Annotated in this window: 59 protein-coding genes (2 of these 59 only partly in view); 20 read left to right on the top strand and 39 right to left on the bottom strand. The window is 71.0% G+C overall.

Annotation, left to right across the window (positions count from 1 at the left end):
- The 8 genes from proC to O9K63_RS08815 all read right to left on the bottom strand — a co-directional run.
- Positions 1-645: the 5' portion of a pyrroline-5-carboxylate reductase gene (gene proC, locus O9K63_RS08780; protein ID WP_277237110.1), read on the bottom strand. The gene continues 150 nt to the left of window position 1, outside the view; the window shows 645 of its 795 coding nt (coding positions 1-645); the start codon lies at positions 643-645; the stop codon falls past the left edge of the window.
- A 43-nt stretch (positions 646-688) separates the two neighbouring features.
- Positions 689-1,624 (bottom strand): hypothetical protein, encoded by a 936-nt coding sequence (locus O9K63_RS08785; RefSeq protein WP_277237112.1) that lies wholly within the window; start codon positions 1,622-1,624, stop codon positions 689-691.
- Between the two features lie 5 nt (positions 1,625-1,629).
- Positions 1,630-2,544, bottom strand: a complete 915-nt coding sequence (locus O9K63_RS08790) for a diacylglycerol/lipid kinase family protein (RefSeq protein ID WP_277237115.1) — start codon at positions 2,542-2,544, stop codon at positions 1,630-1,632.
- A 21-nt stretch (positions 2,545-2,565) separates the two neighbouring features.
- Positions 2,566-3,300, bottom strand: coding sequence for an ABC transporter permease (locus O9K63_RS08795; protein WP_277237117.1), 735 nt, complete (start codon positions 3,298-3,300; stop codon positions 2,566-2,568).
- Complete coding sequence (locus O9K63_RS08800) at positions 3,297-4,019, bottom strand: ABC transporter ATP-binding protein (RefSeq protein WP_277237119.1); 723 nt, start codon at positions 4,017-4,019, stop codon at positions 3,297-3,299. Before O9K63_RS08800 ends, O9K63_RS08795 begins: the two co-directional genes overlap by 4 nt.
- A 71-nt stretch (positions 4,020-4,090) precedes the next feature.
- Positions 4,091-4,675 carry a TetR family transcriptional regulator gene (locus O9K63_RS08805; RefSeq protein WP_277237121.1) on the bottom strand — a complete coding sequence of 195 codons (585 nt, stop codon included), beginning with the start codon at positions 4,673-4,675 and terminating at the stop codon, positions 4,091-4,093.
- Positions 4,672-5,490: a sugar phosphate isomerase/epimerase family protein gene (locus O9K63_RS08810; protein ID WP_277237123.1), complete on the bottom strand. Its 819-nt coding sequence runs from the start codon at positions 5,488-5,490 to the stop codon at positions 4,672-4,674. Before O9K63_RS08810 ends, O9K63_RS08805 begins: the two co-directional genes overlap by 4 nt.
- Positions 5,491-5,682: 192 nt before the next feature.
- Complete coding sequence (locus O9K63_RS08815) at positions 5,683-6,609, bottom strand: Ppx/GppA phosphatase family protein (protein ID WP_277237125.1); 927 nt, start codon at positions 6,607-6,609, stop codon at positions 5,683-5,685.
- Between the two features lie 65 nt (positions 6,610-6,674).
- Here O9K63_RS08815 and O9K63_RS08820 point away from each other — a divergent pair, with 65 nt between their 5' ends.
- The 5 genes from O9K63_RS08820 to O9K63_RS08840 all read left to right on the top strand — a co-directional run bounded on the left by O9K63_RS08820 (position 6,675) and on the right by O9K63_RS08840 (position 12,445).
- A complete protein-coding gene (locus O9K63_RS08820) occupies positions 6,675-7,514 on the top strand; it encodes a hypothetical protein (protein WP_277237127.1) in 840 nt (279 codons plus the stop codon).
- Complete coding sequence (locus tag O9K63_RS08825) at positions 7,514-8,932, top strand: FAD-binding oxidoreductase (protein WP_277237129.1); 1,419 nt, start codon at positions 7,514-7,516, stop codon at positions 8,930-8,932. The genes O9K63_RS08820 and O9K63_RS08825 overlap by 1 nt, the downstream gene beginning before the upstream one ends.
- 56 nt (positions 8,933-8,988) lie before the next feature.
- Positions 8,989-10,374, top strand: a complete 1,386-nt coding sequence (radA, locus tag O9K63_RS08830; protein WP_277237130.1) for a DNA repair protein RadA — start codon at positions 8,989-8,991, stop codon at positions 10,372-10,374.
- Between the two features lie 17 nt (positions 10,375-10,391).
- The gene (gene disA / locus O9K63_RS08835; protein ID WP_277237132.1) at positions 10,392-11,468 is read left to right on the top strand and encodes a DNA integrity scanning diadenylate cyclase DisA; all 1,077 of its coding nucleotides are present in this window, start codon (positions 10,392-10,394) and stop codon (positions 11,466-11,468) included.
- 89 nt (positions 11,469-11,557) lie between these two features.
- Positions 11,558-12,445: an A/G-specific adenine glycosylase gene (locus tag O9K63_RS08840; RefSeq protein ID WP_277237134.1), complete on the top strand. Its 888-nt coding sequence runs from the start codon at positions 11,558-11,560 to the stop codon at positions 12,443-12,445.
- 72 nt (positions 12,446-12,517) lie between these two features.
- Here the strand turns inward: O9K63_RS08840 and O9K63_RS08845 are convergent, their stop codons facing one another.
- Positions 12,518-13,015 (bottom strand): amino-acid N-acetyltransferase, encoded by a 498-nt coding sequence (locus O9K63_RS08845; protein ID WP_277237135.1) that lies wholly within the window; start codon positions 13,013-13,015, stop codon positions 12,518-12,520.
- A gap of 150 nt (positions 13,016-13,165) precedes the next feature.
- Here O9K63_RS08845 and O9K63_RS08850 point away from each other — a divergent pair, with 150 nt between their 5' ends.
- From O9K63_RS08850 to O9K63_RS08860, 3 genes are read left to right on the top strand one after another with little or no spacing between them, the layout of a single operon-like run.
- The gene (locus tag O9K63_RS08850; protein ID WP_277237137.1) at positions 13,166-13,531 is read left to right on the top strand and encodes an ArsR/SmtB family transcription factor; all 366 of its coding nucleotides are present in this window, start codon (positions 13,166-13,168) and stop codon (positions 13,529-13,531) included.
- Positions 13,528-14,037, top strand: coding sequence for an SRPBCC family protein (locus O9K63_RS08855; protein ID WP_277237139.1), 510 nt, complete (start codon positions 13,528-13,530; stop codon positions 14,035-14,037). The genes O9K63_RS08850 and O9K63_RS08855 overlap by 4 nt, the downstream gene beginning before the upstream one ends.
- A complete protein-coding gene (locus O9K63_RS08860; RefSeq protein WP_277237140.1) occupies positions 14,034-14,615 on the top strand; it encodes a TIGR03086 family metal-binding protein in 582 nt (193 codons plus the stop codon). The genes O9K63_RS08855 and O9K63_RS08860 overlap by 4 nt, the downstream gene beginning before the upstream one ends.
- Positions 14,616-14,781: 166 nt before the next feature.
- Here the strand turns inward: O9K63_RS08860 and O9K63_RS08865 are convergent, their stop codons facing one another.
- Both O9K63_RS08865 and O9K63_RS08870 read right to left on the bottom strand, forming a co-directional pair.
- Entirely contained in the window at positions 14,782-17,307 is a 2,526-nt protein-coding gene (locus O9K63_RS08865; protein WP_277237142.1) for an ATP-dependent Clp protease ATP-binding subunit, read from the bottom strand.
- A 165-nt stretch (positions 17,308-17,472) separates the two neighbouring features.
- Entirely contained in the window at positions 17,473-17,778 is a 306-nt protein-coding gene (locus O9K63_RS08870) for an antibiotic biosynthesis monooxygenase family protein (RefSeq protein ID WP_277237143.1), read from the bottom strand.
- Between the two features lie 57 nt (positions 17,779-17,835).
- On the opposite strand from O9K63_RS08870, the gene O9K63_RS08875 reads away from it, so the two are divergent.
- Positions 17,836-18,423 (top strand): flavin reductase family protein, encoded by a 588-nt coding sequence (locus tag O9K63_RS08875; protein WP_277237145.1) that lies wholly within the window; start codon positions 17,836-17,838, stop codon positions 18,421-18,423.
- On the opposite strand, the gene O9K63_RS08880 is transcribed toward O9K63_RS08875, so the two are convergent.
- Together O9K63_RS08880 and O9K63_RS08885 are read right to left on the bottom strand one after the other, a co-directional pair.
- Positions 18,424-19,248 carry an Fpg/Nei family DNA glycosylase gene (locus tag O9K63_RS08880; protein WP_277237147.1) on the bottom strand — a complete coding sequence of 275 codons (825 nt, stop codon included), beginning with the start codon at positions 19,246-19,248 and terminating at the stop codon, positions 18,424-18,426. It lies immediately after the preceding gene.
- Positions 19,249-19,260: 12 nt separating this feature from the next.
- Complete coding sequence (locus tag O9K63_RS08885; protein ID WP_277237149.1) at positions 19,261-20,268, bottom strand: Ku protein; 1,008 nt, start codon at positions 20,266-20,268, stop codon at positions 19,261-19,263.
- 63 nt (positions 20,269-20,331) lie between these two features.
- Between O9K63_RS08885 and ligD (O9K63_RS08890) the strand changes: the two genes are divergently transcribed.
- Both ligD (O9K63_RS08890) and ligD (O9K63_RS08895) read left to right on the top strand, forming a co-directional pair.
- On the top strand, positions 20,332-21,264 hold the full coding sequence (ligD, locus tag O9K63_RS08890; protein WP_277237151.1) for a non-homologous end-joining DNA ligase: 933 nt from the start codon (positions 20,332-20,334) through the stop codon (positions 21,262-21,264).
- Positions 21,257-22,141, top strand: a complete 885-nt coding sequence (gene ligD, locus O9K63_RS08895; protein WP_277237154.1) for a non-homologous end-joining DNA ligase — start codon at positions 21,257-21,259, stop codon at positions 22,139-22,141. Before ligD (O9K63_RS08890) ends, ligD (O9K63_RS08895) begins: the two co-directional genes overlap by 8 nt.
- Positions 22,142-22,152: 11 nt before the next feature.
- Here the strand turns inward: ligD (O9K63_RS08895) and O9K63_RS08900 are convergent, their stop codons facing one another.
- From O9K63_RS08900 to O9K63_RS08940, 9 genes are all read right to left on the bottom strand, one after another.
- On the bottom strand, positions 22,153-22,863 hold the full coding sequence (locus tag O9K63_RS08900) for a (2Fe-2S)-binding protein (protein WP_277237156.1): 711 nt from the start codon (positions 22,861-22,863) through the stop codon (positions 22,153-22,155).
- Positions 22,776-23,105 (bottom strand): histone-like nucleoid-structuring protein Lsr2, encoded by a 330-nt coding sequence (locus tag O9K63_RS08905; protein WP_277237158.1) that lies wholly within the window; start codon positions 23,103-23,105, stop codon positions 22,776-22,778. Before O9K63_RS08905 ends, O9K63_RS08900 begins: the two co-directional genes overlap by 88 nt.
- Positions 23,106-23,179: 74 nt before the next feature.
- On the bottom strand, positions 23,180-23,392 hold the full coding sequence (locus O9K63_RS08910; RefSeq protein ID WP_277237160.1) for a hypothetical protein: 213 nt from the start codon (positions 23,390-23,392) through the stop codon (positions 23,180-23,182).
- Positions 23,393-23,394: 2 nt separating this feature from the next.
- Positions 23,395-24,846: a lysine--tRNA ligase gene (lysS, locus tag O9K63_RS08915; RefSeq protein ID WP_277242299.1), complete on the bottom strand. Its 1,452-nt coding sequence runs from the start codon at positions 24,844-24,846 to the stop codon at positions 23,395-23,397.
- Positions 24,847-24,957: 111 nt separating this feature from the next.
- Positions 24,958-25,842, bottom strand: coding sequence for a carboxylating nicotinate-nucleotide diphosphorylase (nadC, locus tag O9K63_RS08920; protein WP_277237161.1), 885 nt, complete (start codon positions 25,840-25,842; stop codon positions 24,958-24,960).
- A complete protein-coding gene (locus O9K63_RS08925) occupies positions 25,839-27,566 on the bottom strand; it encodes an L-aspartate oxidase (protein WP_277237163.1) in 1,728 nt (575 codons plus the stop codon). Before O9K63_RS08925 ends, nadC begins: the two co-directional genes overlap by 4 nt.
- A complete protein-coding gene (gene panD / locus O9K63_RS08930) occupies positions 27,559-28,005 on the bottom strand; it encodes an aspartate 1-decarboxylase (RefSeq protein ID WP_277237164.1) in 447 nt (148 codons plus the stop codon). The genes O9K63_RS08925 and panD overlap by 8 nt, the downstream gene beginning before the upstream one ends.
- A 241-nt stretch (positions 28,006-28,246) precedes the next feature.
- Positions 28,247-29,155: a pantoate--beta-alanine ligase gene (gene panC, locus O9K63_RS08935; RefSeq protein ID WP_277237165.1), complete on the bottom strand. Its 909-nt coding sequence runs from the start codon at positions 29,153-29,155 to the stop codon at positions 28,247-28,249.
- Positions 29,152-30,045 (bottom strand): Rossmann-like and DUF2520 domain-containing protein, encoded by an 894-nt coding sequence (locus tag O9K63_RS08940; RefSeq protein ID WP_277237168.1) that lies wholly within the window; start codon positions 30,043-30,045, stop codon positions 29,152-29,154. The genes panC and O9K63_RS08940 overlap by 4 nt, the downstream gene beginning before the upstream one ends.
- A 64-nt stretch (positions 30,046-30,109) precedes the next feature.
- On the opposite strand from O9K63_RS08940, the gene O9K63_RS08945 reads away from it, so the two are divergent.
- On the top strand, positions 30,110-31,054 hold the full coding sequence (locus O9K63_RS08945) for an SAM-dependent methyltransferase (RefSeq protein ID WP_277237170.1): 945 nt from the start codon (positions 30,110-30,112) through the stop codon (positions 31,052-31,054).
- Here O9K63_RS08945 and O9K63_RS08950 read toward each other — a convergent pair whose 3' ends face one another.
- Positions 31,055-32,317 (bottom strand): SGNH/GDSL hydrolase family protein, encoded by a 1,263-nt coding sequence (locus O9K63_RS08950; RefSeq protein ID WP_277237172.1) that lies wholly within the window; start codon positions 32,315-32,317, stop codon positions 31,055-31,057.
- Between the two features lie 32 nt (positions 32,318-32,349).
- On the opposite strand from O9K63_RS08950, the gene O9K63_RS08955 reads away from it, so the two are divergent.
- The 4 genes from O9K63_RS08955 to O9K63_RS08970 all read left to right on the top strand — a co-directional run bounded on the left by O9K63_RS08955 (position 32,350) and on the right by O9K63_RS08970 (position 36,707).
- Complete coding sequence (locus tag O9K63_RS08955; protein ID WP_277237174.1) at positions 32,350-33,528, top strand: NADH-quinone oxidoreductase subunit D; 1,179 nt, start codon at positions 32,350-32,352, stop codon at positions 33,526-33,528.
- A gap of 149 nt (positions 33,529-33,677) precedes the next feature.
- Entirely contained in the window at positions 33,678-34,739 is a 1,062-nt protein-coding gene (locus O9K63_RS08960; protein WP_277237175.1) for a DUF6801 domain-containing protein, read from the top strand.
- Positions 34,740-34,974: 235 nt separating this feature from the next.
- Positions 34,975-35,808 carry a hypothetical protein gene (locus O9K63_RS08965; protein WP_277237177.1) on the top strand — a complete coding sequence of 278 codons (834 nt, stop codon included), beginning with the start codon at positions 34,975-34,977 and terminating at the stop codon, positions 35,806-35,808.
- A 140-nt stretch (positions 35,809-35,948) separates the two neighbouring features.
- The gene (locus tag O9K63_RS08970) at positions 35,949-36,707 is read left to right on the top strand and encodes a class F sortase (RefSeq protein ID WP_277237178.1); all 759 of its coding nucleotides are present in this window, start codon (positions 35,949-35,951) and stop codon (positions 36,705-36,707) included.
- A 12-nt stretch (positions 36,708-36,719) separates the two neighbouring features.
- Here O9K63_RS08970 and O9K63_RS08975 read toward each other — a convergent pair whose 3' ends face one another.
- The 9 genes from O9K63_RS08975 to dacB all read right to left on the bottom strand — a co-directional run bounded on the left by O9K63_RS08975 (position 36,720) and on the right by dacB (position 46,022).
- Complete coding sequence (locus O9K63_RS08975) at positions 36,720-37,187, bottom strand: DUF3180 domain-containing protein (RefSeq protein ID WP_277237180.1); 468 nt, start codon at positions 37,185-37,187, stop codon at positions 36,720-36,722.
- A complete protein-coding gene (gene folK, locus O9K63_RS08980; protein ID WP_277237182.1) occupies positions 37,181-38,059 on the bottom strand; it encodes a 2-amino-4-hydroxy-6-hydroxymethyldihydropteridine diphosphokinase in 879 nt (292 codons plus the stop codon). Before folK ends, O9K63_RS08975 begins: the two co-directional genes overlap by 7 nt.
- Positions 38,056-38,913 carry a dihydropteroate synthase gene (gene folP, locus O9K63_RS08985; protein ID WP_277237184.1) on the bottom strand — a complete coding sequence of 286 codons (858 nt, stop codon included), beginning with the start codon at positions 38,911-38,913 and terminating at the stop codon, positions 38,056-38,058. The genes folK and folP overlap by 4 nt, the downstream gene beginning before the upstream one ends.
- Positions 38,910-39,488, bottom strand: coding sequence for a GTP cyclohydrolase I FolE (gene folE / locus O9K63_RS08990; protein ID WP_277237185.1), 579 nt, complete (start codon positions 39,486-39,488; stop codon positions 38,910-38,912). The genes folP and folE overlap by 4 nt, the downstream gene beginning before the upstream one ends.
- A 3-nt stretch (positions 39,489-39,491) precedes the next feature.
- Positions 39,492-41,618, bottom strand: coding sequence for an ATP-dependent zinc metalloprotease FtsH (gene ftsH / locus O9K63_RS08995; protein WP_277237187.1), 2,127 nt, complete (start codon positions 41,616-41,618; stop codon positions 39,492-39,494).
- 325 nt (positions 41,619-41,943) lie between these two features.
- Entirely contained in the window at positions 41,944-42,495 is a 552-nt protein-coding gene (gene hpt, locus O9K63_RS09000; protein WP_277237189.1) for a hypoxanthine phosphoribosyltransferase, read from the bottom strand.
- A gap of 24 nt (positions 42,496-42,519) precedes the next feature.
- The gene (tilS, locus tag O9K63_RS09005; protein WP_277237191.1) at positions 42,520-43,536 is read right to left on the bottom strand and encodes a tRNA lysidine(34) synthetase TilS; all 1,017 of its coding nucleotides are present in this window, start codon (positions 43,534-43,536) and stop codon (positions 42,520-42,522) included.
- The gene (locus tag O9K63_RS09010) at positions 43,536-44,579 is read right to left on the bottom strand and encodes a zinc-dependent metalloprotease (RefSeq protein ID WP_277237193.1); all 1,044 of its coding nucleotides are present in this window, start codon (positions 44,577-44,579) and stop codon (positions 43,536-43,538) included. The genes tilS and O9K63_RS09010 overlap by 1 nt, the downstream gene beginning before the upstream one ends.
- A 66-nt stretch (positions 44,580-44,645) precedes the next feature.
- On the bottom strand, positions 44,646-46,022 hold the full coding sequence (gene dacB, locus O9K63_RS09015; protein WP_277237194.1) for a D-alanyl-D-alanine carboxypeptidase/D-alanyl-D-alanine endopeptidase: 1,377 nt from the start codon (positions 46,020-46,022) through the stop codon (positions 44,646-44,648).
- Positions 46,023-46,142: 120 nt separating this feature from the next.
- On the opposite strand from dacB, the gene O9K63_RS09020 reads away from it, so the two are divergent.
- Positions 46,143-46,775 (top strand): inorganic diphosphatase, encoded by a 633-nt coding sequence (locus O9K63_RS09020; RefSeq protein WP_277237195.1) that lies wholly within the window; start codon positions 46,143-46,145, stop codon positions 46,773-46,775.
- On the opposite strand, the gene O9K63_RS09025 is transcribed toward O9K63_RS09020, so the two are convergent.
- Entirely contained in the window at positions 46,759-47,205 is a 447-nt protein-coding gene (locus O9K63_RS09025; RefSeq protein WP_277237197.1) for an SRPBCC family protein, read from the bottom strand. The genes O9K63_RS09020 and O9K63_RS09025 overlap by 17 nt on opposite strands.
- A 123-nt stretch (positions 47,206-47,328) precedes the next feature.
- Between O9K63_RS09025 and O9K63_RS09030 the strand changes: the two genes are divergently transcribed.
- On the top strand, positions 47,329-48,225 hold the full coding sequence (locus O9K63_RS09030) for an alpha/beta fold hydrolase (RefSeq protein WP_277237199.1): 897 nt from the start codon (positions 47,329-47,331) through the stop codon (positions 48,223-48,225).
- 48 nt (positions 48,226-48,273) lie between these two features.
- Here O9K63_RS09030 and O9K63_RS09035 read toward each other — a convergent pair whose 3' ends face one another.
- The 4 genes from O9K63_RS09035 to O9K63_RS09050 form a co-directional block, all read right to left on the bottom strand.
- On the bottom strand, positions 48,274-48,657 hold the full coding sequence (locus O9K63_RS09035; protein ID WP_277237201.1) for a hypothetical protein: 384 nt from the start codon (positions 48,655-48,657) through the stop codon (positions 48,274-48,276).
- 33 nt (positions 48,658-48,690) lie between these two features.
- A complete protein-coding gene (locus O9K63_RS09040; protein ID WP_277237203.1) occupies positions 48,691-49,446 on the bottom strand; it encodes an SDR family NAD(P)-dependent oxidoreductase in 756 nt (251 codons plus the stop codon).
- Positions 49,447-49,627: 181 nt separating this feature from the next.
- A complete protein-coding gene (locus O9K63_RS09045; protein ID WP_277237204.1) occupies positions 49,628-51,172 on the bottom strand; it encodes an esterase/lipase family protein in 1,545 nt (514 codons plus the stop codon).
- A gap of 109 nt (positions 51,173-51,281) precedes the next feature.
- Positions 51,282-51,794: a TspO/MBR family protein gene (locus O9K63_RS09050; protein ID WP_277237205.1), complete on the bottom strand. Its 513-nt coding sequence runs from the start codon at positions 51,792-51,794 to the stop codon at positions 51,282-51,284.
- Between the two features lie 223 nt (positions 51,795-52,017).
- Here O9K63_RS09050 and O9K63_RS09055 point away from each other — a divergent pair, with 223 nt between their 5' ends.
- Both O9K63_RS09055 and O9K63_RS09060 read left to right on the top strand, forming a co-directional pair.
- Positions 52,018-53,382: a TrkH family potassium uptake protein gene (locus tag O9K63_RS09055; RefSeq protein ID WP_431190315.1), complete on the top strand. Its 1,365-nt coding sequence runs from the start codon at positions 52,018-52,020 to the stop codon at positions 53,380-53,382.
- Positions 53,375-53,782: a potassium channel family protein gene (locus tag O9K63_RS09060; protein ID WP_277237209.1), complete on the top strand. Its 408-nt coding sequence runs from the start codon at positions 53,375-53,377 to the stop codon at positions 53,780-53,782. Before O9K63_RS09055 ends, O9K63_RS09060 begins: the two co-directional genes overlap by 8 nt.
- A gap of 987 nt (positions 53,783-54,769) precedes the next feature.
- On the opposite strand, the gene O9K63_RS09065 is transcribed toward O9K63_RS09060, so the two are convergent.
- Positions 54,770-55,684 carry a DMT family transporter gene (locus O9K63_RS09065; RefSeq protein WP_259815591.1) on the bottom strand — a complete coding sequence of 305 codons (915 nt, stop codon included), beginning with the start codon at positions 55,682-55,684 and terminating at the stop codon, positions 54,770-54,772.
- Positions 55,681-56,139, bottom strand: the 3' portion of a protein-coding gene (locus O9K63_RS09070) for a cation diffusion facilitator family transporter (protein ID WP_277237211.1). 489 nt of this gene lie beyond the right edge of the window; 459 of the gene's 948 nt are visible here — the last part of the coding sequence; its start codon lies beyond the right edge, outside the window — the gene reads right to left on this strand; it ends in the stop codon at positions 55,681-55,683. Before O9K63_RS09070 ends, O9K63_RS09065 begins: the two co-directional genes overlap by 4 nt.

Here is a 56,139-nt window from a genome sequence, read left to right on the forward strand (position 1 = left end):
CTCGACGAGCATCGCGCCGGCCCCGCGCACGGCCTGGGTCGCCATCGCCAGCGCCTGCTGGCGCGTCAGGCCCTGGGCGACACCGGCGTCCACGAGTCCCTCGACGAAGAGGTAGACGTAGGCGGGTGCGGACCCGGACATGGCCGTCGCAGCGTCCTGCTGGGACTCCGGCAGCACGAGCGTGCGCCCGGTCGGTGCGAGCAGCTCGCGCACCCGGGTGACCTGCTCGTCGGTGACGTCCTCGGCCGGGCTGAGCACGGTCATGCCCTGACCGACCTTGGCGGGGGTGTTGGGCATCGCCCGGATGGCGGCCGTCCCCGCCGGCAGGTGGGCGGCCAGGTCGGCGAGGGAGACCCCGAGCGCCATGGAGACGACGATCGCGTCCGGGCGAAGGGAGGCCGAGATCGCCTCGAGCAGGTCCGCCACACCGTAGGGCTTGATCAGGACGAGGTGGACGTCCGCCCTGCCGGCAGCCTCCGCCGCATCGACGACCTCCACTACGGGGTTGTCCGCGTACCTCTCACGCAGCTGGGCCACGCGCTCGGCGCTGCTCTCGACGGCGAGGACCTCCCCTTCGCCATCGGCCGCGAGCGCCTCGAGGACGGCCCCGCCCATCGACCCGACTCCGTAGATCGCCGTCGTCATCCGTCGTGCTCCTCGTCGTGGGGGTGTGGGTGGCCCAGCCTAGTCAGCCGAGGCCGGTGAGGACCGCGGCGAGACGGCGCACACCGGAGGGCCGGCGGGCCAGGTCGTGCAGGTACTCGAGCCACTGCGGCCCGTAGGGCACGAGCACGCGCACGCGGTGCCCGGCGTCGGCCGTGCGCATCTGCAGATCGGGCTGGGCCCCGAGGAAGAACTGGTACTCCAGCCCCTCGGGGCCACGACCGGACTGGTCGGCCAGTCCGTCCGCGAGGTCGAGGAGGAGCGGTTCGTGCGTGCCCACGACGGTGTGCACGCCCGAGCCGAGGAGGTGGGCGAGACACCGGACGAAGGCCAGATCCGTCTCGTGCGGGTCCTGCCAGCTGACGTCGGCGGGCTCACCCGCTCCCCCACGCACGAGACGCACCCGCGTGCCGGAGGCCGCCAGACGGGCGACATCGCCCTCGCTGCGGTGGCGTCGCGCGACAACCGATGCGGTGAGGCGCGGGTAGAGCGTACGCGTGGCCTCCACGAGGTCCAGGGTCGCGTCGGCGGCAGCGATCGGTCCCGAGCGCAGCGTGATGTCGACCCGGTGCGCGTCACCGGCGGCGCAGACCTCGGCAAGCGCCCGCGTGGCGCGGGCCGCGTCGGTACCGATGCCCAGCTGCTCGGGCGCCAGGTAGATCTCGGAGCGGTAGTCGCCCCCGGAGGTGACAGGCGCGAGGCGCTCGATCGCGGTGACCGCCTCGGTGACCGTCGCGTCGACCCCGGCCGCACCGTCGGCGGGCGGCAGGAGCGGATGGAGGGCCGCCAGCCGGTTGGTGCGCCGCAGTCGCTGGGCCTCCGCGACGGCGTCGTCGGTGGCCTCACCGGCGACGAAGCGCGCCCGCGCGGCGGCGACGGGACGGGAGGCCGCGACCCGGTCACGGGTACCGGGGGCGAGCAGCGCGTCGAGGGTGCGCGCCCACAGTCGGTCGGTACTCATGGCGCTCACGGGGTCCACGCCGTGGGGGCGGGGGTGTGCAGCCGGTAGGCGCCGGGCACCACGCGCCAGGTGCGCTCGCGGCGGGGCTCGAGCTCCTCGCCGTCGGCGTTCGCGCCGAAGTCGTGGTTGACACCGGTGACGGTCACCGTCTGCGCCCGCATGGAGACGACGTCGTCGAGCCGCGTGTGGCGCCCCCGGTTGACCGTCGCCGCATAGAGCAGGCGTCGTCTCGGGGAGATCGTGCGGGAGATGACGAGCTCGGCCCGCCCGTCACCCGGTGCCGCGTCGGGCGCGATCCGGGTGCCTCCGCCGACGCTCTGGCCGATCGTCACGGCGACCTGCAGGATGTGGTGCCGGCCGTCGGCCACGACCTGGCCGTCCGCCACCACCCTCAATCGCCGCCCGGTCTGGCCGAACCCCGCGGCGAAGCCCCCGATGACGTACCCGATCGGCCCGAACCGTTCCTTCCAGGGCGCGGCGATGCGACCGGCCTCCTCCCCGACGCCGATGTGCACGGCGTTGGCGACGATCCGGTCCTCGTCGTCGATGAGCACGTCGATCGGTCGCGCCGGGCTGTCGATCACGACGCGGGCCGCCTCGGCCGGGTCCGTGGGCAGCTCGACGGTGCGGGCGAAATCGTTACCCGTGCCCATCGGCAGCAGCCCCACGGTCGGCGGGTCCTCGCCCAGGTGGCCTGCGCGGCAGAGGGCGGTGACGAAGGCGTTGAGCGTCCCGTCGCCACCCGCGACGATGATCTCGCGCCCGTCCTTCCGGGCGATGGCCTCGGTCAGCTCCTCGATGGTGTCGGTGGTGACGACGTCGACGTCACCGTGCTCCCGCAGCACCCCCAGGGCAGCATCGGTGCGCTCTCGGTCGCTCGTGCCGGCGGAGGAGTTGGCGATGAAGAGGAACCGTCTCACGCCGTCAGCCTACGGCTGTGGTCATGGGGTACGACGCCGGAGGGTGAGGCTGCCGAGGACGAGGGCGACCGCGATCCAGATCGCGATGACGAGCAGCGGGAGGCCGAGGTCCTCAGCCGGCTCGGCGCTGCGCGCCACGGCGTACGCCGCGTCGACGACGTGGGACAGCGGCAGGACGTCGGAGACGAGCTCGAGCGTGCGGGGCAGCTGGTCGCGGGGCACGAGGAGACCGCACAGCAGGAACTGCGGCAGGACCGTCGCGGGCATCAGCTGGACGGCCTGGAACTCCGTGCTGGCGAAGGCCGAGGCGAAGAGCCCCAGCACCGTCCCGAGCACCCCGCTGCCGACGACGACGAGGACGAGCCACGTCAGCGCGCCGGCGATCTCCAGCCCGAAGAGCCACACCGTGATCGCGGTGACGATCGCGCCCTGGATGATGGCCAGGAGGCCGAAGGCGAGGGCGTAGCCGACGACGAGGTCACCCTTGCCCAGCGGCGTGGTCAGCAGCCGCTCGAGGGTGCCGCTCGTGCGCTCGCGGAGGGTGGCGACGCTCGTGACGACGAACATGATGACGAAGGGGAAGATCGCCACGAGGACCGGGCCGATGCGGTCGAAGATCGGGCTGTCGACGTAGATCCACGCGAGCAGGCCCATCAGCACGATCGGCATGACCACCAGCAGCGCGAGCGTGCGGTGGTCCCGACGCACCTGCCGCAGCACGCGGGCCGCGGTCGCGAGCGTCAGTCGCGGAATCATGCCGCCACCCCCTCGACGAGCGCGAGGAAGGCGCCCTCGGCGTCCTCGGCGCCGGTGCGCTCGAGCAGGCGGGCCGGGGTGTCGTCGGCGAGCACGACCCCTTCGCGCAGGAGGACCAATCGGTCGCACCGGCTGGCCTCGTCCATCACGTGGCTGGAGACGAGCAGCGTGACGCCGTCCTGCGCGAGCCGGCGGAAGAGCCCCCACAAGTCGCGCCGAAGCACCGGGTCGAGACCGACGGTCGGCTCGTCGAGGACGAGCAGCTCGGGGTCGCCGACGAGGGCGGCGGCGAGCGAGGCCCGGCTGCGTTGTCCGCCGGAGAGCTCGTCGGTGCGGTCGTCGGCGTGGTCGGCCAGGCCCACGCGCGCCACCACGGCCTCGGCGGTCGCCTGCGGGTCCGCGGTCCCGAGCAGCCGGGCGAAGTGGGTGACGTTCTCCCGGACGGTGAGGTCGCCGTAGACGCTCGGTGACTGGGTGACGTACCCGACCCGCTTGCGCAGTCGTCGGTGGCCGGCCGGCAGGCCGAGGACCTCGACGTCTCCGTCGTCGATGCGCTGCACGCCGACGACGGCACGCATCACGGTCGACTTGCCTCCCCCGCTGGGTCCGAGGAGGCCGACCACCTGGCCGGCCGGGACCCGCAGGTCCAGGCCGGGGATGACCAGCCGCCCGCCCCGGGTGACGGTCAGCCCGGCGATCTCGATCACGTAATTCCCCATGTGATGAATACTCCTCCCGCTTCCGTGGTCCGCGCAACCCCCGTCGCGCCCCTGCGTCGCAGTGGGTGCGATCAGGGGACGAGCAGCGCCTGGATGGGCGGGGCCAGCACCGCGACGATCTCCTCGGGGTCGGCGTCGGCCATCGGGGGGGCCTCGAGGAGGTACCGCAGCAGCGCCATCCCCACCAGCTGCGAGCCGACGGCCGCGACCGCCAGGTCCGGCAGGACGTCCTCGTCACCGAAGATGTGCGCCAGGCTCCTGAGGACGCTGCGGGAGACGAAGTCGCGCAGCAGGTGCGCCGCCTCCTCGTGGGAGGCCACGGCACCCACGAGCGCCCGGAACCGGGCCCGCCCCTCCGGGCCGTCCCAGACGCGCAGGAAGGTGCGCACGACCCGCTCCCCCGCGCCCTCGTGCGGACCGGTCACGGCCGCCGTGATCTGCTCCTCGATACCCGCGGGCACACCGACGACCTCGGAGAACAGGCCGGGCTTGCCGTCGAAGTAGTGGTGGACGAGCGCCGGGTCCACCCCGGCCTCGCGGGCGACACCACGGACCGAGGTGCCGTCGTACCCCTTCGCGGCGAAGAGGCCGCGGGCCACGTCGAGGATCTCGGCGCGCGTGTCCCCTCCCCCGGACCGGCGGCCGCGCGCGCTCATGACGAGGCGACGTCGGTCACCGGCACGGCCTGGCCGAGGTGGTGGCGGGCGAAGTCGAGCGACTCGCGCAGGTCGAGCTCGCGCTCCTTCGGGCGCCGACGGGTGCCGACCTCCAGGACGACCGCCCCGGCGAAGCCGCTGCCGGTGATGTGGTCGAGGACCTCCGCGCACGGCTGCGTCCCCCGACCGGGGACGAGGTGGTCGTCCTTCAGCGTCGTCAGCATCCCGTCGGCGAGGTGGATGTGGGCGAGGCGCTCCGCCAGGTCCCGCACCATCTGCAGGGCATCGCTGCGCGCCGTCGCGGTGTGCGACAGGTCGACGGTCACGTGGTCGTACGGCTGGGGCACCGGGTCCCAGTGCGGCAGGTACGCCTGCACCGACTGGCCCCGGGCCGCCCACGGGAACATGTTCTCCACCGCGAGGACGATGTCGCTGTCGTGCTCGCGCGCGGCGACGCCGTCGGCGAAGTTGCGGGCGTACTCCTTCTGCCAGCGGAAGGGCGGGTGCAGCACGACCGTCGGCGCCCCCACCGCGTGGGCCAGCTCGATCGAGCGGTCGACCTTGCCCCACGCGTCCGTCCCCAGGACGCGCTGGGTCAGCAGCAGCGTCGGCGCGTGGATGGAGACGATGTCCAGGCCGTGGTGCTCCGCGAGTGCGTTGAGAGCCTTGGCGCTCTGCGAGATCGGGTCGTTCCACACCATGACCTCGACGCCGTCGTAGCCGAGGTCGGCCGCGTACTCGAAGGCCGCCGCCGTCCCAGCCGGGTACACGGATGCCGTGGACAGGGCCACCGGGACCGGGCGTGCGTCAGCCATACCTCGAGCGTAGACCTCTGAGTCCACGGCGCCGGCGGTGATGGGAGCCGGACACCAGCGGCCCGCAGAGGAAGGGCACGGCGGCCCTTGGCGCACCGCCCGGACTCGTTGGTCTTCGGCCGAACGTCGTCGTCATGGTCCGGGCGGCGGCCTGAGCCGGGCCACCATCCCCTTCCTCTGCGGGCTGTCGGGTCAGCTCATGTGGTCGAGGTAGCGCAGCAGCACGCCCTCGCGCATCGCCCAGGGGCAGATGGTCAGCTCCGTGACACCGAGCAGGTCCATCGCTGCCTCGGCGACGATCCCGCCAGCGAGGATCTGCTGCGCGCGGGCGGCACTGACCCCGGCGAGGGTGGCGCGCTCGGCGGCGGTCATCGGTGCCACCTTCGCGATCGTCTCGCGCACGTCGTCCACGTGCAGCGTGCGCAGGACGTAGGGACCCTCACCGCTCGGGGCGGCCCCGGCGATCCGGGCCAACGAGCGCATCGTCTTGCTCGTGCCGACGACGCTGTCCGGGGAGGCCGCCTTGGCGTAGGGACGAATCTCCTTGGCCAGGATCGCGCGGACCTTCCGCCGGGCAGCCGTGATGTCCTCGGGGGTCGGGGGGTCCCCCGGCAGGTGGTCCCGGGTGACGCGTCCTGCCCCGAGGAGGAGGGACTTGGCGACGTCGGGCTCCTCGTCGTCGCCGAGGGTGAGCTCGAGGGAGCCGCCACCGATGTCGATGACGAGCAGCCTCCCGGCGGACCACCCCACCCAGCGCCGGGCGGCGAGGAAGGTCAGCCGGGCCTCGTCGACGCCCTCGAGGACCTCGAGGTCCACGCCGGTCTCATCCCGCACGCGGTCGAGGACGGCCTCCCCGTTGGGGGCCTCGCGGATGGCGCTGGTGGCGAAGGCGAGGATCTCCTCCACGCCCTGGTCCTCGGCGATCTCGAGGCACTCGTGGACGAACCGGGAGAGGTCGGCCGCCCCGGACTCGTCGATGGCCCCCTCGGCGTCGACGTGCTCGGCGAGCCGCAGCACCATCTTGTGCTTGGTGGCCGGGATCGGCGCGGCACCATGATGGGCGTCCACCACGAGGAGGTGGACGGTGTTCGAGCCGATGTCGATGACGCCAAGACGCACGGGGCCACAGTAGACCCCGAAGGAGATCGAGCGGTCGCGCGACTGCGCTCCATTAGGGTGTCGCCGTGGAGCAGGACAACGAGCAGCACCCCGGCGAGACCGACCTGGCAACGGCACGCACCTGGGTCGAGTTCGACGACCCGGCCGAGGAGGGGCAGCGCTTCCGCTGCGACCTGACGTGGCTGACGTCGTCGTGGACGTGCATCTTCGGCAACGGCTGCCACGGCATCAACTCCGACGAGCCGGACTTCGGGTGCTGCGTGCTCGGGGCGCACTTCACCGACAAGGACGACGTCAAGCGGGTCAAGGCGATCGCCGACGAGCTCGGTGAGGACGAGTGGCAGCTGCACCCGGGCACCACCCGCCGGTCGGCGTGGACGGAGAAGGAGGACGGCGAGCTGAAGACGAAGGTCGTCGACGGGGCCTGCATCTTCTTCAACCGTCCCGGCTTCCCCGCAGGGGCGGGCTGCGCACTGCACCAGCACGCGATCCTCCACGGTGTCGAGCCGCACACGACCAAGCCGGACGTGTGCTGGCAGCTGCCGATCCGCCGCACCTACCGCGACGTCGAGCTGCCCGACGGGACCACCTACCTCGAGGTGAGCATCGGCGAGTACGACCGCCGCGGCTGGGGCCCGGGCGGTCACGAGCTGGACTGGTACTGCTCGGGCAGCCCCGACGCGCACACCGCCCCCGACCCGGTCTACGTCAGCGAGCGTCCGGGGCTGATCGAGCTCATGGGCGAGCAGGGGTACGCGGAGCTCGCCGAGCGCTGCGAGGCCCACCTCGCCCTCGTGGCTGCGGCGACCGGGACGAAGGGGGCAGCGGGCCCCCCTTCGCCCGGGGGCCGGGACCTGCTGCCGCTGCTCGTCCACCCCGCGACCCTGGCCGCCCGGGAGGGGTGATGGACCCGGCTGCCCTGCTCGACCTCGTCCGGGGTGAGCTCGCCCCGGAGACGGGCGACGGGGTGGTCACCACCGAGGCCGACGTGGTCGCCGCGCACTCCCGGGACGAAGCGCTCTTCTGCCCGCACGACGGTGCCGTGGCCCTGGTGTGGGCCCGGACGGTGGCGGACGTGCAGGCGACGATGCGCTTCGCCTCCCGGCACGGCATCCCCGTCGTCCCCCAGGGGGCCCGCACCGGCCTGTCCGGTGGCGCCAACGCCGTGCCCGGCTGCCTGCTGCTGTCCGTGGCGTCGATGACGCGGATCCTCGACCTCGACCTCGGTGAGCGCACCGTCACGGTCGAGCCGGGGATCATCAACCAGGACCTCAAGGACGCCGTCGCCCGGCACGGCCTGTCGTACCCGCCCGATCCGGGCTCGGTGGCGATCTCCTCCGTCGGCGGCAACGTCGCGACCAACGCCGGCGGCCTGTGCTGCGTGAAGTACGGCGTGACCGGCGACTACGTGCGGGCGCTGGAGGTCGTGCTCGCCGACGGCACCCTGACCACGATCGGGGCGAGGACGGCGAAGGGGGTGGCCGGGCTCGACCTGCGCGGCCTCTTCGTCGGGTCCGAGGGGACGCTCGGCGTCATCGTCGGGATCACGCTGCGCCTCGTGCCGCTCATGCCGCCGCCGCTCACGGCGGTCGCGACCTTCGCCGACGAGCGGGCCGGCGCCGCGACCGTGTCGGCCTTCATGGCCTCCGGGGCGCAGCCGTCGATGCTCGAGTCGCTGGACCGCACCAGCCTGGACATGCTCAACGCCTACGGCGACTTCGGCCTGGACGCGCACGCCGGCGCGATGCTCCTCATGCAGTCCGACGGCGGGGGCAACCGGGAGAGCGCCCTGGCGGAGGTCGAGGCCTTCACCGGGCAGGCCCGCTCGCACGGCGCGCTCGACGTCGCCTTCTCCGACGACGCCGCCGACAACGAGGCCCTCGTGGCCGCCCGCCGCCTGGCGCAGACGGCCTACGAGCACCACGCCCGCTCCCACGGGGGCGGGCAGCTCCTCGACGACGTGTGCGTCCCGCGGGAGCAGCTGCCGACCTTCTACGAGCGCCTCGACGGCATCCGCGCCGCGACCGGCCTGACGATCGCGACCGTCGCCCACGCCGGCGACGGCAACCTGCACCCGTCGATCTTCTTCTCCACCGCCGACCCGGACGAGGTGGACCGGGCGCACCGGGCCTTCGACGACATCATGCGGCTCGGGCTGGACCTCGGCGGCACGATCACCGGCGAGCACGGCGTCGGCCGGCTCAAGCGGGGGTGGCTCGCCCGGGAGCTCGACGAGGGCAACCGTGGCATCCACCGTGCCGTCAAGGCCGCGCTGGACCCCCGCGGGATCCTCAACCCGGGCGCGGTGTTCGCCGACCTGTGATTGCCCGGGCCGGACGCGGTCGGCCGTTGTCGCCCCCGCCGCGTAGGTTCTGAGGCATGGCGAGCAAGAAGGCACCCGTCCACCGGTGCAGCGAGTGCGGTTGGACGAGCGTGAAATGGGTCGGCCGCTGCGGCGAGTGCCAGGCCTGGGGCACGGTCGAGGAGGTCGGCGGTGCGACCACCCGGACCTTCGCCGCCGCGCGCGTGGAGCGGCCGGCCGTGCCGATCCGTGAGGTCGACGGCGACCACGCCGCCCACCGCAGCTCCGGCGTCCCGGAGTTCGACCGCGTCCTCGGTGGTGGGCTCGTGCCGGGGTCGGTCGTGCTCGTCGCCGGCGAGCCGGGCATCGGCAAGTCGACGCTGCTGCTCGACGTCGCCGCACGCGTCGGCGAGGGCAGGCGCGTGCTCTACATCAGCGGCGAGGAGTCCGCGGCGCAGGTGCGCGGGCGGGCCGAGCGGATCGGCGCCGTCACCGACGGGCTCTACCTCGCCTCCGAGACCGACCTGGCGACGGTGCTGGCCCAGATCGACCAGGTGAGGCCGGACCTCGTCGTCATCGACTCGGTGCAGACCGTGGCCTCGGGCGAGGTCGACGGCGCCGCCGGCAACGTCGGCCAGGTCCGCGAGGTCGCCGGCTCGCTCATCCAGGCGGCCAAGACGGGCGGCTTCGCGATGCTCCTCGTCGGCCACGTGACCAAGGACGGGTCGATCGCCGGCCCGCGCGTGCTGGAGCACCTCGTCGACGTCGTCGTGCAGTTCGACGGCGACCGGCACTCCCGGCTGCGTCTGGTGCGGGCGGTGAAGAACCGCTACGGCCCCACCGACGAGGTCGGCTGCTTCGACCTGCACGACACGGGCATCGTCGGGCTGAGCGACCCCAGCGGTCTCTTCCTGTCCAGCCGGCACATCACCGTCCCGGGCACCTGTGCGACCGTCACGCTCGAGGGGCGACGGCCGCTCGTCGTCGAGATCCAGGCCCTGGTCACCCCGTCCCAGATCCCGACGCCGCGCCGGGCCAACGTCGGCCTGGACTCCGGGCGCGTGGCGATGATCATCGCCGTGCTCGACAAGCGTGCCGGAGCCCCCATCGTCGGGGCCGACACCTACGTCTCGACCGTCGGCGGGGTGAAGATCACCGAGCCGTCGAGCGACCTGGCCGTCGCCGTGGCCATCGCGAGCGCCGTCCTCGAGCAGCCGGTCGCCCACGACCTGCTCGCGCTCGGCGAGGTGGGTCTGAGCGGCGAGGTGCGCCCTGCCGTCGGGGTGGCCCGCCGTCTGACCGAGGCCGCCCGGCTCGGCTTCCGCACCGCGCTGGTGCCCAAGGGAGCCCTGGCGGACGCCTCCCCTCCCCCGGGCATGGACGTCGTCGAGGTCGTCGACGTCGCCTCCGCGATCGAGCAGGTACGAGCCCGCCCGCCCGCGAGCCGTTTGCGCTCCGTCTGACGACCTAGACTCGGCTCGTGACCGAAGCCGACGAGGACCTCTTCCGGGCGACCCTTGCCGCGGTCGCCCCCGGCACACCGCTGCGTGACGGACTCGCCCGCATCATGCGCGGCAACACCGGCGCGCTCATCGTCATGGGCTACGACCCGCGCGTGGACGCGCTGTGCACCGGCGGCTTCGACGTGAACATCGAGTTCTCCGCGACGCGACTGCGCGAGCTGGCGAAGATGGACGGCGCCATCATCATCGACTCCAACGTCTCGCGCATCCACAAGGCCGCCGTCCAGCTCGTGCCCGACCCCACGATCGAGACGACGGAGAGCGGTACCCGCCACCGCACCGCGGAGCGGGTCGCGCGGCAGACCGGCAACCCCGTGCTGTCGGTGAGCCAGTCCATGCACATCATCGCGCTCTACGTCGCCGGGCGCCGGCACGTGCTGCGCACCGCCTCCGAGCTGCTCTCCCAGGCCAACCAGGCGATGCAGACGCTCGAGCGCTACACGACCCGGCTGACCGAGGTCACCGGTGCGCTGTCGGCGCTGGAGATCGAGGACCTGGTCACCGTCCGCGACGTCGCAGTCGTGCTCCAGCGCCTGGAGATGGTCCGACGCATCCACGCCGAGATCGCCGAGTACGTCCTCGAGCTCGGGATCGACGGACGGCTGCTGAGCCTGCAGCTCGAGGAGCTGACCGCCGGTCTCGACGACAACATGCGCACGGTGATCCTCGACTACATCGAGCCCGACGGGGCGGTCCGCACCCACACCGACGTGCTGGACAACCTCGCGGTCCTCGATGCCGCCGAGCTCCTCGACCTCGGTCACGTGGCCAAGGCCCTCGGTTTCCCGATCGTCGGCGAGTCACTCGACGCGACCGTCGGTCCCCGCGGCCTGCGGATCCTGAGCAAGATCCCGCGCCTGCCCGGCGCGATCATCGAGCGGCTGGTCGAGCACTTCGGCTCCCTGCAGCCGCTCCTGGCGGCCGGCCTCGACGACCTCATGACGGTCGACGGCGTCGGTGAGCTGCGTGCCCGCATGGTCCGGGAGGGACTCTCCCGTCTCGCCGAGTCCTCGATCCTCGAGCGCTACGTCTAGATGGGGTGCTTCGTCGGCTCCGAAATCGTGGGCAGGTTCGACACCCGATCCGGGAGGTACCGCCCCCGGCTCGACGGGAGCCCGCTGCCATGACCGATGCCGCCGGACCGCGGCTCCACCATGCCGTCACCTCCTGGTACGCCGACCACGGACGCGACCTGCCCTGGCGCGAGCCCGACTGCTCCGCGTGGGGTGTCTACCTGTCCGAGGTGATGTCCCAGCAGACCCCCATCGCCCGGGTGCTCCCCGTCTGGGAGCGCTGGATGGAGCGCTGGCCCACCCCCTTCGACCTCGCCGCGGACGCCCCCGGCGAGGCGGTGCGGATGTGGGAGCGTCTCGGCTACCCGCGCCGCGCGCTGCGCCTGTGGGAGTCGGCGACGGTGATGGTCGAGCGGCACGCCGGTGAGGTCCCGAGCGAGCACGCGGACCTCCTCGCGCTCCCGGGAGTCGGCGCCTACACGGCCGCCGCGGTCGCGTCCTTCGCCTTCGGTGACCCACGGACGGTCGTCGACACCAATGTCCGACGGGTCCTCGCCCGGACCGTCACCGGACGCCAGCACGCCGCCGCGTCGCTGACGGCCGCCGAGACCCGACTCGCCGAGCGGTCGATGCCGCGCCAGCAGGACGAGGCGAACGCGTGGAATGCCGCGGTCATGGAGCTGGGGGCGCTCGTGTGCACGGCCCGCTCCCCCGGGTGCGACGGGTGTCCCGTCGCGCACCTGTGCGCCTGGCAGCTCGCCGGACGTCCCGAGCACGAGGGGCCGCCGAGGCGCGGCCAGGCGTGGCACGGCACCGACCGGCAGGTCCGCGGGCGCATCGTCCAGCTGCTGCGGGAGAGCGCGGACCCGGTCACGCGCACGGCGATCACGACCACGTGGCCCGATGACGAGTCCAAGGTCGAGCGGTGCCTCGCCGGTCTGCTCGAGGACGGACTGGCCGAGCAGGACGAGGACGGCCGCTACTCGCTGCCCTCCTGAGCCGCCGACCGCACCGGCCGGCGGTCGACCCCCTTCGCCGCACGCCCCCGGGGAGATGCGGCTTCGAAGCGGTCAGAGCTGGCGCAGCATCCGGGAGTTGCCCAGGGTGTTGGGCTTGACCCGCTCGAGGTCGAGGAACTCCGCCACGCCCTCGTCGTAGGAGTGCAGCAGCTCGACGTAGACCTCGGGGTCGACGGCCCGCCCGTCGATCTCCTCGAACCCGTGACGGATGAAGAACTCGGTCTCGAAGGTCAGGCAGAACAGTCGCCGGACACCCAGGGCGATGGCGTCCTCGGTCAGTGCCTGCAGCAGCCGGCCCCCGACGCCGCGGCCGAGGTGCGCGTCCGCGACCGCGAGCGTGCGGATCTCGGCGAGGTCCTCCCACATCACGTGCAGGGCGCCGCACCCGACGACCTCGCCGTCGATCTCGGCGACGTGGAACTCCTGCAGTCCCTCGAAGTAGGCGACGGTGTCCTTGCTGACGAGGACCCGCCGCTCGGCCAACGGGGCCACGAGGTCGCGGATGGCCCACACGTCCGTGGTGCGGGCTCGACGGATGGTGACGCTCACCCGGACAAACCTACGCCCCGCCACGGGGCGGGGCCGCAGGTGGGCGCGAAGGGGGCTCAGCGCCCGTTGTCAACCACATGGTTGACCACGGCCTTCCGTCGGCGTACCGTTGTATTCAACCTTTTGGTTGATCAATGGACGGGGGACGTCATGGCCCGGACCCAGGACCAGCTGTCCCGGGCCTTCGCCGCCCTGGCCGACCCCATCAGGCGGGACATCGTCGCCCGCCTCACCGTCGGTGACGCCACCGTCTCCGACCTCGCCGCCCACTACGACGTGAGTCTGCAGGCCGTCAGCAAGCACCTGCGGGTGCTCGAGGACGCCGGCCTGGTCACTCGCAGTCGTGAGGCGCAACGCCGCCCGGTCCACCTCGAGAGCGAGGTGCTGGCCACCCTGACCACCTGGATCGAGCGACACCACCGACGGGCCGAGGACCGCATGGTCCGGCTCGAGGAGGTGCTCGGCGAACCCCCTTCGCCCGGCACGCACACCACTGATGCAGGAGCAGACCGATGAAGACCACATCCACCCACGTCACCACCGCCACCATCGAGGCCGACCCGGAGGTCCCCGTCCTACGCATCACCCGGGACTTCCGGGCCACGCCCGAGCAGCTGTTCCGCGCGCACACGGACCCGGACCTCTACGCCCGTTGGATCGGCCCGAAGGACCTGTCCACCCGCATCGACCACTGGGAGGCACGTACCGGCGGCAGCTGGCGGTTCACCAACATCCGGGGCGAGGGGACCGACGCCGAGGAGTTCCGGTTCCACGGGTGCTTCCACGACGTCCGACCGGACCGGATCGTGCAGACCTTCACCTGGGAGGGCTACCCCGACGGGGTGTCCCTGGACACGGTGACCTTCGAGGACCTCGGGGACGGGTGGAGCCGCCTGGTGGTCAGCTCGCTCGTCGACTCCTTCGAGGCGCGCGAGCAGATGCTCGCCTCCGGGATGGACGTCGGCATCAACGAGGGCTACGCCACCCTCGACTCGATACTCGACGCCGGGGAGGTCACATGACCTCGCTGACCGAGCTGTCGGTCGTCGAGCGCTATCGCTCGGCCGCCGACACCTTCACCGACCGCGTCCGAGGGACCCCCGACTGGGACGCTCCCTCCCCCGTCGCGCAGTGGCGGGCACGGGACATCGTCGGACACCTGTCCACCTGGCTGCCGGCGCTCGTGACGTCCGGCAGCCAGGTGCAGTTCGTCCCGGTGCCGTCCGCGGAGGAGGACCCCGTCGCGGCGTGGGAGCAGACCGATGCCCAGGTGCGGGCACTGCTGGAGGACCCGGCGAGCGAGCAGGTGGTCTTCGCCCACGAGCGCATCGGCGAGCTACCACTGCCGGCGATGCTCGACCAGTACTTCACGAGCGACGTCGTCTTCCACACGTGGGACCTCGCTCGCGCGACCGGGCAGGACGACCGACTGGACGAGGAGTTCATCGCCGGCGCGCTTGAGGGAATGAGCGCCCGGGCAGCCATGATCCGCGCGTCGGGTCAGTTCGGGGACCAGCAGCCCGTCCCCGAAGGTGCGAGCACCCAGGAGCGCTTCCTCGCCTTCATCGGCCGCGATCCGCGCTGGACCCCACCCGCCTGACCGGGAAGGAGCGGTAGGGCCGGTAAACCTCGACATGGCCGGGCCACGAAGCGGTCATCCCGAGGTTTCCCGGTCACCTCAGGACTTCCCGGACAGTCTTCTCGGACCGGAGCACAACGAAGGGGGCGACCACCTCGATGGTGGCCGCCCCCTTCGTCCTGTGCGGTCAGTCGGAGGAGGACCCGCCGTCCCCCGCCTCGATGAGCGGGACGTCGAGCTCGCCGACGTTGGGCGTGCCGTGGAAGGTGAACTTCGCGGACTTGCCCTCGCCCTCGACGTCCACCGCGACGATCTCACCGGCGTGCAGCTCGCCGAAGAGGATCTTCTCGGAGAGCACGTCCTCGATCTCGCGCTGGATGGTCCGCTTGAGCGGACGGGCACCCAGCACCGGGTCGTAGCCACGCTTGGCCAGCAGCTCCTTCGCCGCAGACGTGAGCTCCATGCCCATGTCCTTGTCCTTGAGACGCTTGTCGAGCTTGGCGACCTCGAGGTCGACGATCTGGATCAGCTCGTCCTGGCTCAGCTGCGGGAAGACGATCGTGTCGTCGACGCGGTTGAGGAACTCCGGACGGAAGTGGTTCTTCAGCTCGTCGATGACCTTGCCCTTCATCCGCTCGTAGTCCGTGCGGTCGTCCGTGTTGGCGACGAAGCCCATCGACCCCTTGGAGATGTCCCGGGTGCCGAGGTTCGTCGTCATCAGGATGATGGTGTTCTTGAAGTCGACCATCCGACCCTGCGAGTCGGTCAGGCGACCGTCCTCGAGGACCTGGAGCAGCGAGTTGAAGATCTCCGGGTGGGCCTTCTCCACCTCGTCGAAGAGGACCACCGAGAAGGGCTTGCGGCGCACCTTCTCCGTCAGCTGGCCACCCTCGTCGTAGCCGACGTAGCCGGGGGGCGAGCCGAAGAGACGGCTGACCGTGTGCTTCTCGGAGTACTCCGACATGTCGAGGGTGATCAGGCTGTCCTCGTCACCGAAGAGGAACTCCGCGAGCGCCTTGGCCAGCTCGGTCTTGCCGACACCGGTGGGACCGGCGAAGATGAACGAGCCGCCGGGGCGATGCGGGTCCTTCAGACCGGCTCGGGTGCGACGGATCGCCGCCGAGAGGGCGTGGATCGCGTCGTCGTTGCCGATGACCCGCTTGTGCAGCTCGCCCTCCATGTTGAGCAGTCGGCTGGACTCCTCCTCGGAGAGCTTGAAGACGGGGATGCCGGTCGAGGCGGCGAGCACCTCGGCGATCAGCTCCTCGTCGACCTCGGCCACGATGTCCATGTCGCCGGCCTTCCACTCCTCCTCGCGCTTGGCCTTGTCCGCGAGCAGGTTCTTCTCGTCGTCACGCAGGCTGGCGGCCTTCTCGAAGTCCTGGCCGTCGATGGCCGACTCCTTCTCCAGACGCACCTGCGCGATCTTGTCGTCGAACTCCTTCAGCTCCGGCGGGGCGGTCATCCGGCGGATGCGCAGGCGCGCGCCCGCCTCGTCGATGAGGTCGATCGCCTTGTCCGGCAGGAAGCGGTCGTTGACGTAGCGGTCGGCCATCGTCACCGCGGCGACGATCGCCGGGTCGGTGATGGTCACCTTGTGGTGCGCCTCGTACCGGTCGCGCAGGCCCTTGAGCATCTCGATGGCGTGCGCCAGCGAGGGCTCGTCGACCTGGATCGGCTGGAAGCGGCGCTCGAGCGCGGAGTCCTTCTCGATGTGCTTGCGGTACTCCTCGAGCGTGGTCGCACCGATGGTCTGCAGCTCACCGCGCGCCAGCATCGGCTTGAGGATGCTCGCGGCGTCGATGGCGCCCTCGGCCGCTCCGGCACCGACGAGGGTGTGGATCTCGTCGATGAAGAGGATGATGTCGCCGCGCGTCTTGATCTCCTTGAGCACCTTCTTCAGGCGCTCCTCGAAGTCACCGCGGTAGCGGCTGCCGGCCACGAGGGAGCCGAGGTCGAGCGTGTAGAGCTGCTTGTCCTTCAGCGTCTCCGGGACGTTCTCGTCGACGATGTCCTGGGCGAGGCCCTCGACGACGGCGGACTTGCCGACGCCGGGCTCACCGATGAGGACGGGGTTGTTCTTCGTGCGGCGCGAGAGCACCTGCATGATGCGCTCGACCTCCTTGGTCCGCCCGATGACCGGGTCGAGCTGGCCGTCCCGGGCGGCCTGGGTCAGGTTGCGACCGAACTGGTCGAGCACGAGCGAGCCCGCGGGCTGGCCCTCCTGCGGGCCGGAGCCCGCGCCGACACCGGCGGCCTGGCCCTCCTTGCCGCCCTGGTAGCCGGAGATCAGCTGGATGACGGTCTGGCGCACGCGGCCGAGGTCCGCGCCGAGCTTGACTAGGACCTGGGCGGCCACCCCTTCGCCCTCACGGATGAGGCCGAGGAGGATGTGCTCGGTGCCGATGTAGTTGTGGCCGAGCTGCAGCGCCTCGCGCAGGGACAGCTCGAGGACCTTCTTCGCGCGCGGGGTGAAGGGGATGTGCCCCGACGGCGCCTGCTGGCCCGGACCGATGATGTCCTGGACCTGCTCACGGACGGCATCGAGGGAGACCCCCAGGGACTCGAGCGCCTTGCTCGCCACCCCTTCGCCCTCGTGGATGAGGCCGAGCAGGATGTGCTCGGTCCCGATGTAGTTGTGGTTGAGGAGGCGCGCCTCCTCCTGGGCCAGGACCACGACCCGGCGGGCCCGGTCGGTGAACCGTTCGAACATGGGATCTACCCCTTCATGTGTCGCTCAGGACCACGATGCTACGTGCCTACCCCGAGTGCTCGAGGTCAAGCCTTGTCATGGGTGCCAACGTCATCTTCCGCGAGGCTGTTCCACGGCGGGCGCCTGCTCGGGCGTGTTCGCTCTCAGCGCACAAATCAGGGCCGCTCAGGGCTTGGGCGAGTCGAGGACGACGTCGAAGCCCATGAGCTGGGTGCCGGTGGCGACCGGTTGCTGCTGCTGTCCCGAGTGCGCCTCGCTGGCATTGCCGTCCCGCCACGCGGCGAAGGACTCCTCGTCGGCCCACCACGTGAGGACGAAGTAGCGCTCCTCGCCCTCCGTCGGACGCAGCAGCTGGAAACCCTCGAACCCCGGTTCCTGGTCGACGGCCCCCTTGCGGGCGGCGAAGCGACGCTCGAACTCCTCACGCGCCTGCTCGGGCACGGTGATGGCGTTGATCTTGACGATGCTCATGGACCGACCGTATCGCCGCTCGCGCCCTGCCGATCCCGAGGCCCATACGCTGGTCCCATGCGCACGGTCTTCGACACCAGCGACCCGGCCACGAATCCTTACGACCTGCTCACGTCGATCGTCGTGCCTCGTCCCATCGCCTGGATCACGAGCGTTGCCTCCGACGGGACCGGCAACCTCGCTCCGCACTCCTTCTTCAACGTCGCCTGCGCGCGCCCACCGATCGTCAGCTTCGCATCGGTTGGACGCAAGGACACGCTGCGCAACGTCCTGGCGACGCAGCACTTCGTCATCAACCTCGTGAGCGAGGAGCTGTCGCACCTCGCCAACGCGAGCAGCGCCCCCTTCGAGCCGGACGTGGATGAGGCGAGCGCGCTGGGCATCGACCTCGAACCCAGCGCGCTCGTCACCGTCCCGCGCGTCGCGGCCTCCCCTGTCTCCATCGAGTGCCGGCTGCACTCGAGCATCAAACTGGGCAACTCGCACTTGGTGCTCGGCGACATCCTCGCAATCACCGTCGCCGACGAGGCGCTCGTCGACGGACACCCCAGCATGGAGGCTCTGCGCCCGATGTCCCGGCTCGGGCGTGACGAGTGGGGGCGCCCGCCGGAGGTCATGCACCTCACCCGGCCGGAACGGCCCTGATCAGCTGCGCCGCTGGCAGTTCCCGCACCAGTAGAGGGTGCGGCCGGCGACGTCCTTCGCCCTGATGACCGAGCCGCACCGACCGCAGTCCTCCCCGGTCCGCCTGTAGACCGCGCTCGTGCGCTCGTCGAGGTGCACGTCCTCCCCCTTCGCCAGGGCGGCCTCGATCTCGTCCACCTCGGCCACGTCGGTGACGATCCGCCCCGTCGCCACGCCGAGCGGCAGGAGCCGGCGCAGGTCCGCCCAGATCAGCTCCCACGACGCCCGCTTGAGCCGCTCCCCCGGGGTCATCGGGTTGATCCGGTGCCGGTGGAGCACCTCGCAGCGGTAGACGTTGCCGACACCGGCCAGCACGTCCTGCTCCATCAGCAGGGCCGCGATCGACTTGCGCGAGCGGTGGATCCGCTCCCACGCAGGCCCACCGTCGGTGTCGCGCAAGGGATCCGGACCGAGCTTGGCGTGGACCGCCGCCTCCTCCTCGGGCGTGATGACGACGCACTTGATGGGACCACGCAGGTCGGCGGCGTGCTCCTCGGTCGCGATGCGGCAGCGCACCTGACCGGTGACCGGACGTTCGCCCACGTACGCGGTCGAGTCGATGACGAAGGTGCCGATCAGCCCCAGGTGCACGTGCAGCACCCGCTCACCGGCGAACTCGACGAAGAGGTGCTTACCGTGGGCCCGTGCCTCGACCACCTCGTGGCCGTCGAGGAGCGCCGCGCCGGCGGCGAAGCGCCCCTGCGGGGACGACACGGACACGACCCGGCCGGCGAAGGCGGCGTGCAGGTCGCGGGCGATCCGGTGGAGGGTGTGGCCTTCAGGCATGGCGAAGGGTGGTCAGCTCGCCTTCTTCTTGGGGTCGGACTTCTTCGCCGGCGTCTTCTTGGCGGTGGACTTCTTCGCCGTGGACTTCTTGGCGGTGCTCTTCTTCGCCGGCGCCTTCTTGGCGGTGGACTTCTTCGCCGTGGACTTCTTGGCAGCGCTCTTCTTCGCCGGCGCCTTCGAGCTCGACTTCTCGGCGGTCGACGAGTCCTCCCGGCCCTCCTGCGAGGAGCCGGCGCTCTCCCCGCGGGACTTCTTGGCCTTCTCGACCGACTGGGCCAGCGCGGCCAGGAGGTCGACGACCTCGCCGCCCTCCTCCTCCTCGGTCTCCGGGGCGCGGACCTCTCCCCCCTCGATCTTGGAGCGGACGAGGTCCTGGACGGCGATGGCGTAGTCGTCCTCGAACTCGTCGGCGTCGTAGTCGCCGGCGAGCTCGTCGATGAGCAACCGGGCCATGGCCATCTCCTTCTCGGAGGCCTCACCCGCCTCGTCGACGGCAGCGAAGTCGGCGCTGCGGATCTCGTCGGGCCACATCATCGTCTGCATGACGATGACGCCCTCGCGCACGCGCAGCACCGCCATCGTCATCCGGGTGCGGATGGCGACGGTGACGATGGCCATCCGCCCCTGCGCCTCGAGCGCCTCGCGCAGGAGGACGTAGGGCTTGGTGGCCGACTTGTCGGGCTCGAGGTAGTAGCTCTTGTCGAGGAGCATCGGGTCGATCTGGTCCTCGGGGACGAACTTCTCGACGCTGATCTCCTTGCTCGATCGCGTCGGCAGGCCTGCCATGTCCTCGTCGGTGAGGATGACCATCTCCCCGTCCTCGGTCTCGTACCCCTTGGCGATGTCGTCGTAGGCGACCTCTTCACCGTCGATGCTGCAGAAGCGCTTGTAGCGGATGCGGCCGCCGTCGGTGCGGTGGACCTGTCGGAACTGGACGTCGTGGTTCTCCGTCGCGGAGTACAGCCGGACCGGGACGTTGACGAGGCCGAAGGAGACGGCCCCCTTCCAGATGGCGCGCATGCAATCCTCCCGAGGGTGAGCGTCCACCTCAGCCTACGCGGAGACAGGGGGCAGGATGGGGTCATGCGACCGATGCTCGCCACGCTCACCGACACCGTGCCGCAGGGCGCCGAGTGGGTCCACGAGGTCAAGTGGGACGGCATGCGCGTCATCGTCGAGGCGAAGGGGGGCACCCTCACCGTGACGAGTCGCACCGGTCGGGACGTCACCGTCGCCTACCCCGAGCTCGCACCGCTGGCGGAGCTCTACGACGACATGGTCCTCGACGGCGAGCTCGTCGCCCTGGTCGACGGCCGTCCCTCCTTCGCCGGCCTCACCGAACGCATGCACGTGACCAACGCCCGGCGCGCGGCCACGCTCGCCGGCTCCCGCCCGGTGACGCTCATGGCCTTCGACCTGCTGCGGCTGCTCGGCCAGGACCTGACCGCACAGCCGTGGTCGGCGCGCCGGCAGCTGCTGGAGCAGCTCGACATCGACGGGCCGCGCTGGCAGGTCCCGCCGACCCACGACGACGGCCGGGGACTGCTCGCAGCGACCGCGGAGCAGGGCCTGGAGGGCATCGTCTCCAAGCGTCGCTCCGCCCCCTACGCCGCCGGTCGCCGCTCGCCCGACTGGCGCAAGCGCCCGCACCGCGACAGCGAGTCCGTCGTCGTCGGCGGCTGGCGGAGGGAGACCGGCGGCACCCTGCTCGGCTCCGTCCTCGTGGGGGTGCCGGGTCCCGAGGGGTGGGACTTCGTCGGGCGCGTCGGGGCCGGCCTCGCCGGCCGCGCGGGAGCCGCCGTGCTCGAGCGGCTCCGTCCCCTCGAGCGGGGGGGCTCCCCCTTCGCCTCCGAGGTCCCGCGCGAGGACGTGAAGGGGACGACGTGGGTCGAGCCGGAGGTCGTCATCGACGTCGCCAGCCTGGGCCGCGGCAGCGGACGCCTGCGGCAGCCGTCGTACCTGCGCACACGCACCGACCTGACCGCCGCGGACCTGTGGGAGACGACCGATGGCTGACTCCCGCGGAAGCGTCACCCGGGTCGAGGTGGCCGGGCGCACGTTGCGCGTGTCCTCGCTGGAGAAGGTCATGTACCCCGCCACGGAGACGACGAAGGGGGAGATCCTCGCCTACTACGCCCGGGCCGGCGAGACGATCCTCGCGCACCTCGCCCGGCGTCCCGTGACGCGGGTGCGGTGGCCGCACGGGACCGGCGGCGAGAGCTTCTTCGAGAAGAACCTGCCCTCCGGGGCGCCGAGCTGGCTGCCGCGGGTGCAGGTGGACGACGTGACCTTCCCGCTCGTGGAGGACCTCGCCCAGCTGACCTACCTGGTCAACCTCAACAGCATCGAGCTGCACGTCCCGCAGTGGCGGGTGGACGAGGACGGCGCACGGCTCAACCCCGACCGGCTGGTCATCGACCTCGACCCGGGCAAGCCGGCCGGGTTGCACGAGTGCGCCCGGGTCGCCCTGCTGCTGCGCGAACGCCTGGGGCGCCTGGGGCTCGACCTGTACCCGGTCACCTCCGGCAGCAAGGGGATGCAGCTCTACGCCCCGCTCGGCGGTGACCTCACGAGCAACCAGGTGCGCGACCTCGCCCAGCAGCTGGCGCAGGAGATGACCAAGAACCACCCCGACCTGGTGCTGTGGAAGATGACCAAGTCGCTGCGCCCGGGGAAGGTCTTCCTCGACTGGAGCCAGAACGTCGCGGCCAAGACCACCGTCTGCCCGTACTCGATGCGCGGTCGGGACGACCCGTGGGTGGCGGCGCCGCGCACGTGGGACGAGGTCGAGGCCGGGGCGGAGGACGCGGAGGCGCTGCAGCAGCTGGGCTTCGACGAGGTCCTCGTCCGGCTCGAGGAGCACGGCGACCCGCTCGAGCCGCTGCTGCCCTGACCGCCCCGGCGTCAGGTCCGACGCGGGCAGCCGGCGCAGGCGTCCAGACCCGGCAGGGCGTACATCAGGCAGCACGACGTCCGCTCCGGTGGCGGCGCTCCGACGAGCCGGGCGAGGGCGATCTCCCACATGTCCTCGACCATGCCGAGCCGCTGCCGGCTGCTCATCTTCGTCGGTGTCGGCAACCGGGTGGCCAGGGTGGTGCCGGTGTCGCGGTAGCCCGCCCAGGCCGTCTCCAGCCGGTCGACGTCGTCATCGACCCGCTGGTGGCCGCCGGGTCTCACTTGCACCGCGACCGGGTAGAGGTAGGACGGGTCGAGGTCGAGCGACCACAGCGCCGGGTCGGCGTCGAGGGCGAAGGGGGTGCGCACCGCCGCGGTCGCGATGACCGTCGCGAGCGGGTCGAGCAGGTACTGCAGGACGAAGGCCGAGGGCATCCCGGCCGGCGCGGTGCCGGACTGGGCGATCGTCACCTCGCGGTAGGCCTCGATCCACCGCGGTGCGACCTGCAGCGCACGGGCCAGCGGAATGCCTCGGTCCGGGTCACCGTCGTCGGCGACCCGAACCGTCAGGAAGGCGAGGTGCCGGTCGAGCTGCGCGACCGCGGCGCGCAGCTCATCGGCGCTGACCTCGCTCAGCCCGTGGCCTTCGCGTAGGCGTCGCGGACCTTCTTGCTGATCCGGCCGCGGTCGGACACCTCGTGGCCGTTGGCGCGGGCCCACTCGCGGATCTTCGCCAGCTCGTTGCTGTTGGAGCGCGAGGAGGAGGACGACCCGCTGCTGCGACGACCGGCCACACGCCGGCCGGCGCCGACGTAGCGGGCGAGGGCGTCGCGCAGGGCGGTCGCGTTCTTCTCGTTGAGGTCGATCTCGTAGCTGACGCCGTCGAGACCGAAGGTGACGGTCTCGGTGGCCTCACCCCCGTCGATGTCGTCCTCGAGGATGATCTGGACACGCTGGGCCATGTCGGGCTCCGTTCAATTGAAGAAAGTCTTTGGGTTGCATTCCACAATAGTCAGGAATCCGATGAATCACCCAATTAGTTGTCCACAGGCCCGTCCTTCTTGGGGAGCGGCTGGTGATTTCCCTTCAGGTTGTCACCGTGCTCCGCATTCCATTTCGCAATGGCCTTTCGCTCACTGCGGTCGGCCTCGATCATGTAGCGGATGATCCAGTAGAAGAGATAACCCACCCCGACCGTCGGCAGCAGCGCGGCCAGATAGGGCCAGTACTCGGCAATGAATGCACCCATGATCAGGCCTCGGGCTTCAGGTGGGGGAAGAGGATCGTCTCGCGGATGCCGACCCCGGTGAAGAGCATGATCAGGCGATCGATACCCAGGCCGAGGCCACCCATCGGCGGCGCGCCGAACTCCAGAGCCCGCAGGAAGTCCTCGTCGAGCTGCATCGCCTCGTCGTCACCCGCAGCAGCGCGGCGGGACTGGTCCTCGAGGACCTCGCGCTGGATGACCGGGTCGATCAGCTCGGAGAACGCCGTGCCGCGCTCGACACCGCCGATGAAGAGGTCCCAGGCCTCGATGAGGCCCTCCTTCTCCCGGTGCGGGCGGGCCAGCGGCTGGGCGATCGCCGGGTAGTCGCAGATGAAGGTCGGCTGGATGCAGGTGGGCTCGACGAGCTCGGCGACCATCTCCATGGCGGCCTTGCCGGCATCCCACGACGGGTCGAGGGAGACCCCCTTCGCCTCCGCGAGCTCGCGCAGGCGCTCGACCGGGGTGGTCACGTCGACGTCCTCACCGACGGCCTCGCTCAGGGCGGGGTAGAAGGACAGCCACCGCCACTCACCATCGAGGTCGACCTCCCCGGCGGGCGTGGTCACCCGGCGGGTTCCGGCGACGTCGGCGGCGGCGAGAATGAGCGCCTTGATCAGCTCGGCCATCGTGAACTGGTCGCCCCAGGCCTCGTAGACCTCGAGTGAGGTGAATTCCGGGGAGTGGGTGGAGTCCACGCCCTCGTTGCGGAAAAGGCGCCCCATTTCGTAGACGCGGTCCACACCACCGACGACGGCCTTCTTCAACGGCAGCTCGAGGGCAATGCGCAGCGACATCCCCTGGTCGAAGGCATTCATGTGTGTATCGAAAGGACGCGCCGCGGCGCCACCGTGCACGAGCTGCAGCACCGGCGTCTCGATCTCGATGAATTCACGGGCGTGCAGGGTCTCGCGAATGGCCCGAACGATCCCCGCGCGCAGCCGGACCATGTCGCGGGCCTCCTGGCGCACGACGAGGTCGGCATAGCGCTGACGCACGCGCGCCTCCTCCGAGAGCTCCTTGTGCAGGACGGGAAGGGGGCGCAGCGCCTTGGAGGCCATCGTCCAGGAGGTCGCCATGACCGACAGCTCCCCGCGGCGGGAGCGGATGACGCGACCGGTGACGGCGACGTGGTCACCCAGGTCGACGTCGTGCTTCCACGAGTCGAGGGCCTCCTGGCCGACCTCGGCGAGCGAGAGCATGATCTGCAGGCGGGTGCCGACTCCCTCCTGCAGGGCGGCGAAGGCGAGCTTGCCGGTGTTGCGCACGAACATCACGCGGCCGGCGACGGTGACGACGTCCTGGGTCTCCTCGCCGGTCTCCAGGTGGCCCCAGGTCTCGTTGACCTGCGCCAGGGAGTGGGTGCGGGCGGCGCCGACCGGGTAGGCCTGCTTGCCGTCGGCGAGGATGCGGTCGCGCTTCTCCCGCCGGATGCGCATCTGCTCCGGCAGCTCGTCGTCGGCAGGGGTCTCGATCGGCTCGTCAGTCACGGTCCCCCACGATATCCGCGGACCGGTCGCGGCCCGAATCGCCGGGCCCGGAGAGGGGGCTCAGACCAGGTCGAGCGCGAGGTCGATGATCGGCGAGGAGTGGGTGAGCCCGCCGACGCTCATGTAGTCGATCCCCGTGGCGCCGTACTCGGCGGCCACCTCGAGAGCCAGCCCACCGGTCGCCTCGATCTCGACGCTCGCACCGAGCTCGGCCGCACGGGCCCGGGCCGTGTCGACCGTCGAGCGCAGCAGGTCGACGGGCATGTTGTCGCACATGAGGAACCGTGCCCCAGCCTCCAGCGCCTCCAGTGCCTGCTCGGTGGACTCGACCTCCACCTCGATCGCGACCTCGGGGTGGAGGTCCCGGATCGCGGCGTAGGCGGCGCCCACTCCCCCGGCGGCGACGACGTGGTTGTCCTTGACCATCGCGACGTCGAAGAGGCCCATCCTCTTGTTCGTCCCGCCCCCGGCACGGACCGCGTACTTCTCCAGCTCGCGCATGCCGGGTGTGGTCTTGCGGGTGTCGAGCACGGTGCACCCGGTCCCGGCCAGCGCGTCCGCCCAGCGACGGGTGTGCGTGGCGACGCCGGACAGGCGCGACATGACGTTGAGCAGGGTGCGCTCGGCCATGAGCGCCTGCCGGACGGGTCCGTCGAGGACGGCGATGACGTCGCCGGCCACCAGTCGGGTCCCGTCGGCGATCCGCACCTCGAGCGAAGGGGGCGTCCCTCCCGTCCGCGCGGCGACCCCCTCGAGGACGAGCGCGATGACGGGTGCGCCGGCGAGGACACCGGGCTCGCGGGCGACCACGTGGCCGGTCGCGACCTGGTCGGCCGGGATCGTGGCGGAGCTCGTGACGTCGAGACCGTCCGGACCGAGGTCCTCGGCCAGCGCGGTGTCGACGAGCCGGCGGGCGGCCTCGAGCGGGAAGTCCGGGCCGGTCACTGCACGCCCTCCAGCGCTTCGGTCCCGTGTGCGGCGCGCGGCTGCGGCCAACAGAGGTCGACGTCCAGTCGGATCACGGCCAGCTCGCCGTCCGGCTCACGCACGTGGACGAGGTGCGCGGACCACTCCGCGTCGTCGGGCACCGGGTGGTCGCGCCGCACGTGGCCGCCGCGGGTCTCCTCGCGCAGGTGCGCGGCGGTGGCCAGCGCCCGGCCGAGGTGGAGCAGGTTCGTCGTCTCCCAGCTGCGCGGTCCCGGCTCGGCATCGGACGTGGCCGCGGCCAGCTCCTGCAGGGAGGCCAGCGCCGAGCGCGTGGACTCCCGGGAGCGAAGGGGGCCGACCCCCCTCGTCATCGTCTCCTGCAGGGCGGGACGGTGAGCGGCGTCGAGGAGGCCGGTGCTCGCCTCGCCCGATGGCTCGACGAAGGGCAGCTCGCCACCGGCCAGCCGCTCCACGAGGTCCTCGGCGATCCGGTGGGCGAAGACGAGTCCCTCGAGGAGGGAGTTGCTCGCGAGGCGGTTGGCGCCGTGCACACCGGTGCACGAGACCTCCCCGCAGGCGTAGAGACCGGGCAGGCTCGTGCGGCCGCGCAGGTCGGTGCGCACGCCGCCCGAGGCGTAGTGCTGTGCCGGGGCCACCGGGATGGGTTCGGTCGCGGGGTCGATGCCCAGCTCGCGGCACCGGGCGACGATCGTCGGGAAGCGGCGCTCGAGGAACTCCCCGCCGAGGTGCCGCGCGTCGAGGAGGACGTGGTCGGTGCCGGTCGCCTCCATCCGCTCCAGGATCGCGCGCGCGACGACGTCCCGGGGGGCGAGGTCGGCGAGCGGGTGCACCCCGGCCATGAAGGCCTCGCCGGTCGAGTCGACGAGGACGGCGCCCTCGCCGCGCACCGCCTCGGAGACGAGCGGCTGCTGACCGCTCGCGCCGGGACCGAGGTGCATGACGGTCGGGTGGAACTGCACGAACTCCAGGTCGGCGAGCGCGGCGCCCGCGCGCAGGGCGACCGCCATGCCGTCCCCGGTGGCAACGGGAGGGTTGGTCGTCGAGGAGTAGATCTGGCCGAGCCCTCCCGTGGCGAGCACGACGGCCCGGGCGCGTGCGGCGCCCACCCCGTCGATCTCCCCCTCGCCGATGACGTGGACGGTCGCGCCGCACACGGAGCCCTCGGCCGAGGTGAGCAGGTCGACCACGAGGGCGTTCTCGATGACCTCGATGCCGGGGTCGGCGCGCACGGCCTCGAGCTGGGCGATGAGGGCGCGCGAGATCTCCGCTCCCGTGGCGTCGCCGCCGGCGTGGGCGATCCGGTCGCGGTGGTGGCCACCCTCGCGGGTGAGCGTGATCTCTCCGGCGTCGTCGGTGTCGAACCGCGCGCCGAGCCCGATGAGCTCGCGCACCCGGGCGGGGCCCTCGGTGACGAGGACCTCGACGGCCGACTCGTCACACAGGCCGACGCCGGCGACCAGGGTGTCGTCGAGGTGCTCGGCAGCGGAGTCCTCCGGGGCGAGGGCGGCGGCGATCCCGCCCTGGGCCCACGTGGTCGACCCGGCGGACAGCTCGGTCTTGGTCACGAGCAGTACCCGGTCGACGTGCTCGCGCAGGCGCAGCGCACAGGTCAGCCCGGCGATCCCGGACCCGACGACGAGCACGTCCGCGTCGGCCGTCCAACCGGGCGGCGGCGAGGTGAGGAAGCGCGGGAGCGCGACCCCCTCGCCCGCGTCAGGCACCGGCGCTTCCGTCACCCGGGTGGTCGCGGTGGGTGACCGCCGAGGTGCTCAGGCCGAAGCCCTCCGGGACGTCGCCCGCGTCGTGGTACTGGTCGACGATCGCGTTGTCCCCGTCGACGAAGACGACCTGGGGCTCGTAGGTCCGCGCCTCGTGGTCGTCCATCGAGGCGTAGGCGATGATGATGATCGTGTCGCCGGGCTGGACGAGACGCGCGGCGGCACCGTTGATGCAGATGATCCCGGTGCCGCGCTCACCCTCGATGGCGTAGGTGGTCAGCCGGTTGCCGTTGTCGACGTCGACGATGTCGACCTGCTGCCCGGGGAGCATGTCCGCGGCGTCCATGAGGTCGCGGTCGATCGTCAGCGACCCGACGTAGTGCAGGTCGGCCTGGGTGACCGTGGCCCGGTGGATCTTGCTGTGGAGCATGTAACGCTGCACGACCAGTTGTCCTTCTTCTCGGCGATTGACCGTCGTCCAGTCTCGCATCAGCACGGCACCGCCGTCACGACGTGTGGAGCGAGACGTCCGGCACGCTCTGGCCTACCGGCGGGTCGCTGCGGACAAAGGGGGGCTGCGGTCGGACAGGGATGGTGGCCCGGCTCAGGGAGTGAGGAACGAACGACCAAGGGCCGCCGTGCCTGTTCCGACCGGGACCGTGTCCGTCCCCACAACGGGACGCTCAGTCGTGCAGGGCGGCGTGCGGCACGTCAGAGAAGACCTCGAGCGCCCCGCCCCCCGGGCCGACGAGGACGGGGACGTTGTCGATGAGGCGGGTGGTGCCGACCCTGGCGGCGACGGCCAGCAGCGCCTCGCCGCGGTACCACTCCGGCACCTCGTCCAGGCTCGACGGGTGGACGAGCACGAGGTAGTCCACCAGCGCGAGCGGCTCGCTGATGAGGACCTCCCGAGCGGCCCGTCGGATCGCGGAGGGCCCCTCCACCGCGCGATCGGCGCCGGCCCGCAGCGCGCGGGAGAGGCTGAGGGCGGTCTCCCGGTCGCTCTCGGACAGGTAGGTGTTGCGGCTGCTCATGGCGAGGCCGTCCTCCTCGCGCACGGTGGGCACGGAGACGACCGTCGCGGGGAAGTCGATGTCGCGCACCATCCGCCGGATGAGGAGCAGCTGCTGGGCGTCCTTCTGCCCATAGTAGAAGAGGTCCCCGCGCGTGAGGTGCATCAGCTTGGCGACGACGGTGAGCATCCCGTCGAAGTGGCCGGGGCGCGACTGGCCCTCGAGGACGTCGCCCAGCGGCCCGGCGGAGATGCGCACACCCGGGTTGCCGTCCGGGTAGACCACGTCCGGGGTGGGGGCGAAGACGAGGTCGACCCCCTCGCGGGTGCAGAGCGCCAGGTCGTCGTCGAAGGTTCGCGGATACTTCGACAGGTCCTCGCCCGCCCCGAACTGCAGCGGGTTGAGGAAGATCGTCACGAGCACGTGCCGGGCGCGCTCCCGGGCCGTGCGGATGAGCCGGGCATGCCCCTCGTGCAGGGCGCCCATGGTCATCACGACGGCCACGTCGCCGTCGGTGAGCCCGGCGCGGGCGGCAGCGAGCTCGTCCCTGCTGCGGGCGACGAGGGGGGTGGTGGTCATCGGGTCTCCTCGTCGAGGGTCGTCATGATGGTCTCGGCCACGTCCGCGCGCAGCCGACCGGCGCGCGCGGCGCGCAGGGCGGTCGCCCGGGCCTGGGCGCGGTAGGCGGGACGGATGTCCTGCGGGAGGTCCGCCAGCTCGTCCAGGTGCGCGGCAACGGTACCGGCATCACCGCGCGCGACCGGCCCGGTCAGCGCGGCGTCACCGGAGGCGAGGGCGTTGTCGAGGCTCGCCTGGAGCAGGGGTCGCAGCACGCGGTCGGCGGGGTCGATGCCGGCCGTGCGCAGGATCTCCATGGCCTGCGCGACGAGGGTGACCAGGTGGTTGCTGCCGTGCGCCAGGGCCGCGTGGTACCGGCCGCGGGACTCCTCCGGCACCCACACCGGCTCGCCCCCGATCTCCACCACGAGGGTCTCGGCGACGGGTCGCATCTCCTCCGGCGCGGTGATCCCGAAGCAACACTCGTGCAGCCGGGAGAGGTCGAGGCTGGTCCCGGTGAAGGTCATCGCCGGGTGGATCGCCATCGCCAACACCTCGTCGGCGATCGGAGCGAAGGGGGCCAGCCCGTGCCGGCCCGAGGTGTGGACCACGAGCTGCCCGGGGCGCCAGGCACCGGTGGCGTGCAGGCCGGCGACGAGGTCGGTCAGGGCGTCGTCGGGCACGGCGAGGACGACGAGCTGCGCGGAGGAGACCACCTCGGGCACGGGCACGACCGGGACACCGGGCAGGAGCAGCTCAGCACGGTCCCGGCTGGCCTCGGAGACGGCGGAGACGGCGACGACCTCGTGGCCGGCGCCGCGCAGGGCGGCACCGAGGACGGCACCGACCCGACCGGATCCGACGACCCCGACGCGCAGGGTGGGCCGCTCGGGCACGGGTGGGATGCTCACCGGCCCGACGGTACCCGGGGGCACACCCCCTTCGCCCACCTGCCTCCCGGGCGACAATGCGGGGGTGCGGACGTGGCAGCAGGCGTGGACGGAGGCCCTCTACGGCGAAGGGGGGTTCTACCGTCGCGCGGAGGGGCCGGCGGGGCACTTCGCGACCTCGACGCACGGCACGGCCGGCGAGCTCCTCGCGGATGCGCTGCTGCGGCTGGTCGAGAGGGAGGGCCTGCGGCAGGTCGTCGACGTCGGCTGCGGCCGGGGTGAGCTGCTGACCGCCCTCGCGGCCTCGTCCCGGCGCGCCGATGTCGACCTCGGCCTCCTCGGCGTCGACGTCGTGGACCGTCCCGCCGGTCTCGACCCGCGCATCGACTGGCTGATCTCCCCCGGCGGTCCCGACCTGCCCGACCTCGGCGCGCCGACCGACGCCCTCGTCCTCGCGCACGAGTGGCTCGACGTCGTGCCGTGCGGCATCGCCCGCGCGGACGAGCGGGGGGTGCTGCGCACGGTGTGCGTCGAGGAGGATGGCGTCGAGCACCTCGGCGGGCCGCTCGACGATGCCTCCGCCGCCTGGGTGAGGCGGTGGTGGCCGGGGCCGCACCCTCCGGGTGCCACGGTCGAGGTCGGCAGCACGCGCGACGAGGCCTTCGAGCGCCTGGTCGCGCGGACGGGATCCGGCCTCGTCGTCGCCGTCGACTACGGCCACCGGACGGGCTCCCGACCGCCCGACGGGACGCTCATCGGTTACCGCGCCGGGACGGCCTGCCCACCGCTGCCGGACGGGTCGTGCGACCTGACCGCCCACGTGGCGATGGACTCCCTTCGCGCCGACACCGTGCGCACGCAGCGCGAGGTCCTGCGGGACCTGGGGGTCGACGGCACCCGGCCACCGACCGAGCGGGCACACACGGACCCTGCCGGCTACCTGGCTGCCCTGTCCGGGGCCTCCCACGCCGCCGCGCTCACCGGTCCGGGTCCCGGCGACTTCCTGTGGGCGACCCGTCGCGTGCCCTGATCACGGGGCCTGCGGCGCACTCGCCCCCTCGAGATCGGCCCGCGGTGCGAGCGCCTCGAGGAGGCTGTCGGCGATGAGCACCTGTCCACGTGGTCCGGGATGCAGGTCGTCCAGGTACACCCCGTCGGGGGCGACGGCCACCGGCGGCAGCACCGCCGACAGGTCGATGAAGCTGACTCCCTCGTGCTCGGTGCGATCGGCCATCTGGTCGAGGTAGAGGCTCCAGGCCGGGGCGTGCCCGCCCCAGTCGGGCACGAACCAGCCGACGAGCAGCACCGGCCCCTCGTACCCCAGCTCGCGCGTCTGCTCGATGAGCGAGTCGAGGACACGGCCGAACTCCGCCGGACCCACACCACGCAACGCGTCGTTGAAGCCGAGCGGCACGAGCAGCAGGTCCGGGTCGAGCGAGAGGCTGTCGGCGAGGTACGTCGGCGTCTGGGAGATGACGCGCGCCGAGACACCGGAGCGGGAGGCGTCGAGGACGTGCACGCACCGGTCGCGGTCGCCGCGGTAGGGAGTCAGGTCGGTGACGGTCACCGGCGCGTCGCTCCCCGCCTCGCTGGCGTTGGTCACCGTCACCGTGTGCCTGCCCGGTCCGAGGCCCCCGGAGGACCACACCCTGCGCTCGCCCGTGCTGCGCACCTGCGTGCCGTCCGCACCCGTGGCGCCGGGGCCGGCCCTCCCCGTGCCGGTCGGGATGGCCAGGGCCGGCGTGGGGGTGACGCCGTCGACCTCGATGCGCAGGGTGCCGCCGTCGGGCCGGGTGCGGTAGCCGACGTCGACGGACCGGGCGTCGACCTGCCAGCTGATGCTGGCGGCGGGACCGAGCTGGAGCGCCCGCCCGCCGGGGCCGACCTCCGTCAGCGGCGTGACCTCCCCCGTCGTGCGCGGGTCGGGCATGCTCGAGGCCCGGTAGTCGGCGGGGACGACGGAGGTCGTGCCGTGGTAGCCGGCGGCACCCGTCGGGCAGTCCGGCGTCCCGGCCCGCTCCCGCAGCCCGCGTTGCAGCCGGCCGACCCAGCGGTTCTCCAGGTGCTCCTCGATGCCCGAGCCCTCGCTCACCGAGTCACCGAGGACGACGATGTTGGCGGCCTCGTCGCCGGCCCCGCGCACGGCCTGCGTCCACGGCTCCAGGACGGGGTACCCGTCGAAGGTGCGGGTCGAGCTCGGTGGAGGGGACGGGAACGCGCAGCCGGCCACGCCCACGAGTGCGAGACCGACTGCGGCAGCGCACGCTGCCCTCCCACGGGTCCGGATCGACACCGTCCCATGGTGCCTGACGCATACTGGCGGGCATGACGAGCACACCGGGACCCGGCACCCGGACGCTGGACGTCGGCGTCGGGGACGCCACCCTCGCGAGCGCGGACATGGTGCTCAACATCGGCCCGCAGCACCCCGCGACCCACGGCGTCCTGCGCCTGCGGGTCGTGCTCGACGGCGAGCGGGTGGTCTCGGCGGACCCGGTCGTCGGTTACATGCACCGTGGGGCGGAGAAGCTCTTCGAGGTCCGCGACTACCGGCAGATCACGATGCTGGCCAACCGCCACGACTGGTTGTCGGCCTTCAGCAACGAGCTGGGGGTCGTCCTCGGGGTCGAGGCGATGCTCGGTATGGAGGTCCCGGAGCGGGCCACGTGGGCTCGCACCCTCCTCGCGGAGCTCAACCGCGTGCTCAACCACCTGATGTTCCTGGGGTCCTACCCGCTCGAGCTCGGTGCGATCACGCCGATCTTCTACTCCTTCCGCGAGCGCGAGGACCTCCAGGCGGTGATGGAGGAGATCTCCGGCGGCCGGATGCACTTCATGTTCAACCGCGTCGGCGGCCTCAAGGAGGACCTGCCGGCGGGGTGGCTGGACCGGGTCTCCGCCGTCGTGGCGCTGGTCCGGGCCCGGATGCCGCAGCTCGAGGTCCTGATCGTCGGCAACGAGATCCTCGAGGCGAGGACGAAGGGGGTCGGTCCCCTCTCCCACGACCTCGCCTGCGCCTACGGCGTCTCCGGGCCGATCGCCCGGGCCTCGGGCGTCGACGTGGACCTGCGGCGCGACGACCCCTACCTCGCGTACGGGGAACTCTTCGGCGAAGGGGGCCCCGGCAGGGTCGTCACCCGCACCGCCGGCGACAGCCTGGCGCGGCTCGAGGTGCTCCTGGAGCAGACCCACGTCAGCCTCGACCTCGCCGACGCGTGCGTGGAGCGGATGCGCTCGCTCGAGCGCGGTCCGGTGAACCAGCGCCTCCCCAAGGTGCTCAAGGTGCCCGAGGGCGACCGGTACACCGCGACGGAGAACCCGCTGGGCCTCAACGGATACCACCTGGTCTCGCGCGGCGACAAGACACCGTGGCGGCTGAAGCTGCGGTCCGCGTCCTTCGGGAACGTGCAGGTGCTCTCGCAGGTCCTGCCCGGCTGCCTCGTCTCCGACCTCGTTGCCGTGCTCGGCTCGATGTTCTTCGTCGTGGGGGACGTCGACAAGTAGCGGTGTGGGTCCGTCCCTGCGACCGGTCTCATGACCGACGGGTAGTAAAAGTCTGGGAAAACCTTGTGAGTTCTCCCAGCCATCTGTAAGTTGCCGGATCAGATGCCTACTCAGTGGTAGGTACATAACTCTGACCTCAGGGGAGATCCATGAGCAAGCGCGTCACCACCCGTCTGTCTGCGAGTGCCGCACTCGTCACCGGCCTCGGCTTGATGGGCATCGCCTCCGCGGCCCCGGCCCAGGCCGCTTCGGCCACGCTTGACTACAGCTGCACCTACACCGTGCTCAACATGGGTGTGATCGAGGGTGACAACGCCGTCAGTGTCGACCTCGACGTCGCGCTGCCGGAGACCGCGCAGGTCGGCGATGTGATCGACCCCGACGTGACGGCCACCGTCACCATCCCGGAGTCCCGGCGTGACTCGTTGTACGGCTTGCTCAACGTGCGCAGCATCGATGGGCCGGGAGAAGCCGAGGCAGCCGCCGAGGACGGTGGACTCAACGCGCAAAATGCGCGAAACCAGGCGGACTTCACGCTCAGCGACGGCACCACCACCCTCGATGGCACCATCCCGCTCCAGATCCCCATGACCGAGGTCCCGGCTGCCGGTGAGCTCGTCGTCACCGCCACCGGCGCGACGGAGCCCGTGACCCTCGAGCAGGCGGGCACCTACACCATCGCCGCGGGCGACTTCCAGAGCTACATCCGGGCGTACGACGCGAGTGGTGGCTACTCCACCAACGTCACGCTCGACTGCACCCTGGTCTCGTCGGACGCGACGATCGGCGCGGTCGTTGTCGAGCCCGGCACCGGGGATGACGGCACGGGCGGCACCGATGGGACCGACGGCACGGACGGGACTGACGGCACGGACGGGACCGATGGGACCGACGGGACCGACGGCACGGATGGCACCGACGGCACCGACGGCACCGATGGGACCGACGGCACGGATGGGACCGACGGCACGGATGGCACCGACGGCACCGATGGGGCCGACGGCACGGATGGCACCGACGGCACTGACGGCACTGACGGCACGGACGCCGGCACTCCGCAGATCCCCGCGGTCGTCCAGACCGACGGTCTCACCCCGGCCATGACCTCCCAGGAGGACAACACCGCCGCGCTCGCACTCGGTGGTCTGCTCCTCGCGGGTGCAGGCGCCGGCACCGTGCTGGTCGCACGTCGCCGCGCGCAGCAGCACTGATGTAGGAAGCCACCGACCCCGGGTCGGTGAGCACGGCCACGGGCCGCCGACCAGAGGTCGGCGGCCCGTCGTCGTTCTCCCGTGGCCAGCGCATCAGGGTCCGATGCCTCCGGGACGAGCACGTGACGATTCGGTCCCGACGAGCCCCTCGCGTTGAGAGTGGCCCAACTCACCGCTATCTTCCTCGAAGGGCACCCGCGCCCAGCGGTTGCCGTCGAGAACTGGGGAGACCAGCATGGCTGCACGCCTGAAGACCCGCCTGTCGGCGGGTGCCGCACTCGTCACGGGCCTCGGCATGATGGGCGTCGCCACCGCCCTGCCGGCTCACGCCGCAGCGACCGCCACGTACACCTGCACGGTTGAGGGCCCCGACGGCCCCGTCGAGGAGGACATCAGCGTCACCTTCGAAACCAATGCCCCGGCGACCGTCGCCCCCGGCAACACCGTGACCGTCGACTCCGTCACGGCCACTGCGACGATCCCGCTGGCGGGCGCGTCGTCACCAGCCGAGGGGGCCGAGGTCACCGTCCCCGTCACCGCCCCCGTGACCGTCGACGGTGAGCCCATCGGCACCGTCGATGCGGAACTCACGTCCGAGGCCATCACCGTCGACGCGACCGAGGTGCAGGTTCAGCTGGCGGACCACCAGTCGCGATCCATCGAGGTTCCCCTCGAGGCCGCCGGCCGGATCTTCCAGGTGCTGGTACCGGAATCCTTCGACGCGACCTTCAGCGGCTTCGCGGAGGTGCCGATCATCGCGTCGTGCGAGACGGAGGAGTCGGCCCAGGTCATCGACACGGTCGTCGTCACCTCACCGGAGATGGAGGAGGAGCCCGAGGACGCCGAGGACATCGCCGAGGTCCACGAGCCGGCCGACGAGCAGCCGCCCGGCGGGGATGCGTCGGCGGACGAGCCCGCTGTCCCGCAGGTCGTGCAGACCGACGGCCTGACCCCCCGGATGCTGCCCCAAGAGGACGACACCCTCGGGTACGTCCTGGGTGGCCTGCTCCTCGCCGGCGCCGGCGCCGGGACCGTCCTCGTGGCCCGTCGCCGGTCCACCCAGCACTGAGGCCGAGCGCCACCACCACGGCACGGGCCGTCGGCATCCGGGAGCATCCCGGCGCCGACGGCCCGTATCGTTACCCGCAGGGAACTCCACGACGAGGACGCCCGTTCTGCCAGTGACGCCGAGATGACGAAGGGGGGCACGTGACGACACCGCACACACGCCGGGAGAAGCGCCGAGGGGACAAGCGCTACCGGCGCACGACCGTGCTCATGGCCGCCTCCGTCGCGCTCCTCGTGGGCGCCGGCGCCATGGGTCTCTGGTGGACGCAGCGGGACCAGCCGGTGATGAACGTCGACGTGGACGCCTACGTGCCGCCGACCGAGATCATGCCGCCCTCGCCGAGCTCGTCGTCGCCGAGCACCTCGAGCAAGACCTCCTCGTCCTCCTCCAGCACGTCGTCGTCCTCAGCCAACGGCAACGTCGTCCAGGGAGCCCCCACCGGCAACCCGACTCGCGTCCAGGTCACCTCCGGCGGCCGCTCCATCGTCGACGCCACGCTCCAGGCGACGCTGCTCGACTCCGAGAACGTCCTGGCCCCTCCCTTCGGCACCGCCGGCTGGTACGCCGAGCCCGGCTGGCCCAAGCCAGGCTTCGACGGTGCGAGCATCCTCGTCGGACACATCAACCACGGCAGCAACCCGGACGTTTTCTGGAACCTGCCGCGGGTCAACATCGGCGACGTCGTCACGGTCTCCTACAGCTCCGGCGAGCAGGTGAAGTTCGAGATCACCAGGTCCGAGCCGGCGACCAAGCAGGGCGTCCCCCAGGACGACTCGATCTGGGACCACGACAACCCGGACCCGGTGCTGCGCCTGATCACGTGCGATCCGCAGACGTCCTTCAGCAACGGGCACTACGACGGCAACTGGGTCGTGTGGGCCAAGCGGCTGACGACCTGACCCGGCAGGTCGTCAGGCGGGATCGCGGTCCTCGTCCTCGTCGTCGTCATCGATGCGGCACCAGGACTGGACGAGGAGCCCGGCGACGGCCATGAGCAGCCCCCCGAGCGCTGCGAGCCCGTGCTGGACCGCGAGGACCCCTCGCCCACCGAAGTCGTGGTCCGGCAGCAGCGCGAGCGCCTGCCCGAGGTAGAGACCCCCGGTGATCGCGCCGGTGAGCGCGCTGGCCTGGGCCAGACCGAGCAGACGGGCGGCGACCACGGGCTCGACGTGCGTGCGGCCGCGCCGCATCCGCCACATCCGTGAGCCGGCCACCACGACCACGACGGCCATGCCCACGAGCAGGACACCGGCCACCCAACCGATCCGTAGACCGGCGTGGCCGCCCGTGATCCACCAGCGCCCGAAGCCCCAGCTGAAGACGGTCACGACGACGGCGACGAGCACCGTCGTCGAGATCTTCAGGCCCGTCCTCAGCACGGGCCGGCCTCGCTGTCGCGCATGTCGGAGGTGTCGACCGCCGCGAGCAGCTCGCTCACGGCGATGACCGAGCCGCCGACGCGCAGGACGGCCTCCGGGTCGATGCGGGCCCACGGCGCGAGCACGAAACCGCGCTCGTGCGCCCGCGGGTGCGGCAGCGTGAGCTGCGGCTCGTCGCTGACGACATCGGTCCCGGTGGCGGGGTCGCCGTACTGGATGAGGTCGAGGTCGAGGCTGCGCGCCCCCCAGCGCACCTCCCGCACCCGACCGTGCCGGGCCTCGACGGCGTGCAGCCGCGCGAGCAGCGCAGCGGGCGCGAGGGCCGTCGTCGCCAGCAGGACGGTGTTGGTGTAGCGCGGCTGGTCGGGACCGCCGACCGGGTCCGTGGTGACGAAGGGAGCCCGACGCACCGCGTCGAGGTCACCGGCGAGGTCGTCGATCGCGGCGTCCAGGCGCCGCTCGGGGTCCCCGAGGTTGGCACCGAGCGCGATCACCACGGGGACGGCGCGACGACGCTCGACGGCCACGGTCACGTCCCCGAAGGGCACCCCGACGGGTGCGGAGGGCTTGTGGACGGTCACCTCGACGGTGTGCACCCCGGGGCGGGCCAGCGCGTCCCCGGCGATCTGCTCGGCGAGGGACTCGATGAGGTCGAGCGAGGGTCCCTCGACGCGGGCGACGACGTCCGCGCCGACCTCGGCGTAGTTGACCGTACGGGCCAGGTCGTCGCTCGTCCCGGCGGGTGCCAGGTCGAGGTTCAGGACGACGTCGACGACGAACTCCTGCCCCTCGCGCTTCTCCTGCGCCAGCACCCCGTGGTGGCCGAAGGCACGCACCCCCAGCAGGCTGATCCGGTCGCGCGGCACGGTCATGCCGGTAGCTCCCCCATCGCCGCGGTCACGTCGATCGCGTCGATCGTCGCGGTGACGTCGTGCACGCGCACGCACCACACCCCGGCGCGAGCCGCGCGGGCGCTGGTGGTGGCCGTGGCCACGGCCCGGGCGTCGAGGGGACGCTCGTCCCCCTCCCTTCGCCCGACCCGACCGAGGAATCCCTTGCGGGAGGTGCCGAGCAGGACGGGGTAGCCGAGGTCGACGACCTCCTCCAGGCCGGCGAGCAGCTCCCAGTTGTGCTCGGCGGTCTTGCTGAAGCCGATGCCCGGGTCGAGGATCAGCTGCTCGGGCACCGCGCCGGCGTCGCGCAGCGCGGTGACGCGCTCCTCGAGCTCGGCGCACACCTCAGCGACGACGTCCTCGTAGCTCGCCTTGGACTGCATGTCGTGCGAGTGCCCGCGCCAGTGCATCACGACGAAGGGGGCGCCGCTCTCGGCGACGAGGGCCGGCATCTGCGGGTCGGCCAGTCCCCCGCTCACGTCGTTGATGATCGCGCCACCGACCTCGAGCGACGGGCGGGCCACCTCGGCCCGCATCGTGTCGATCGAGACGACGACGTCCTCCCGGGCGAGGGCCTCGACGACGGGCACGACCCGGCGCCGCTCCTCCTCCGCCGACGGACGCTGCGCCCCGGGGCGCGTGGACTCACCGCCGACGTCGATGACGTCGGCGCCGGCCGCGACGAGCTCGCGACCGTGGGCGATCGCCGCATCGGTCTCGATCCACCGGCCGCCGTCGCTGAAGGAGTCGGGCGTGACGTTGACGACGCCCATGACCACCGGCCCGGGCCTGGTCGCCCGGGCCGCAAGCTGCTCGAGGACGGCGTGCGTCACCGAGCGGCCCCGGAGAGCAGCGCCATGGCCTCGGCCCGGGTGGTCGCATCTCGCAGCTGACCGCGCACGGCGGACGTGATGGTCTTGGCGCCCGGCTTGCGCACCCCGCGCATCGACATGCACAGGTGCTCGGCCTCGACGACGACGATGACGCCGGCCACGTCGAGGTACTCGACGAGGGCGTCGGCGATCTGGCTGGTCAGGCGCTCCTGGACCTGCGGGCGCCGGGCGAACATGTCGACGAGACGGGCGAGCTTCGACAGGCCGGTGACCTTGCCGCTCTTGCCGGGCACGTAGCCGACGTGGGCGACCCCGTGGAAGGGGACGAGGTGGTGCTCGCACGTGGAGTACAGCTCGATGTCACGCACGATCACCAGCTCGTCGTGCGCGATGTCGAAGGTCGTCGCGAGCAGCTCCGCCGGATCGGAGTGCAACCCGGCGAAAACCTCCTCGTACGAGCGGGCAACCCGCCCGGGGGTCTCGACGAGGCCGTCGCGGTCGGGGTCCTCCCCGATCGCGACGAGGATCTCGCGCACGGCCGCCTCGATGCGAGCCAGGTCGACGCTGCGGACCATGGATCAGACGCGTCCGTCGCCGTCGACGCGCTCGCCCGGCGGGACCTCTCGGACCTCGCTCGGCGGGTTCTCCGACGGGAGGGTCGCCCCCTCCTCGGCCGCCCGGTCGATCTGCTCGGCGACCGTCGGCTCGTGCTGCCCCTCCGGGGTGGCGGACGACGGGGTGTGCTCCTGGGAGCGGGCCGTCTCCTCGCGCCGCTGCTGCGCGGCCTCCTCGGCCGGGGTGAGGACCGGCGGGATCTGCGAGATCGGGCGGTCCTCGCTGCTCAGCCACGTCGGACGGACCGGACGACGCCGGACGTCGGCGAAGAGGTCCGCGAGCTCCTTGGCGTTGAGCGTCTCGTGCTCGAGCAGCTCCAGGACCAGTCGGTCGAGAATCTCACGGTTGTCGTTGAGGGCGTACCAGGCCTCGTCGTGCGCAGCCTCGATGAAGCGGCGGACCTCCTGGTCGACGATGCCGGCAATCCGCTCCGAGTAGTCCCGCTGGTGGCCCATGTCGCGCCCGAGGAAGGGCTCGCCCTGGGACTGGCCGAGCTTGACCGCACCGATCTTCTCGCTCATGCCGTACTCGGTGACCATCTTGCGGGCCATCGCGGAGGCCTTCTCGATGTCGTTGGCGGCACCGGTGGAGGGGTCGTGGAAGATGATCTCCTCCGCGACACGACCGCCGAGGGCGTACGCGAGCTGGTCGAGGATCTCGTTGCGCGTGGTCGAGTACCTGTCGTCGGTCGGCATGACCATCGTGTACCCGAGGGCGCGCCCTCGCGGCAGGATCGTGATCTTGGTGACCGGGTCGGTGTGGTTCATCGCCGCGGCGACGAGCGCGTGCCCACCCTCGTGGTACGCGGTGATCTTGCGCTCCTGCGCGCTCATGATCCGGGTGCGCTTCTGCGGCCCGGCGATGACGCGGTCGATGGCCTCGTCGAGGATCGAGTCGTCGATGAACTGCTGGTTCAGGCGGGCGGTCAGCAGCGCCGCCTCGTTGAGCACGTTGGCCAGGTCGGCACCGGTCATGCCGGGGGTGCGCCGGGCGACGGCGAGCAGGTCGACGCCGGGAGCCATGGGCTTGCCGGCGGCGTGCACCTCGAGGATGCGGTGGCGGCCGATCATGTCGGGGTTCTCGACGGAGATCTGCCGGTCGAAGCGTCCCGGGCGCAGCAGCGCCGGGTCGAGGATGTCGGGGCGGTTGGTCGCCGCGATGAGGATGACGTTGGTCTTGACGTCGAAGCCGTCCATCTCGACGAGCAGCTGGTTGAGCGTCTGCTCGCGCTCGTCGTGGCCGCCGCCCATGCCGGCGCCGCGGTGGCGACCGACCGCGTCGATCTCGTCGACGAAGACGATGGCCGGCGCGTTGGTCTTGGCCTGCTCGAAGAGGTCACGCACACGGGAGGCACCGACACCGACGAACATCTCGACGAAGTCCGAGCCCGAGATGGAGAAGAAGGGCACTCCCGCCTCGCCGGCGACGGCGCGGGCGAGCAGGGTCTTACCGGTACCGGGCTGGCCGTAGAGCAGCACGCCCTTGGGGATCTTGGCGCCGACCGCGAGGAACTTGCTCGGCTCGCGCAGGAAGTCGACGATCTCGTGGAGCTCCTCCACGGCCTCGTCCGCTCCGGCCACGTCGGCGAAGGTGACCTTCGGGGTGTCCGTCGAGGCGAGCTTCGCCTTGGACTTGCCGAACTTCATCACCTGGGAGCCGCCGCCCTGGGCGCGGCTGAGGATGAACCAGAAGAGGGCGACGAGCAGCAGCAGCGGCAGCAGCGAGAGCAGGATGTTGCTCCACACGCTGGGGCGCTCGACCGTGTCGTTCTGCACGCCGTCGACGTTCTCGTCGACGATCGTGAGCAGCTCGTCGGCGCGGGCGTCGATGAACTCGGTCTCGACCTTGTCCGCGTCCTTGACCGCCTCGCCGTCGGAGTAGGTCTCCCCCTCCTTCAGCTCGAGCTGGAGCACGTTGTCGGTCGTGAAGTGGGCGTTCTCGACCTTGCCGTCGGTGATCAGCTCCTCGGCGGCCGAGGTGTCCACCCGGGCGTACTCCTCGTCGCCCTGCGTGAGGAACATCAGTCCAAAGACGGTGATCATCAGCAGCGCCCAGAAGGCTGGGGAGCGGAAAAACTTCTTCGCGTTCATACGGGTACGGGGCTTCCCGGACTTCCTGACTCGACGACGTGGCGGCCTCCGGGGCGACCCGGGGCGAACAGGACGAAACTACCTGAACGCGGGACAACCACGGCTATGAGGCCAACGAGCATCCTGTCACGGGTGTTCCCACCACCAGCAATCCCCGGCCCGACGAATCGCACTGAGGACGGGCCGAAGGTGTGGTGGTCCGGCTCAGGCCCCGGGCCGGCCTTGCTCACCAAGGTGGACGGACAGACCGATTTCGGCCGGTCCGGGCGCCAAGGACCGCCGCTCCTCTCGGCCCGTCCGGCGCGAGCGGCCCGTCCGGGAGCTCTCAGCTGTAGACGTGCGGCGCCAGCGTCGCGACGTCGCGCAGGTTGCGGTACTGCTCGGCGAAGTCCAGGCCGTAGCCGACGACGAACTCGTTGGGGATGTCGAAGCCCACCCAGCGGGTGTGGATGTCGACCTTGGCCGCCTCGGGCTTGCGCAGCAGGGTGAGGATCTCGACGGAGGCCGGCGAGCGGGACTCGAGGTTGGCCCTGATCCACGACAACGTCAGTCCGGAGTCGATGATGTCCTCGACGATCAGCACGTGCCGGTCGGTGATGTCGCCGTCGAGGTCCTTGAGGATGCGCACGACGCCCGAGGACTTGGTGCCGGAGCCGTAGGAGCTGACCGCCATCCAGTCCATGGGGGCGGAGCCGGGCAGGTGGCGCATGAAGTCGGCCATGACCATGACCGCGCCCTTGAGGACACCGACGAGGAGCAGGTCCTTGCCCTCGTAGTGCCTCCAGACCTCGTCCGCGAGCTCGGCGAGACGCGTCTGGATCTGGTCGTCGGTGACGAGCACCTCGACGAGATCATCCTGCATGTGCGTGGTGTCCACGGCTCTCCTTCAGGTCGGCGGTTGTCATTGTCCACCAACCGCGGGGGTGATGTGCACCCGACCGTCGGCACGGCTCACGCGCAGGTCACCGGGCAGGTGCAGCGGTCCCTGCCCGTGCCAGTCGGTGACGAGTCGGTCGCAGGCGGCGACGTGCCCGGCGGCCAGGGAGCCGGCGGGTGCCCCGGCGGCCAGGAGCAGTCGGCGCCACACCCGGGAGCGGAGGGCACCGGGCAGCTCGCCCAGGTCCCCGACCGCCACGCCGTCGGGGCCGTGGTCCGGGACCGCGGCGTCGGCGAGCTCGTCGAGGAGGTCGGCGTCCTCGCGCAGGAGGTCCGCGGTGCGGGCGAGCGCCTCGTCGATGCCGGGCCCGAGCGCCCTCTCCAGCTCGGCCAGCGCGGCGCGCGCCCGCACCCGGGTGAAGGCGGCGTCGTCGTTCATCGGGTCGGTCCACGGCACGAGTCCCCACGCCGAGCAGGCATCGTGCGTGGTCTGCCGCGGCAGGTGGAGGAGCGGTCGGGCGAAGGGGGTGCCCTCCCGGACGGTGAGCACCGGCATCCCGGAGAGGGACCGGGCCCCGGAGCCGCGGGTGAGCCCGAGGAGGACCTGCTCGGCCTGGTCGTCCCGGGTGTGCCCGAGCAGGACCACAAAGGCCGGGTGGGCAACGTCCTTCGAGGTGCCCATCGCCGCTGCCGTCTCGGCGAGTGCGGTGTAGCGGGCGTCGCGCGCTGCCGCCTCGAGCCCCTCCCCCGTCGCGACGACCTCGACGGGGACGACCGCCACCGGGGCGAGACCGACGTCCGCGCACTGCTGGGCGGCGAGCAGGGCGACGTCCGTCGACTCCTCCTGCAGGCCGTGGTCGACGACGATCGCGCCGGCGGTGATCTCGTGGTTGGCCGCCTCGGCCGCCAGTGCGGCCGCGAGCGCGAGGGAGTCCCCGCCACCGCTGACCGCGGCGAGCGCCAGCGAGCCGGCAGGCAGGCCCTCGAGGGCGGCACGGACCCCCCTTCGGCAGTCTGCCTGTGCCGGGTGACCGGCTCCCATCAGCCGTGCACCCGCCGCACCCACGCGGCCGGGTCGGTGATCTCGAGCGGGGTGGGCAGGGTCTCCGGTGAGGTCCACACGGCGTTGAAGCCGTCGACGCCGACGCTCTCCTGGACGGTGCGCACGAAGACGGCACCGTCGCGGTACTGGCGCATCTTCGCCTCGAGACCGAGGAGCCGGCGCAGGAGACGGTCGACGGCACCGGCCCCCTTCCGCCGCTCGGTGAAGCGGCGCCGGATCGAGCGGACGGTGGGGACGTACGCGGGGCCCACGTCGTCCATGACGACGTCGGCGTGCCCCTCGAGGAGGGACATGACCGCGGTGACCTTGGCCATCTGCTCCCGCTGCTCCGGCGTGATGACGAGCTCGGCGAGGCCCTGGCTCTCGCCGCTGAAGACCTTGGGCAGCTGGGTGGCGATCTGCTCGACCCGATCACGCAGGTCGGAGGTGTCGGGCACGAGGTCCACGGCGAGGGTGCGGGCGGAGTCGATGACGTGGTCGCGCAGCCACGGCACGGCGGTGAACTGCACGCGGTGGGTCTCCTCGTGCAGGCACACCCACAGGCGGAAGTCGCGCGGGACGGCCTTGATCTCGCGCTCGGTGTGCACGATGTTCGGCGCGACGAGGAGCAGCGCCGGGGTGCCGCCGGGGGCGATGTCGTACTGGCCGAGGACCTTGGTGGACAGGAAGGCGAGCATCCCGCCGGCCTCGGTGCCGGTGATCTTGCTGCCGATGGCCTGGGCCAGGCCCGAGGGCTCCTTGTCCCGGCGCTTGGCGACCGCCTCGAGCGCCGGGTCGAGCATCGCGGCCATCGAGTCGGCGTTGACGTCGATCCAGGTGGGGCGGTCGATGACCAGGGGTGGCGGCGCGTCGCCGGGCGCGCTCAGGCGGGCGGTGGCCGCGACGGGATCGACGGCGAAGGCCGCCAGCTCGCGGATCTCCTCGACGATCCGGGTGGCCTCCTCGGGCGACACGTCGGGTCCGGGGGGCACGAGGCGGGCCCCGGCGCTCTTGGCGAATGTCCAGTCGACGTAGTTCGGCACGCACCCACCATACGAAGTGCGGCGTCCCACCACCGTCACCATACGAAGTGCGGCGTCCCACCACCGTCAGCGGCAGCCGCAGTCCGTGATGTCGGCGACCATCCGGTCGAGCACGGCGCGGGCCCCGAGGGTGCCGGTGGTCGAGGGCACCCGGTCGGCGAGCAGCACGTAGGTGAGCAGTCGACCGTCGGCGGTCGTGGTCGTCCCCGCGAGCGCCGAGGTGCCCGTCAGGGTGCCCGTCTTGGCCCGGGCGAGGCCGGCGGCGCTGCGGGTGTCGTCGGTGTCGAAGCGCTCGTGCAGCGTGCCGGTCAGCCCGGCGACGGGCAGCTCGGCCAGGATCGAGGTCATCTCCTGCGCCGAGCCGGTGATGCCCAGCTGCATGACGTCGGAGATCACCCGCGCCGGCACCTTCTGTCCCGAGCTGAGCCCGCTGCTGTCCTTGAGCGTGACGCCGGTGAGGTCGATGCCGGCGTCCGCCAGGGTCTGCTCGACCCAGCCGGAGACCTCCGCGGTCGAGGTGCCGACACCGTGCGCGGCGGCGACCTGGCGGGCGACGTTCTCCGTCAGTGCGTTGTCGCTGTCGTCGAGGGCCAGGGCGAGCACGTCCCCGAGCGGGGCCGAGTCCACGGCACCGAGCACCTCTGCGTCCTCCGGGGCGGGGGTCTGCCACTGCTTCGTCGAGGTGTCCGCCTCGACGGCGACCCCCACGGCCCGCAGCTCCTTGGCGAAGGCCTTGAGCACGCTGCGCTCGGGGACCTTGGGCGACGGCTCGAAGGGCTTGGGCCGCTCTCCCGCGAGACCGATCATCGTCACGCCCTGGGTGTAGCCGGCCGCGACGTCGGCCATCTCCCAGGTCGGCGGGTACCGCTCGCCGTGGGCGTAGGTCATGTCGAGGCGAAGGGAGTAGCTCCCCTCCCCCTTCGCCGGGACCGAGGCGGCCACCTGGCGGGCGAGGTCCGCCAGACCGGCCCGGCCCTCGACGGCCGTCGGGTCGCCCTCGCCACGGGCGAGCATCGTGTCACCGGACGCGACGAGGACCAGCTCGTCCGGCCGGTCGCCGGCGACGACCCGCGTCGTCATGACCCGGCTGAGATCGGCGGTCTGCGCCACCGCGGCGGCGGTGAGCAGCTTCGCGGTCGAGGCGGGGGTGATCGGTCGGTCGCCGCCGTGGGAGTAGAGGGTCTCGCCGGTGAGGGCGTCGCGCACCACCACGCCGACGCGCTTGCCCAGGGCCTTGGCCGTCGCGTCCTCCTCGAGGGCCGCGGTCAGCCCGGCCGTCGTCGGGACCGGCACCTCGGTCGACGCGGCGGGCAGGACGGGCGCGGTGTCGGGGGCCTCCGGAGCCTTCCGGGTGACCTCCTCGTCGATCGTGAGCACGCCCGGGACGCGGTCGTACGCGTCCGCGGTGCCGTACCCGATCAGCAGTGCTGCGACGGAGGTCACGGCGATGAGTGTGCGGCGCACCCGCTGCCCCCTGCGTGGATTGGTCGACGGTGGTGGAACACTGGCACCGAGACTAGATCACGGTCATCACATCACCGTCACCGAACAAAGGGGCACCTAGTGGAGTTCGACGTCACCATCGAGATCCCCAAGGGTCAGAAGAACAAGTACGAGGTCGACCACGAGACCGGCCGGATCCGTCTGGACCGGATGCTCTTCACCTCCATGGCCTACCCGAGCGACTACGGCTACGTCGAGGACACGCTCGGTGAGGACTCGGACCCGCTGGACGCGCTGGTCCTGCTCGACGAGCCCACCTGGCCGGGTTGTCTCGTGCGGGCGCGGCCGATCGGCATGTTCCACATGCGCGACGAGGCCGGTGGCGACGACAAGGTCCTGTGCGTCCCCGCGGGCGACCCGCGCAAGGAGGGCATCAAGGAGCTGGAGGACATCAGCGAGTTCGACCGCCTCGAGATCCAGCACTTCTTCGAGACCTACAAGGACCTCGAGCCGGGCAAGTCCGTCGAGGGCGCCTACTGGGTCGGCCGCGAGGAGGCGGAGCAGTGCGTGCGCGAGGCGCTCGAGCGCGCGAAGGCCAACGGCATCAGCACCGCCCGCTGGACCATGCCCACCTCGGCACACATCCCCGAGCCGGAGGACGTCACCCACTCCGAAGCGGACATCAAGGCTGCAGCGGCCCGTGCCCGGGACCAGCTGGCCACCGAGGAGAAGCCGCTCAGCGACGGCGAGTGAGCTCCCGCGCCAACCCGTGGCGGCACTGCCGCATCATCCACGCGTGATTGGCCCGCAGCAGCCACGGCACGAGGGTCGCCATCCGCTCCAGGCGGGTGGCGACCCTCACGCTTTGCCCGAAGTGGAGCACGCTGCCCTGCGGCACGGTCGCGATGTGCCACTGGGCGTGGCCGACGAGGTCCCCTGCGAGGAGCACCCGCAGCACGCCCGCTTCCCGGTCCTCGACCACGCGGGTCATGCGCAGGCGCAGCGTGACCGGGAGGAGGCTGCGCACGACGGCGACGCCGGAGTCGTCGTCGATGCGGTCGACCGAGCGCACCTGCGGCCACCACGTCGGGTAGCGATCGATGTCCGCCAGCACCGCGACCACGTCGGGCGGCTCGGCGTCCACGAACCAGACACTGCTGAAGTCGAAGGTCTGCGCGGCCACGCCCCCATCCAACTCCACCCACCGGGTGCTGTCCCCCGGCACCACCGCCGGTCGAGGTGCGAGGCCGTCCACGGCCGAGCCTCGAGACCCCGCCCCGCCCCTGCCCGGGATACCGTGCGACACGTGCGCTACTTCTCCCGTGACGGACTGACCTTCGACGTCGACGACAGCGGCCCCCAGGAGGGGGAGGTCGTCGTCCTCCTCCACGGCTGGCCGCAGGACCGCACCGCGTGGGACAAGGTGACGCCCCGGCTCGTCGACGCCGGCCTGCGGGTGCTCGCCCCGGACCTGCGCGGCTACTCCCCCGGCGCCCGCCCGCCGCACCACCTCGACTACGAGATCTCCGAGCTCGTCGGCGACGTCATCGCCCTGCTCGACGCCGCCGGCGCCTCGCAGGCCCACATCGTCGGTCACGACTGGGGCGGCGCCCTCGCGTGGGCCGTGGCCGCCCGCCACCCCGACCGCGTGCAGACCTTGACCGTGCTGTCGACCCCGAGCCCGTCCGGGATGGCCCACGGGTTCCGACAGGGCGAGCAGCTCAAGGCCAGCTGGTACATGGCCTTCTTCGCCCTGCCGGTCCTGCCGGTGCTGTTCTTCCGGTTCTTCGCCCAGCAGGTCATGGAGAGGATAGGGATGCCCCGCGAGCGCGCCGCGTACGACGCGAAGCGGTTGAAGGACGCGAGCTCGGCCCAAGGCTCCCTCAACTGGTACCGCGCCGGCCTGTCGCCGACCCTTGTATGGCGCAGGCGGTCCCGGCCCGGCACCCCTCGTCGCAGCAAGCATCGCGAGATGCTCCCGACCGCTTTTGTCTGGGGCGCGAAGGACCCGGCCTTCGCGAAGGCGTCGACCCGGCACACCGTCAACAAGCTGCGCGAGCGCGCCGGGGAGCAGATCGACCTCGTGCACACCCTCGAGCTCGACACCGGTCACTGGCTCATGGAGACCCACCCGGAGACGATCGCCGAGGTCGTCCTCGACCGGATCGGTGGGCAGGGTCGGAGCGAGCAGCAGGCGGGTTGAGCGAAGGGGGGCGGGCCGAGGAGCGCCACTTCGCGCGCCCATGGGGCGTCAGTCGTGCGAGGCCGCCTCGAGCACCGCTGACCAGCTGCCGAATGTGTTGCGGACGGTGTTCGCCGACGGCGCGTCCTGCTGCTCCCGCAGCCACTGACCGAAGCGTCCATAGGACGGCTTCTCGTCCTCAGCGAGGTAGCGCCGGACCCAGTTCAGCAGGTCGGCCTCGCTCCACTTGCGGCGATAGGAGGTCCGCGAGGCCTTGTTCGCCGGGACTCCCGCGGTAGCGCACGCCTCCCGCCACGAACCCTCCCGCTGGATGATGCGCGCGGAGGTCAGTGCGTCGGCACCGCGGTGCCTGTCGTAGAACGCCACCGAGAGCGGGGTGCCACCGGGCAACGCAGCCACCCGCCGCATCTCGTTGGTCGACTCGTCACGCATGCTGCATGTTCTCATCGATCCGGACATCGACCGTCAGAGCGCGGTGTAGCCCCCGTCGACGAGGTAGCCCGCTCCGGTGCAGAAGGACGCCTCGTCCGAGAGGAGAAAGGCGACCACCGCCGCGACTTCCTCCGGAGTGCCGAAGCGCTTCATCGCGTGCTTGTCCTCGAGGAAGGCCTTGGCGTCCTCGGGCATCTCGGTCAGGGGCGTGGCGATGACGCCCGGCTGGACCGCGTTCACCCGGATCCCTTCCGTGCCGTACTCGACGGCGGCAGCCTTCGTCATACCGAGCACCCCGTGCTTGGCGGTCGTGTACGCCGACCCCGGCGCGTAGGTGGCCACGTTGCCGTGGACCGAGGCCATGTTGACGATGGCGCCCTTGCCCTCCGCGGTGTCCTTCATCGCCGGGATCTGGTACTTCATCCCGTAGGCGATGCCGTCCATGTTGATGGCGATGACCCTGCGCCACACGTCGAGGTCGAGCTCTCCCATGGGACCGGGTGAGGCACCGATGCCGGCGTTGTTGACCGCTCCGTCCAGGCGACCCCAGGTGTCGAGCGCGAGATGCACGGCAGCCTCGTTGTCCGCGGGGCTGGAGGCATCGAGGTGCATCGTCACCGCCTCGCCGCCGGCCCCTTCGACGAGGCGGGCCGTCTCGGCCGCGCCCTCGTCGTTGATGTCGGCGACGAGGACCCTGCCGCCCTCCTGCCCCAGACGCACGGCGACAGCCCGGCCGAGGCCAGAGCCCCCACCCGTGACGATGACGACCTTGCCGGTGAATCGTTCCATGGCTGCGATCCTTCGCGATCGGTGGACGTGTTCCTCCACCATGGCACTGCGGGACCTGCAGGGAGCCGACAGCGTGCTCAGCGGAACTTCTGCGAGAGGAGCACCTCAGGACGGGGTCACCCTGGACTTGACCCAGGAGCTCCCCGAAACAACCAATGCCAAGGGCCCGGTGCTGGCGTGATCACTGGGGTGGGCCGGTGAGCGCGTCGGCAGCATGACCGTCACGATCGCGCACGGTCAGCCTCAACGCCACGTGCGGACCGAAGAGTTCCCTTGCTGCGCGCGGTAGCGCGATCCGTTTGACCCATCGACGTGGTGACGCGTCCTCGTCCTCCAGCGGGGGGCCCGTGGGCACGTAGTCACGCAGGGGCACCGGCAACTCGGAGACCCAGGCAGCCCACGCTGCCAATCCGCCGTCCGTGGCGCCGATGTCGACAGCGAGCCAGTCGTCGAAATCCGCGGTCTGCTCCACGTGGTCCCGGAAGTCGAAGATGCCGTCCCGTTGACGCAGTGAGATGAGCCTGAGGTGCAGGGTGTACCGGGCGTGCTCGGCCTCCTCGGGCCGCAGGGTCGGATCGGCGATGAGGAAGGTCGTGACCAGCGGTTGCGGCCGGTCCGATTCGTCCGCCGGCACGTCCAGGATCACGGGGCAGTGGTGCGCTGCAGTCTGCTGGTGCATCAGGATCGGCAGACCGCGCACGGCGAGTTCCACCTCCGCCTGCCAGATGATCTCGCCGCGGTCCGCTGCCTGCTGCCTCGGGGGCTGGAGCCCGACGAGGTCCGCGGTGACCTCCAGGTCGCCGAGGAGGAAGCGGCGCATGTTCTGGTAACCCTCTTCCGAGTTCACGATGCCGTAGCGCCCGGAGTGGCTGCGGTGCACGAACGCGAACTTGGCGTCCGGAACGTACGCGTTCTCGATCTGGACCAGCCCATCGCTCTTCACTCCGACGGCTGCGGAGGAGAGGCCGCGGGCCACGTCGTAGTCGTCGGGGTTGGTGCCGATCAAGGCAACTACCCGGTCTGGCGCGAACGCCTCCTCCGGGATCTTCCTGGGGTCCCAGTTCGCCCTGAGGTCTCCGACACCGGCCGGGTTGAGGTACTCCCACATCCGTTGCGGTCCGAAGATGTCGGCCCCTTGGATACCGAAGTGGTCCCTGACCTTCTCGAAGAGACCGAATCCGATGTCGAAGTCGATGCCCCCGTGAGGAGTCGCGTAGGTGAAGAGTCTGTCGACGTACTGCTCGGCGTGCGCGCCCCGGTCGGGGATGACCTTCTGCATCATGCTGCGGCAGACCAGACCGCCCATGGAGTGCGCCACCAGATAAACCCTCGGAGCCCCGGTCTTGGCGCGCACCAGCGTCACCAGGTCAAGGAGATCTTCGGCGGCGCGCTCGAGACGGTACTCCTGCGGCGTCCGCCCCCAGGTGGAGGCGGCGTCGTCGTAGAAGCGGTGGATCCAGATGGTCGCCTCGGGAACCTCGCCGTCCGGCTGTCTACCCAGCCACGCCAGCTGGCTGCCGTGGACCTTCAGGTCGTAGTCGTGGTCCAGCATCAGGCGCAGCAGCGGGCTCTCGAACTGGTAGAAGCTGGGATCCCCACCTGCTCCCACCCTGACGTGGGTGGAACCCACGTTGAAGCCGTAGAACGGGTCCTCGACGAGCGCATCGATACCCGACTGCCCGCCTCCGAAGCCGCGAACGTAGATGATCGGCAACTTGCGTGCCATCACGGTCCTCCCCCCACCGGTGCGGCGCGGCTCCCCCTCACCCGAGCCACCGTGTGGATCGACCCTATGGTGGTGGGCCTATCTGGTCCAGCCCTGGCGGTGCGGTCCCTCACGGATTGAGCCTCCACAATCTGTAGGACCAGGGCACGTCGTAGCCAAGAACCCACGCCGTGTATGCGCCCGCAGCCACGCGGGCCAACCGATCCCTCTGGGCGCGGTGTTGCAGCGCCAACACCACGGGGGTGAAGGCCAGCATCCCGACGAGTCCCGCTCGGGTGCTCCGGCGACCGAAGAGAAGGGCATTCCACAACTCGTTGCCCGCGAGCACGGCGTAGGTCCGATTGCGCAGCACGGTGTCCTGACCGCGCTGTGCACGCTGCAGGACCACCCCCATCAGCCCGTAGTAGACACCGCCAACGACGATGAACGCCGGTAGCGGGACCTGCAAACCCGGTCGCCGCAACTCGTTGAACCACGCCAAGGACGAACGGCCGATGAACCCGTTACCGACGACTGCCGCCACCAGAGGTGGAGCCACCACCGGCACCGACGCCCGCACGGCGGGACCGATCCAGACACCCCTGGACGGTCCGTTCGGTGGAAAATCGTCGGGACCCGACATGTGTCCATTGTGCAGCGCAATCCGTCAGAGGGTCCTTGAGTCAGTGAGGAAAGTACTCACGAGTCACGCCCGGCACGAAGTCCGGAGTCAGCGAACCGGGTCACCTGTCCAGGAGTGGGTCACAGCGGTGATCCGGCAGCCGCTTCGAGACGCTGGTGTCGCCCGGTAGATCCCCGACGCCCTCGAGGCAGTATGTAGCTTGCACCGGAGTACCGTTCCACCAATGACTCAGGACGTGACGAACAGGCATCTGCTGAACCGTCTCGTTGCGAATCCGTCCCGGACGGTCATGTTGGGTTTCGCTGCAGTGATCGCGTTGGGTACCGGGGCCCTGATGACTCCGCTCGCCGCCGAGCCGGGTGAGTCCACCGACCTGCTCACGGCGCTGTTCACCGCCACCTCCGCGACCTGCGTCACCGGCCTGGTGACCATCGACACCGCCAGCCACTGGTCCACCTTCGGCGAGCTGGTCATCCTCGCCATGATCCAGATCGGCGGACTCGGGGTCATGTCGGCGGCGACCCTGCTCGTCATGGTCATCGGCCGCAGGCTCACCGCGCCCGCCAACGTCCTCACCGGTGCGGAGTCGCGTTCCATCGCGCACCGCAACCCCGGCCAGGTCCTCGTGGACGTGCTGAAGTTCACCCTCCTCGTGGAGATGGTGACCGCCATCGTGCTGAGCCTGCGGCTGCGCGCCAGTTACCATGCTGACTGGGGCGATGCGCTCTACTCGGGGCTCTTCCACGCCGTCTCCGCCTTCAATAATGCCGGCTTCGGACTGCACGACGACAGTGCCGTCAGCTGGGTCGATGACCCGTGGATGTGCTTGCCACTGATGGCCTCGGTCATGGTTGGTGGCCTCGGTTTCCCAGTCTGGTGGGAGATGTTCCGACACTGGCGGCACCAGTTCCAACGCTGGACCGTCCACGCGACGATCACCATCTGGGGTTCGCTCGTGCTGTGGATAGGCGGCACCGCCCTCTTCGCCGCCTTCGAGTGGCGCAACGACGGCACCCTCGGGCCCCTTAGCACCGGAGGGAAGATCCTCGCATCCGCCTTCCAGTCCGTCACGGCTCGCACCGCTGGCTTCAACAGCGTGGACATCGATGGCGTCCACCAGCAGACCCTGTTGATGCTCGACGCACTGATGTTCATCGGTGGAGGCAGCGCCGGCACCGCCGGCGGCATCAAGATCGGCACCTTCGCCCTACTCGGCTTCGTCATCTGGGCCGAGATCCGCGGCGAACCCACCGTGCGGATCTTCCACCGTCGTCTGTCCCCCGACAACCAGCGCCAAGCCCTCACCGTCGCCCTGCTCGGCGTCGGTCTCATCGTCGGGGCGACGGGTGTCCTGCTCACCGTCTCCCCCTTCCGCCTCGACGCGACCCTCTTCGAGGCGATCTCTGCCTTCGGCACCGTCGGGATGTCCACCGGCATTACCCCTGACCTCCCCCCCGTAGGGCAGCTCGTGCTCATCGCCCTGATGTTCCTCGGACGGCTCGGTCCGATCACGCTCGGCGCCGCCCTGGCGTTGCGCAACCGACCTCGACGCTTCGAGGTCCCCACCGAAAGGCTCCTCGTTGGCTAAGTACGACATCGCCGTCATCGGACTGGGCCGATTCGGCTCCGTCCTCGCGCTGCGGCTCGAGCGGGCGGGACGACGCGTCCTCGGCGTCGACATCAGCGAAGCCGTGGTGGACAACCTCAAGGAGGAGATGCGGCACCTCGCGATCGCCGAAGCGCGGGACGAGGAGTCCCTCAGGCAGCTGGAGATCACCGCCGATACCCTCGTGGTCCTCGGGATGACCGACGTCACCGCGTCCCTGATGGCCGCCACGGCCCTCAGCGAGCTCGGGGTACGTGAGGTGTGGGCGAAGGCGGGTTCGCGCCAGCACTACGAGGCCCTGCGTCGGATGGGCGTCAGCCGGATCATCCAGCCCGAGCGGGACGCGGGATTGTCCATGGCCGCCGAGCTGCTGCACCGCTGAACGAACCGCCAGCGTGGGTGCTGGGCATCGACAAAGACGCCCAGAGGGGCGGCAATCACCCCCTGGGCAGGCTCCACACTCGGGCCCGAAGGCTCGCTCTCACCGATGGCCGCGACAGAGACTCACACCCGAAACGCCAAGCGGACTAGACGAAAGCCGCCGCCCCTGACCAGCAAAAACGCCCCCGACTGTGTCGAGGGCGTTCCGCTGAGCCGCCTATCGGAATCGAACCGATGACCTATTCATTACGAGAGGCGTCACCGCTAATTTCCGCCGTTCGTCAACCGCGAAAACCGCATGAAATGGGGACTATTCAAGTCAGTCGTGCCAAGCGTGGCGACTGTCATGTGCCCAACGTGTGCCCACGAATTCGGCCGCGGAGGGCCGTCGATCCGATAGCGGAGCAGCCTCGGCCGGAGGGTCGCCGGGTCAAGCGGCCCGCTGTCGCGAAGGGGTGGTGCACAGGTGCGGGAGCACCTTCCCGGACCGATGGTTCAAACTGCCACTTGAGGCGGTGGCCCGGAGGCCGGATCGTGTAGCGGCGGGTCGAAGGCACGAAGGGGGAGGCGTCTCGGCACTGGACCGGGGCGCTTTCGTCATGTCTGGCCGGGCGTGAGTGGGCGGCCGCGAGAACGGCCGCCAGGCCGCATGCGCAGCGGACGCCCGCGAAGCGGGCGGCCAGCGGCGACGGAGTCGCCGCCTTGAACCAGTAAGGAAAGTCCTCACGCGGGTACTTGGCATATGCTCCGTTTGCCGAACATCACACCGAACAGCACAGTGCGGCCACAAAGTCGCTCGGCCTAGAGGTCGGGCCCGCAAGAGTGGCGGCGCACATGCGGACCAACCGCCTACATGGACAACGCGCTGTGTCGGGCCGGGCCCCGGTTGCGACACCTGCGGGGGCATGGGTCTGCTCATCGATGGTCGCTAAATGCAACTCACCCGGCGACGTCCACTGGAATCTGCCCCCTTTATTGCCTGCGGCGATTAGACGCATTGGCATGGGTGCACGGCTTGGTTCTCTCGGCCCCGCGACATCTCGCGGGTCAGCCAGAAGCCGGCGGCGAGCAGCAAGGCGCCACCATAGATGATGCCTCGTCCGGGCACCTCTGCGAAGATCAGATATCCGAATATGGAGGCTACAACCGGCGAGACGATGATGTCGACCAGGGCATAGACATTGGCATCGATCGACTTCAAGACGATGGAGATGCCGAAGTAGGCGAAACCTGTGGAGACGATGCCCAGGCCCGCGGCCCAGAGCATCACCGGCAGTTCCACGCCGAGTGCCGGATGCGCGATCGTCGTCGCCACTTGGCCGGGGCCGACGATCAGGAGGAACGGCGAAAGCGAAAGTGCGGCGACCAGCAGTGACCAGGCGATGTCGTTCCCGGTCTCGGTTTTACCCTCGTAGCGCATGTAGGTGACCATCGCGGCGTAGATCGCCCCGGTGGCCAGCGCCACGAAATTTCCCAGCATATGGCCGCCACCGAGCGGGTTGGCCAGCGCAATGCCGGCCAGGGCGATAGCGAATATCAGGATGTAGCTTTTTCGCGCCTTCTCGCCGAGGAAAATCGCCGAAAAGATGAACACAAAGAACGGCGCGATGCTCCAGAAGATCACCGCGTTGGCGATAGGTACAAGCGACATCGCGAAATTGAATACGCCGCCCTGGGCCGCGATCAGCACGCCGATGATAGCGGTGTCCTTGACGTTGCCCGCGGGAAAGCGGGGCCATTGCCGAGTTGCCAGGGCTCGCGCTATGAACAGGAAAGTCGCTGCGAAGGCCATGGCATAGAAGGTCAGCGTCTGGATTGGGATCCGCCCGTCGGTGAGCTTGACGAACACACCGATGGTCGCCTCGGAGAACGTGATCAAGGCAAGCAGAAGGAGGGTTCTCACGCCTGTCCCTTCTTGCGCGTCTCACGCATGACATCGATCGCTTCGGCGTCGGACTCGTCGAGGTAGGCGGCCTCCACCTGCAGTGTGGCGAAGAAGAAGCCGTACTGATCCTTGAGCATGCTGGAGGCGGCTTGGAGCACAGCCTGTGGATCGGCCCCGTCGGCGATGCGCAGGTGACCGGAGAACACGTAACGTCCACTGGTCAGTGCCCAAGCGTGCACGTGATGGGCGCCTTCAACGCCGTCGAGCGCTTCCAGTGCTTCGGTCACCTCACCCAGGCGAATCTCAGCGGGCGTGCCCTCCATCAGCAAATGGGTGGCGTCGCGCAGGATGCCCCAACTTGCCCATACCAGGACGAAGCCGAAGGCCATTCCGAGCAGCGGATCGATCAGCAAGAACCCGGTGAAGCGGATCACCAGCGCGGTGACGATGATGAGCAGGCTGCCGACGAAAGT

Origin of the sequence: Janibacter cremeus (assembly GCF_029395675.1) — a bacterium.
In the GTDB taxonomy this organism is placed as follows: domain Bacteria; phylum Actinomycetota; class Actinomycetes; order Actinomycetales; family Dermatophilaceae; genus Janibacter; species Janibacter cremeus_A.

Coding starts and splice junctions, on each gene's coding strand:
- O9K63_RS08785 (WP_277237112.1), bottom strand. CDS start 1,624: ATGAGTACCGACCGACTGTGGGCGCGCACCCTCGACGCGCTGCTCGCC.
- O9K63_RS08795 (WP_277237117.1), bottom strand. CDS start 3,300: ATGATTCCGCGACTGACGCTCGCGACCGCGGCCCGCGTGCTGCGGCAG.
- O9K63_RS08800 (WP_277237119.1), bottom strand. CDS start 4,019: ATGGGGAATTACGTGATCGAGATCGCCGGGCTGACCGTCACCCGGGGC.
- O9K63_RS08805 (WP_277237121.1), bottom strand. CDS start 4,675: ATGAGCGCGCGCGGCCGCCGGTCCGGGGGAGGGGACACGCGCGCCGAG.
- O9K63_RS08810 (WP_277237123.1), bottom strand. CDS start 5,490: ATGGCTGACGCACGCCCGGTCCCGGTGGCCCTGTCCACGGCATCCGTG.
- O9K63_RS08825 (WP_277237129.1), top strand. CDS start 7,514: ATGGACCCGGCTGCCCTGCTCGACCTCGTCCGGGGTGAGCTCGCCCCG.
- radA (WP_277237130.1), top strand. CDS start 8,989: ATGGCGAGCAAGAAGGCACCCGTCCACCGGTGCAGCGAGTGCGGTTGG.
- O9K63_RS08840 (WP_277237134.1), top strand. CDS start 11,558: ATGACCGATGCCGCCGGACCGCGGCTCCACCATGCCGTCACCTCCTGG.
- O9K63_RS08850 (WP_277237137.1), top strand. CDS start 13,166: ATGGCCCGGACCCAGGACCAGCTGTCCCGGGCCTTCGCCGCCCTGGCC.
- O9K63_RS08855 (WP_277237139.1), top strand. CDS start 13,528: ATGAAGACCACATCCACCCACGTCACCACCGCCACCATCGAGGCCGAC.
- O9K63_RS08860 (WP_277237140.1), top strand. CDS start 14,034: ATGACCTCGCTGACCGAGCTGTCGGTCGTCGAGCGCTATCGCTCGGCC.
- O9K63_RS08865 (WP_277237142.1), bottom strand. CDS start 17,307: ATGTTCGAACGGTTCACCGACCGGGCCCGCCGGGTCGTGGTCCTGGCC.
- O9K63_RS08870 (WP_277237143.1), bottom strand. CDS start 17,778: ATGAGCATCGTCAAGATCAACGCCATCACCGTGCCCGAGCAGGCGCGT.
- O9K63_RS08875 (WP_277237145.1), top strand. CDS start 17,836: ATGCGCACGGTCTTCGACACCAGCGACCCGGCCACGAATCCTTACGAC.
- O9K63_RS08880 (WP_277237147.1), bottom strand. CDS start 19,248: ATGCCTGAAGGCCACACCCTCCACCGGATCGCCCGCGACCTGCACGCC.
- O9K63_RS08885 (WP_277237149.1), bottom strand. CDS start 20,268: ATGCGCGCCATCTGGAAGGGGGCCGTCTCCTTCGGCCTCGTCAACGTC.
- ligD (WP_277237151.1), top strand. CDS start 20,332: ATGCGACCGATGCTCGCCACGCTCACCGACACCGTGCCGCAGGGCGCC.
- ligD (WP_277237154.1), top strand. CDS start 21,257: ATGGCTGACTCCCGCGGAAGCGTCACCCGGGTCGAGGTGGCCGGGCGC.
- O9K63_RS08905 (WP_277237158.1), bottom strand. CDS start 23,105: ATGGCCCAGCGTGTCCAGATCATCCTCGAGGACGACATCGACGGGGGT.
- O9K63_RS08910 (WP_277237160.1), bottom strand. CDS start 23,392: ATGGGTGCATTCATTGCCGAGTACTGGCCCTATCTGGCCGCGCTGCTG.
- lysS (WP_277242299.1), bottom strand. CDS start 24,846: ATGCGCATCCGGCGGGAGAAGCGCGACCGCATCCTCGCCGACGGCAAG.
- panC (WP_277237165.1), bottom strand. CDS start 29,155: ATGACCACCACCCCCCTCGTCGCCCGCAGCAGGGACGAGCTCGCTGCC.
- O9K63_RS08955 (WP_277237174.1), top strand. CDS start 32,350: ATGACGAGCACACCGGGACCCGGCACCCGGACGCTGGACGTCGGCGTC.
- O9K63_RS08960 (WP_277237175.1), top strand. CDS start 33,678: ATGAGCAAGCGCGTCACCACCCGTCTGTCTGCGAGTGCCGCACTCGTC.
- O9K63_RS08965 (WP_277237177.1), top strand. CDS start 34,975: ATGGCTGCACGCCTGAAGACCCGCCTGTCGGCGGGTGCCGCACTCGTC.
- folK (WP_277237182.1), bottom strand. CDS start 38,059: ATGACCGTGCCGCGCGACCGGATCAGCCTGCTGGGGGTGCGTGCCTTC.
- folE (WP_277237185.1), bottom strand. CDS start 39,488: ATGGTCCGCAGCGTCGACCTGGCTCGCATCGAGGCGGCCGTGCGCGAG.
- ftsH (WP_277237187.1), bottom strand. CDS start 41,618: ATGAACGCGAAGAAGTTTTTCCGCTCCCCAGCCTTCTGGGCGCTGCTG.
- tilS (WP_277237191.1), bottom strand. CDS start 43,536: ATGGGAGCCGGTCACCCGGCACAGGCAGACTGCCGAAGGGGGGTCCGT.
- O9K63_RS09035 (WP_277237201.1), bottom strand. CDS start 48,657: ATGCGTGACGAGTCGACCAACGAGATGCGGCGGGTGGCTGCGTTGCCC.
- O9K63_RS09040 (WP_277237203.1), bottom strand. CDS start 49,446: ATGGAACGATTCACCGGCAAGGTCGTCATCGTCACGGGTGGGGGCTCT.
- O9K63_RS09045 (WP_277237204.1), bottom strand. CDS start 51,172: ATGGCACGCAAGTTGCCGATCATCTACGTTCGCGGCTTCGGAGGCGGG.
- O9K63_RS09050 (WP_277237205.1), bottom strand. CDS start 51,794: ATGTCGGGTCCCGACGATTTTCCACCGAACGGACCGTCCAGGGGTGTC.
- O9K63_RS09055 (WP_431190315.1), top strand. CDS start 52,018: ATGACTCAGGACGTGACGAACAGGCATCTGCTGAACCGTCTCGTTGCG.